A 57,671-nucleotide genomic window follows, 5' to 3' on the forward strand; every position below is an offset into this window, starting at 1 on the left:
CGGGTTGCCAGGTTGACGGAGAAAGAAATTTTACAAGGTCGTCCCGCAAACCAGGTGGTCGTTTGCTTGCGTTCCGCTCAGGGGGTGACACCGGACAACATCTATTACCTGCGCGACCAGAAGGAACTCGGGCTGCCGGAGACGGTGCTGCGGGTAATGGCGGATGAAAAGCGGCAACGTGTGACGGTTTTTACGGAGCGGCTGGCCCGTTTCGTTAAAATCGAGCTTCCCGGAGAAATGCTGACGTTTAGCGACAATTATTTTGATCTGTTACCGGGAACGTCCCGGACGATTGAGATCGGCCATCTGGAAGGGAAGGAAGTGACTTTTGACGAGTTGAGGGTTTCTGCGCTGAACGCATCGCTTACGGAGTATGATTGAGATCGCTGATATCCTTTCAATTGATGAGGCACGCATATCGCGTGCCTTTTGTCAGCAACATATTTAAAAGATGTCAATAACAAAGATGACAAAATCAATGTTGCGAGTGTATTGAAAGCGCTTTAAAATACAGGTGATAAGACTATCTGGTCAAAATGAAATGAGCGGGATCCAACGAATAGTGGATCGTTAATTTTAATATTGTCAACAACATTTCGCTCTGTCGTGATATGATTCATTTCCAGTTGGTCTTGTCGTCGAGATTAAAGGGAGGGAGTCATCATGAATAGCAACGAAAATGCGTTCCCGCCCCTGTCTTCTGCAGGTGAGGACGAAAAATCGCTGAAAGTGAAGATTCAGCGGTTTGGCAGTTACTTGAGTGGCATGATCATGCCGAATATCGGTGCGTTCATCGCTTGGGGATTGATCACCGCCTTGTTTATCCCAACCGGCTGGCTGCCAAATGAACATCTGGCGAAGCTTGTCGGGCCGATGATCACGTATCTATTGCCCTTGTTGATCGGCTTCACCGGTGGGAGAATGGTTTATGATGTTCGGGGCGGTGTCGTCGGTGCTACTGCGACGATGGGAATGATCGTCGGAACGGATATTCCCATGTTCTTGGGCGCGATGATCATGGGTCCCCTCGGCGGATTTGCCATCAAAAAATTCGACGAGCTGATCCGCGGAAAGGTTCGTTCCGGTTTCGAAATGCTCATAAATAACTTTTCTGCCGGGATCATCGCCGGGATTTTGACGCTACTCGCTTATCAGGCGATCGGACCCGTCGTTCTGGCGTTGAACAAAACGCTTGCTGCCGGGGTAGAAGTAATCGTAAATGCCGGGCTATTGCCTTTGGCGAATATTTTCATCGAACCTGGAAAGGTGCTCTTTTTAAACAATGCAATCAACCATGGGGTTTTGAGCCCGCTGGGGGTTGAACAAGCAGCGAAAACGGGAAAATCGATCCTCTTTTTGCTTGAAACGAACCCGGGGCCGGGTCTCGGCATTTTGCTCGCGTACTGGCTGTTTGGCAGAGGGATGGCGAAGCAATCCGCACCTGGGGCAGTCGTCATCCAATTCTTTGGCGGCATTCATGAAATCTATTTTCCGTACATCCTGATGAAACCCTTGTTGATCCTGGCCGTCATCGCTGGCGGTGTCAGCGCAGTGTTCACCTTTACATTGTTCCATGCCGGTCTGGTGGCCGTGCCTTCACCCGGAAGCATTTTTGCCTTGTTAGCGATGACGCCGAAAGGGAACTATCTGGGTGTATTGGCGGGTATCTTCGTCGGTGCACTCGTCTCGTTCCTCGTCGCATCCCTCATCTTGGAGCGGAGCAAAGGAGACGAGAATGAGGAAGACTTGATGAAAGCGACGGAGAAGATGGAAGAATTGAAAGGGAAGAAAAGTGCGGCCGCTGAAGCATTGGTGGGCGCTATCACGAAAAAGAAAGTGGAAAAAGTCGTCTTCGCCTGTGATGCGGGCATGGGTTCCAGCGCGATGGGAGCTTCGATCTTGCGCAATAAGATGCAGAAGGCCGGTCTGGATATCGAAGTAACGAATACTTCGATCAACGAGTTGCCGGATGACGCCGACATCGTGATCACCCACAAGGATCTGACGGAGCGGGCGAAGGCAAAATTGCCGCAGGCGACCCACATTTCCGTGGAAAACTTCTTGAACAGCCCGAAATACGATGAACTGGTTGAACGTTTGAAACATAACAGTGACGAAACATCGTGAGAAGCAAGACTGCGAGCGGTCTCAGTGTGGGGCCGCTCATTGGAGTGATCTGCCCATGTACGTATCAGCGAGAGAACGGCAAATCCTGCAACTGTTGCTCGACCGAGAAGAAGAAATGACGGTCAAGGAGATCGCGGCTGAGGTTCAGGTGAGCGAAAGAACGGTGCACCGGGATCTGAAAAACGTGGCAGATATATTAGAGACGTTCGGTCTCTCGCTGGATAAAAGAACGGGGATCGGGATCAAGATCAAGGGTCCTACCGAAAAAAAGAAAGAACTGGAGCTTTCCCTCTACAATGCATCGCATCCCGAGTTTACGCCAGAAGAAAGACAGACGATCATTTTGTGTTCGCTGTTGGCTTCGGAAAAACCAGTCAAGCTGGTCGCCCTGGCGAACGAATTAAACGTGACGGTGGCGACGGTCAGCCATGACTTGACGAAAGTGAATGATTGGTTGGCGTCGTTTCACCTTTCTCTCATTCGCAAGCGGGGTTACGGTGTGCAAGTCTCCGGTTCAGAGATGGCTAAGCGCCGGGCAATAAGCAGCCTGATCATGGAAAACATGACTGAGGTGGACGTGCTGGCGTACCTCCGCAACCAAATTCAAAGAAAATCAGCCCAGCAGGTAAAAACGGTTTCCGAACGTTTGCTCGGGTTTGTAGAAAAAGAAAAGCTCATGATCGCGGAGAAAGCGGTGGAGGAAATCAGAGGCGAATTGCCGTACGCCCTGTCGGACAGCGCATACATCGGCCTCGTCGTCCACCTCGCGCTCGCCCTCGAGCGTCTGCGGAAAAACGAAAAGATCGATATGGACTCGCATTCTCTCGAGGCCTTGAAGAAAACGGGAGAATACCAAATTGCGTCAGCAATCATTGACAAGTTGCGCAAAGCATTGGACCTGGAGATCCCCGAAGCGGAAGTCGGTTATATCGCAATGCATTTGAAAGGGGCGAAACTGAGAAACGCACTGGATCTTGATCTGGATGATGTCAATTTTCTCCTCGCTCTGCAAGCTCGGGACCTGATCGACTATGTGAGCAAACGAACAAATGTCGACTTGCAGGCTGACCCATCCTTATTCCAAGGACTGCTCACCCATCTGCAACCCGCGATTTATCGGGTTAAGAAGAAGTTGGGTATCTACAACCCGCTGCTGGAAGAAATCAAACGGGATTACGGCGAATTGTTCTCGATCGTCAGTGCGGGTGTGGAAGAAGTTTTCCCTGCTTTGTCCATCCCGGAGGCGGAGATCGGATATCTCGTCTTGCATTTCGCCTCCAGCCTTGAACGAATGAACGAGCTAAAGGAAATTCACGCTTTGATCCTCTGCTCCAGTGGCATCGGCTCTTCGAAGATGCTGGCGACAAGGATCAAAAAGGAGCTTCCGGAAATCAAACGGTTGCACTACGCGTCAGTCTTTGACCTGACATCCATCAACTTGGACGATTATGATGTGATCATCTCTACGATCCCCTTGGCGGGTTTTGCAAAGGAGTATATCTTGGTCAACCCGATGCTGACGGAGAACGATGTGAAAAATATCCGCGCTTGGATCGAAAGCAGACGGTCGGTACGGCGCAGCAATTCGATCAACAGGACTTCCGTCAGTGAAGAAAAAGCGTCAAACAGGGTGTCAGGCGAGGGAAATCGAAAATATCACATTCCTTTTCAGGACATACACGAGTATTCCGGAATCATCAGCATCGTCCTGGAAGGCTTTCGTCTGACGATCTGTGAGGATCCGCATCACATTGGGGATGTGCTGAGGATCACCTGCTGTGAGTTGCAGCGACAGGGAGTGATCGAAGACCCGGAGGCGGTGGCCGAAGTTTTGCTGGAACGACAAAGGATGCGGGGACTCGGTATTCCGGGTTCTTCCCTCGCTTTGTTCCATGCAAGAAGCCCATATGTGCGCAAGCCTTCTTTTACAATCTGGGGATGGAAAAATCCCCTTCCAATCCGGGCAATGGATGATACACAGACGCGGACGAGAACGCTATTGCTCATGCTCTCGCCTGAGAAAACGTCGAAAAAAGCATTGGAAGTGTTAAGTCACATCAGCGCGTTGATAATCGAAAGTGAAGAGAGCATGGCATTATTCGAGTCACAAGACCAAGAAGCGATCGCCTCGTACCTCAGTGAAAGATTTCATCAGTTTTTAAGGGATCAATTTGAGTTGAGAGGAGAAGAAGGATGTTTTTTGGGAGGAAACAAACGATGACGAAACCAGTCCTTTCCGAAGATACGATCATCCTGAACGCAAGGGTGGATGACAAGGAAAGTGCGATAAAACTCGCCGGCCAATTGCTGGTGGACAACGGTTTTGTCGAGGAAGCATATATCGAGAAGATGCTGGAACGGGAAGCACTGACGTCCACTTATATCGGCAATCATGTGGCGATTCCCCACGGCACGGAAGATGCGAAAAAGGCGGTGAAAGCTTCCGGAATCTCGATCGTACAAATCCCGGAAGGTGTGGATTTTGGCGGGAACAATGTGGCCAAACTCGTCATTGGGATCGCCGGAAAAGATAACGAACATTTGGAAATTCTTTCAAAAATAGCCATTGTATGTTCCGAACCAGAAAATGTGGAAAAAATAGTAAATTCCAAAACGAAGGAAGAACTTCTTTCGTTTTTTGCCGAGGTGAACTGAGATGCTAGCTGTGCATTTTGGAGCAGGCAATATCGGGAGAGGGTTTATCGGTGCCTTGCTGGCGCAATCCGGATACGAAGTATGTTTCATCGATATAAACGATGAGCTGGTCGAGGCGTTAAACCAAAAGCGGTCGTACCGCCTTGTACAGGCTGGAGAGCCGAGAGAAGAGTTGGAAATTGAAAACGTCTGGGCGATCAATAGCCAGACAGATAGAGAAAAGGTCGTGGCGATGATTGCGCGCGCGGATCTGGTGACGACGGCCGTGGGACCAAACGTGTTACCATTGATCGCCAGTCTCATTGCTGAAGGGCTGCAAAAAAGGATTCGTGAGACGGAAAAACCGCTGAATGTCATCGCATGTGAAAACATGATTGCCGCCAGTTCTCTCTTGCGGGAAAACGTGTACAAACACGTGACGGAACAAGAAAAAGTGCTGTTTTCACAGCGTTTCGGATTTCCTGATGCCGCCGTCGACTGCATCGTCCCCAACCAAACGCATGACGATCCTCTCACCGTCGCTGTTGAGCCTTATCACGAATGGATCGTCGATGGGACCAAGGTCAAGGGTGAACAGCCGCCTGTGCGGGGCATGACATGCGTGGACGATTTAACCCCTTATCTGGAAAGGAAATTATACACCGTAAATACGGGTCATGCCATCACCGCTTATCTGGGATTTGCTTGTGGGTATTCTACGATTAAAGAAGCGATCGACGATCCGTTTATCAGGGAGATCGTGCAAAAGGCCCTCAACGAAACGGGATCGTTACTCATCGATAAATATGGCTTTGACCCTGAAGCGCATGCAGCTTATATCACAAAGATTATCGGACGCTTCCAAAATCCGTATATCTCCGACGATGTAACGCGCGTTGCTCGCTCGCCGATTCGCAAACTTGGAGCGAACGATCGCTTGGTCGGCCCTGCCCGTCAGCTGCTTACCCAAGGGAAAAAGCCGGAAAACCTAGCGATCGGCATCGCTGCCGCCCTTGCTTACGACTATGAAGGTGACGAAGAGGCGGTGCGCTTGCAGCAAACGATCGCCCATAAAGGAATTGAAGGTGCGCTTAGTGAATACGCGGGCCTTTCTCGGGAAGAGGAACTCGTGCAGCTGGTCTTGGGACAAGGACGTTGGTTAAAGGAAGTTCTACCTTCTCACCGTCGAGCGGCGGAAAGAAACACCCATTGAATCGAAAGGATATGAAGTTTTTTCGTTTGCATCTTACAAATCAATATCACACAGGTAAAATTTGAGGGCTGTTACCTCACGCCAAGTCAGTGGGGGAACAGCCCCTTATTTTTGAGCAACTATCTTTATCCTAAACAAGTTTGCAACACAAACAACTAAAATACATTAAACATTCCATCTATCCAGAAGATGGAATCAACCACTGAAATCAGGTGGGATTGCATGATTTTGGAGTGATTGGGCACGCTGAAAAAGAATCGACGAGGAGGGACAGACGATGCTTTTTTTTCGGTCGGGCAGAAACAGAAGACGTCGTAATCAACAGTTACCGAAGCGGGAAAAGCAACCCGTCTTCCCAACGCTGGAGGAGAACCACAGATTTATTCAAGAGATGTTGTTTCATACCAACGATCTGAAGCATCGGACCATCACGTTTCAAGGAAAACAGATGATGATTTTGTATTTGGAATCATTGGCCGATACGGACCGCATCGAAAAAGAGATACTCTTCCCGATCGTTCGTGAAAAGGAAGGAGATGTTCAGGATGTAATCACTTCCGCACATGTCGAAAAACAAGAAGATTTGAGGAGCGTCGTCGACAAGCTGGTACAGGGACAAACTGTCATCATCGTGGAGGGGGATGCGGTTTGTTATGTGATGGATACCCGTACCTCACATAATCGTGGTATTGAGGAGCCAGACAACGAACGGGTGGTACGCGGTCCGCACAGTGGATTTATCGAGAATTTAACGGTTAATTTGTATCAGTTACGCACGCGAATCGAGAACCGTCATCTAGTAGTTCGCTACTACAATGTTGGAAAAGTAACGAAAACAAAAATCGCGATCGTTTATATGGAAAACCTGGCCAACCCTGATTTAATTAAAGAAGTGGATAAACGAATTTGCTCGATCTCTACCGACACCATAATAAACCCGGGATTTATACAGGAATTTATGGAGGATGATCCGTGGTCTCCGTTTCCGCAAAGTTTGAACACGGAACGTCCCGACCGGGCAATGGCTCATTTGATGGAAGGGCGTGTGGTGCTGTTGTCCGAGGGGGACCCAACAGCGTTGATCCTTCCCGTGACCTTGTTCGCCTTTTATCAATCACCTGATGATTTCCACAGCCGGTGGTGGGTTGGATCGTTTGTGCGGATGATCCGCTTAGCCAGTTTTTTGTTGGCAATTCAATTACCGGCGATATATATCGCGGTGGTTTCGTTTCACCCGGAAGTATTGCCGGTGGACTTGGTATACACCATCAGAGCTACATTGGACAGAGTCCCGTTTCCACCCATATTGGAAGCGTTATTGATGGAGCTATCGTTGGAACTGATTCGCGAAGCGGGGATTCGCCTGCCCAGTCCTGTCGGTCAGACGATCGGTATCGTAGGCGGTTTGGTGATGGGGGACGCTGTTGTACGTGCGGGATTGGTTTCATACACCATGGTCATTGTCGTGGCACTGACTGCCATTTCGTCTTTTGTAGTGCCTTCCAATGAAATGAGCACGTCCATACGAATCATTCGATTTCCGATGATGATTGCGGCGTCATTTTTCGGTTTTATCGGGATCGTATTCGGGACGATGTTGGTGGTGATCCATCTCATTAAACTGGTATCATTTGGAACGCCTTATTTTGCGCCAGCCGCTCCCATGCGTTTGAAGGATATGAAAGACACGATTTTGCGCATGCCCGTTTGGAAGATGAACCAACGGCCGCACGATCCGCACCCGCAACGGATGAAACAGGAAGATGACAGCTCCAGAAGGTGGAAAAAGGATGATCAAGGAAAGCAGTAGGATTACCCAAGGTCAATTATTTTATTACATCATCCAAGCTCAAGTCGGGGTAGGTATCTTGTCGATGCCTCATGACGTGCAAGCTGTGGCCAAAGGTGGTGCTTGGATTTCCGTTTTGATTGGGGGGGTTGTTGTTCAGTTGGCCATTTTGATCATATGGGCCTTGTGCAAGCGGTTTCCCAATCTGACCATGTATGAGTATTTGCCCAAGATTTTCGGAAAGTGGATCGGCGGTTTCTTCAATTTCGCCTATATTTTTTTCTTCATTTTGATGGCCACGTTGGTACTCATTTTATTCGAGAGTTTAATTAATAAATGGATTTTCCCCTTGACACCAAGGTGGGCGACCCTATCCCTCATTGTGATCACCAGCGTGTATCTGGTCATCGAAAGTTTGCGGAAGATAACACGATTTTACGTCTTTGCCACCGTCTTGATTGTGTTGATTGTGTTGATCGCGTTGAATGCTTTTACCATTGTCAACTTCACTTACATGTTACCAATTACCGAAGCGGGTTGGGGAAAAATCTTTCTCGGTTCCAACAAAGTGATTATTTCTCTATTGGGATTTGAGTTGCTGTTGGTTGTTTATCCTTTCGTGGAGGGAAAAGCGGACGGAAAGTTGAAAGCCGCTTCCGCGGGCAATGCATTAACCACCTTGTTGTACAGTTTTATGGTGTTTATCGCACTGATCGTATTCAGTCCCATGGAATTGGCGATGATTCCGGAACCCATCCCGTATATGTTGAAAGCTTTTTCGTACAGGGTGGTGGAACGGGTAGATTTGCTTTTTTTGTCTATCTGGATGGTGATCGTGGCCACGTCGTACATGAATTATTTGTTTTTGGCCTCCAGTGGTTTTGGTCATTATTTTCATCGCGGCAATCACCGTAGGGCCGTTTACTATACTGCGATCATCAGTTTCATCTTGGCACTAATCCCTGAAGGTCCGGATGAATGCAGACTCTTTACCCAAATCGTTTCCTGGGCTAGTTATGCCTTCGTCTATGGATTGCCTTTGCTGTTCTTATTGATTTCCTTGGTTTTTCGGAAACAGGAAAAGGGGAACACGGCATGAGTAAGCGGCGGAACACCCTTGTGTTTTTGATCGTTTTGTTAATGATACTCCCCGGTTGTTGGGATATGGAATTCATTAAAGATGACCGTCTGATTTACTCCACCGCATTTGATTATTTACCCGACGGGAAATTGATGTTCACAGTTACGATACGCGACTCGATGGAAACCGGGGGTGGAGCCCAGCAACTAAATACGGTCATGAAATCGGTCGCTCGCACCACACGGGAGAGTCGTGACTTAATTCAATCGATGGTAAAAGGGAAACTCAGTGCATACAAAATCCGTATACACGTTTTGGGGGAAAGTGTGGCCAAGAAAAATATCTATCCTTTTTTGGATGTTTTGTACCGAGATCCCAAAAGCGCTTTGAATGCGCGGATCTGTGTTGCGGAGGGAAAAGCCGGTGAGATACTCCAATTAAATAATGTGGGACCCTACTTTATCGGAGAAACGATGGATGAAATGATCGCAGGCGAAGAACAAATGACCGTCGTTCCCAAAGAGAATCTTAGTTCGATCGCCCCAGTAATGTTTGATCATGGACAGGATTTCACGCTCCCCATGATCAAAAAGGCAGAGAAAAACGTACAGGTGACGGGCGCGGCATTGTTCCACGGCCACCATATGACGGGAAAGCTCAATCGTCAGGAATCGACGTTGATGTTGTTGATGGCCGGTCGAAAAGAAAAATTGGCCAGGTTGACCATACCAGTGGATCAAAAACAGAATCCCCAACAGTCCAATTACATCACGTTTGAAGTCCATAAGGTCGAACCCAAAATGAAGGTGACGGTCAAATCGAAAAACTTGATCGATGTGGATTTTCCCATGAAACTAACCGTGTCGGCCGTGGAATATCCATTGGGCGAACTGTCGCAGAAAGCCGTCAGACAAAAATTGAACAAACAGTTATCCACCATTTTCACTGCAAGTTCACAGCAAGTCATTCAAAAGCTGCAACAGGCCAATTGTGACGTGTTCGGTGTGGGGCGGCAGTTGATCGCGTTTCACCATGATGTGTGGAAACGACTGCATTGGGAGACGGATTACCGCAAGGTACGTTTTCACCCGCGTGTTCAGGTGGAAATCGACGAGAGCGGAATTATTAATTGAAAAAAGCACACCCGTTTGGTCGGGTGTGCTTTTTCTTAGACTGTATTTAACGCTCGAATCACTTTTTCAAAATGCATCTTTCTGGACGCTTTGAAGTAGACGACGGCATTGGCGGGCAATTGTTTCAAATGGCGTAACAGCGAAGCAGTCGAGTTATAATGGAACACTTTTTTGGGGTCCATCCCCTTTTCAATGGCTGATTGGGAGATGATCCTGGCGTATTTCCCCACCGTGATTAGTTGGGTCAAAGGGAGATGAGCCACGATCCGTCCGATTTGCTGATGAGCGGATCGGGTCAACTTTCCCAATTCCAACATATCCCCCAGCACCGCGACATGCGGGCGGTTTTTTCCCCATTCACGAAACGATTTCAATCCTGCTACCATCGCCGAAGGATTGGCATTCCAAGCATCATTGATCAACCATCGGTCGCGAGTACCCTTCAGCAGTTGCATGCGCATCCGGGGCGGTTGAAATGACGCCAGTCCTTTGCGGATTTGCTCGATGGAATTACCGAGAGATCTGGCGATCCCGATCGCCGCCAATGCGTTGTAGACGTTGTGTATGCCGATCGTCGGAATGAAGATAGGAACGTTTCTCCCTTCGAAACAGGCAGTGAAAGTGATTCCGTTGGTGCGTTGATCGATGTCTTTGGCCCGGATATCCGCGGTGTTATTGATGCCGAACGTGTGCACTTTCCCTAAAAAGTTTCGTGTGTTCAGTTTGCGTGAACGTTTGTCATCTGCATTGAGCCACAGGATCCCTTTGGGATTCATACCGTCGATTAGTTCTTGTTTGGCGCGAACGATGGTGTCAAGACTTCCCAAACTGCCCACGTGCGCTTCCCCCACATTGGTGACAACACCGATATCAGGACGGACAACGCTGCATTGGCGGGCGATGTTGTTGAGCGATTTCATGCCCATTTCCAGTACCAGGTATTCATGTTTTGGGGTAAGGCGGGTCAAATAGGAGGGGAGATACGTAAAGGTGTTGAGGTTGCCCATTGTTTTGACGAGCGATCTTGTCTGCGACAAGATGGCAGTCACCATTTCCGTGGTGGTGGATTTGCCCGCACTTCCGGTAATACCGATCACTGTGACAGCTGTTTGCTTCCAGTTCCACAATGCCAACCGCCAAAAGGCGACATACGGCTCTGTCACACGGATGACAGCTGAAGACAGGGGAACGGAAGAAGCGGATACCGATGAGGGAATGATCACGGCTCTGGGGACGACCCGGCGAATCGCGTCCAATTGGTGGGTCTGCGATTTTTGGGTTGAGAAGATATACAGGTGCTCGGTACGGAGATATTTGGGTTTACCGTAATTGGCCGACGACAACAACAGATCTCTCTTACCACGAACCAGCGTGCCGCCGACGATGTTCAGCAATTGGCCCAACGTGATGGATTTCGTCGTCAATCCCTCCCCTTGGGGACGGTGTTCTACGGAATGGTGCGTGACTTTCCATATCGACCGCACCGCCTTCTCGGCTCGCTCTACCTGCGTCCCTTAGAGAAGCACCCCAAGGCCGCTCGAACCGAGGGTGCTGGACGCGGGCAAAGTACGCTTCGCCTCCAGGACTCAACAGACACTCCCTGGCTAAACCGTTCCCACCCTACTGAGTGCCCTATATTCTATTCCCGCCCGGTCGATTGGCGAACAGGCAGATACCCATTTTCCACACAGACGGAAATGATGGACATAATTGGGCTTTCGCCTGTACCGGTCATCTCCGGACAGAATACCATGGTGTGAGAGAAAACAGGTAGTCGAGGTGTTCACGCTCCGGAGGAGGGATGGAACGTTATGAAAGGAATTGTTTTGGCAGGCGGCACGGGCTCTCGTTTGTTTCCGTTAACCAAGGTAACCAACAAGCATTTGTTGCCGGTCGGACAATATCCGATGATCTATCATCCGATCTCCAAAATGGTGCAGTGCGGGATCCGCGATTTGTTGATCATAACGGGTGTTGAGCATATGGGGGATGTGGTGCGCTTATTGGGCAGCGGTACCGAATGGGGGGTACAGTTCACTTACAAGGTGCAGGATCGACCCGGCGGGATTGCACAAGCGCTGGGGATGGCTGAAGAATTCGTCAACGGGGATCGGATGCTGGTCCTGTTGGCGGACAACATTTTTGAAGACGATTTGTCTCCATATGTTTGTGCCTTCGAACACCAACCAGCAGGAGCCAAACTGCTGCTCAAAGAAGTGGCCCACCCGGAGAGGTTTGGCGTGGCTGAGCTGAGCGGGGATCGCGTTGTGTCCATTGAGGAGAAGCCACGTGTTCCCAAAAGCCGTTTTTGTGTGACAGGTATATACCTATATGATGCTCAAGTGTTCGACTTCATCCAGAGGTTATCTCCTTCTGCCCGAGGAGAACTGGAGATCACGGATGTGAACAACCTCTACATCCAACACAGCATCCTCACGTATGACATCCTACGCGGATGGTGGACCGACGCAGGTACGCCCGCATCACTTTTGAGAGCCAACCAACTGTCCCAAGCAATCCGGTTGGATACATGGTCAAAGGGGGGTGGCACATGAGTCGAACCATATTGGTGACTGGAGGAGCCGGGTTTATCGGGAGCCATTATGTCCGTTATCTGATCCAGTATCACCCGGATGTGGAAGTGATCAACGCCGACGCACTGCGTTACTCCGCCAACTTGCTCAATTTGGCGGAAGTCGCGGATCATCCCCGTTACCGGTTCGTTAATGTGGATTTGGCGGACCAACCGGCAGTGGAGCGGCTATTTCAGCGCAAGATCGACGAAGTGATTCATTTTGCCGCAGAATCACATGTGGATCGCAGCATCGAAGGAGCAGAGATGTTTATCCGCTCCAATATCATCGGTACGTACTACCTGTTGGAAGCAGTCAAAAAGGCTGAGGTCGAAAAAATGGTGCACATTTCCACTGATGAAGTGTATGGAAGTGTCTCAACAGGACGGGCAAAAGAACATTCCCCGCTAGCCCCCAGCAACCCGTATTCCGCCACCAAGGCCTCGTCCGATCTCCTGTGTCAGTCTTATGTAAACACCTATGGATTGCCGGTGGTCATCACACGTTGCACCAACAATTACGGTCCCAACCAACATCCCGAGAAACTGATCCCGTGCTTGATCCTTCGCGCCCTTGAGAACCGGCCGCTCCCGATCTACGGCGATGGTTCCCAAGAACGCGACTGGATTCATGTGTGGGATCACTGTGTGGCCATCGATCGGGTCAGGCGGTACGGAAAAGCAGGGAAGGTGTATCATATTGGCGCTGAACACACCATCACCAATCTGGAGGTGGCCAGACGGATCTGCACCCTGCTTGGCAAACCGCATTCCTTGATCCAACATGTGGACGACCGGCCCGGACATGATCTCCGATATTCGCTGGATACGTCCAAAACCCGTGAGGAGTTGGGGTGGCTGCCGATGATCTCGTTTGATCGGGGGCTCAAAGAAACAGTTGGATGGTACCGCAGGCAGCAGGATTGGTGGGAAGCTGTCCGTTCCAAGGCATATCGCCGTCCAATGGAAGGAGGGGAGTGGCGGTGAACATCCTGGTAACGGGTGCGGGCGGACAACTGGGGCGTGATGTGGTGCGCGTGTTGAGAGCACATCATGAAGTGAAGGGATACACCCGCGCACAATGGGATGTGACCGATGAGGCCATCACCTGGAAAATTATGACAATAACCAGACCGGATGTCGTAGTTCATTGTGCGGCCTATACCGACGTGGATCGCAGTCAGACTGATACGGTGGAGGCGCATCGGGTCAACGGACGAGCCACGCGGCAGTTGGCATCCGCATGCGGCATTCTGGGAGCACGTCTGGTGTATATCAGCACGGATTATGTCTTTGATGGCACGAAAAAGGACGGATACACGGAATTGGATCGTCCCCGTCCCATCAATGTATATGGTCGCACGAAACGATTGGGTGAACGGTGGGTGCAAAGATGTTGTCCCCGGCACATGATCCTGCGCACCTCCTGGTTGTACGGTACGCATGGACGCAACTTCGTGTCCGCCATTCTCTCCAAGGCGAAGGAAGGCGGGCCGCTTCATGTGGTGAACGACCAACGGGGCTGTCCGACCTACACGGGCCATTTGGCACAAATGATCGATCGGCTGATCCACTTACAGGCGCAAGGGATCTTTCACACGGCTCATACAGGCTCCTGCACCTGGTACCAATTGGCTGCGGCGATCCTGCAACACGCCGGGTATACCGACATTGACCTGCATCCCATCTCAACTGCGTCATTGGGTCGTCCAGCCCCCCGTCCCGCTGTATCCGTTTTGCATTCCGAGCGCATTCCCAAACTGGGGCTCCCGCTCATGCCCGATTGGCGAGAGGGATTGGCGGCATATTTCCGGGATCGACAGGAGGGAGAAGAGGCATGATCGACGGTGTGGTATTTCAAAAGCTGGAAAAATATTGCGATGACCGCGGCACGTTTATGGAGATCGTGAGGGAAGATCAGCATTTGTTACGTCAGTTCGGACAAATGTCGGTGTCGATGTCCTATCCGGGAGTGATCAAGGCGTTTCACTACCATCGGGAGCAGGACGACTTGTGGCATTTCGTCTCGGGCAATGCACAAGTGGTGTTGCACGATCTTCGAGAATCGTCCCCTACCTATCGGGAGACAGATGTTTATTACATGGGGGAGGAGCATCCTTCTGTCCTGCTGATCCCCAAAGGCGTGGCCCACGGCTACCGCGTGTTGGGAAATCAACCGGCGGTGATCGTGTATTTGACGACCCATGTCTACAACAGGGAACGACCAGATGAGGAGCGTTTGCCCTGGAACGATCCCGATATCGGATTCGATTGGAAAACTCGTTTCCGGTAGGGCGCGGGCAAGTATTCGTTTGATGGATGGGACCGTACACGCCGAAGCCGAAAAGGAGGTGTCGCAATGGAGGTCTGGATACTCCCCGATGCATCGTGGGTGAACCAGGACACTCTCCCAGCATTTCCACCCGTCGGGCGAGATCAGGACGCTGTCCGCGTGACACTGAAAGCGCTGGATGATTGGGTGCAAAAGGACAAACCGCCGGCCGCGGTTAGTATCGCGCCGGTTCGCATCCATGTTCCCTTCCGGCTGTGGGATCATCGGTTAATCCGACTTTTGCGCAAGCAGCAACCACAGGCCGATTTCGTGTTTTACACGGCGCAACTGTCGAAGCACTTGCCATTGCAGGAAGGAGGCGACCGTTTGTGTGTTCCGTCTTTTTACCTGCGCAACCAATATCGGAAACGAAATGAACTTTCAAAAAACGCGATCCGTATTTGTCACCCGGCCGTCTCCGCGGAGACCCCGCACCGCTGGAGTGAGGAAGGCTTGCGTGTGAGGAAGGACGTTCGTCGTGAGCGGGGATGGCAGAAGCGGAACGTGTTGGTGGTGGATGTCTCCCAAGCCACCAAAGTGCAACGTTCGTTTCTGGAGAAGGAATTATCGGTCTCCCGGAATCAGCACCCATCGCTGGTGGTGTATACATGGTTTCGACCAGTACCATTTGGAAAACGATGTCCGCTGTATCTCGCCGCCGATTGGTTGTTGACCGCGTCCTCATCCACCCGGTCCCTGTCTCCGATACATGCCGAGGCGATGGTAACCGGTCTGCCCGTTGTGACATTTGATCTGGGCGATCACGGGGAATGGGTCCGACATGCGCACAATGGCTTGGTGTTGCATCTGGCACAGTGGCGTGCCGAATGGCGTCGCTATCTTGCCGAACTGTTGTCCGACCCGTCATGGTCCCGGGATCTCGGGAAAAATGCCCGTGCGATCGCCGAGCGGTATTTGATGACGAAAACGGAAGGTGGGGCGTGAGGTGGAACAAACACCTACCACTACCATCATCATCCCTTCCCGCAACCAACGGCATACCACGCTCCAATGTTTGCAATGCATCCGGCGGTACACTACATCCCCAGTGGAGATCATCGTCGTGGACAACGGTTCGACAGACGGGTCGGCGGAAGCGCTGGCCCGCATGCCGGAAGTTCGTCTGATCCGCAATGACCACAACAGCGGCTTTGCCGCCGCAGTCAATCAAGGTATCCGATCCGCCAACGGTGCCTATATCGTATTGCTCAACAATGATACATTACCTTCCCATCGATGGATGGCGAACCTATTGACAGTTTTGCGGTCTGATGCGCGAATCGGTTTGGTTGGCCCTCTGTCTAATCGCGTTATCCCGGAACAAAAGGTACGCGTCCGGTTTTCTACAGCCAAAGCGATGCATGCGTTTTGCCGGAAATTTCATCACAGAAGCAATCCGGCCAAATGGCGAACTTCCCCGCGATTGTCCGGCTTTTGCCTGGCGTTTCGAGCCGGGTTGGCCGAGCGAATTGGCTTGTTGGATGAACGGTTCGGTGTGGGCACATATGAAGATGACGATTATTGCTATCGGGCGCGGCTAGCCGGTTACCGTTGCGTCATCGCGGGCGATACGTATGTGCACCATTTGGGCAGTCGGACGTTCCGAAAGAGGGGAAAGGAGGAATTTAAGAAAATCCTGGCGCAGAACCGGCGGTATTTCATCGCCAAATGGGGGATCACACCGGAGGCGGCTGCCAGAGGGGCTTTGTACAAAACCATCCCCCAATGACGAGTGGTTCCATCCGTCATTTCCGTATTTTTCGTTGTTTGGCCATGCGGGCGGCTTTGGGAGGGCGCAGTTTTTTGACCAGTTTTTCCAGATGGGCGTTATGTGATGCTTTGAAATACAGAATGGCGCCTGCCGGCACACTTTGGAGAATGTACTGATACGCTTGGGCTTGGCTGCCGAAACTGGCGATCCGGTTTTTTGGATAACCGTGGTCGGCCGCGCTGGTGGCGATATGGGTGGCCAGTGACCCAATGGTGATCAGACGGGTGGGTTTCAGGGCGGCGACGGTTTGGCCCACTTTGCGATGACCGGATACACTCAATGTACCCAGTTCTGACATGTTCCCCAATACGGCCACGGTTGGTCGACTGCTACCAATCTGCTTTAGTACACGCAATCCGGCGATCATGGCGGTCGGGTTGGCATTGTACGCATCGTTGATCAGAAGATAGTTTCGGACGCCCAGTAACCGCTGCAGACGCATATACGGGACAGGAAAACGTCTCAACCCTCTCTGGATAGACGCGGTCGGCACCTTCATGATACGGGCTACGGCGATGGCGGCCAATGCGTTGTACACGTTGTGTTCCCCCCATGTTGGGATTTCGTAAGGGACACCGTTCACGCGAAACCGCATGCCTCCTGTCGTGTATTGGATATGGGTGGCGCGAAATTGAGCGGGTCGCTGGATACCAAAGTTGAAGATCCGGCTTTGAAACCGCTTGAGATTGAGCATTCTGGAGCCCCGATCGTCGGCGTTGACAATTATGGTTCCTCCCGGACGGATGCCGTCTACCAATTCCTGTTTGGCTCGCACCACATTGGCCAAGGAGTTGCCCAAGCTGCCCACATGCGCCTCGCCCACATTGGTGACCACACCGATAGAGGGTTTGGCATACTGGCACTGCATTCGAATGTTACCCAGGCTGGCCATACCCATTTCCAACACGACGGCCTGGTGTTGTCTGCCGAGATACATCAGATTGTACGGCAGGGATTGCGCGAGATTGTTATTGGCATAGGATTTGAGAACCCGATATTTCTGCATGAGAATAGAGGCGATCATTTCCTTGGTCGTCGTTTTTCCCGCACTTCCCGTCACTCCGATGAATATGGCCCGAGATTGTTCACGTTGCCACCGTGTCAGTTTCCACAAGCCCTGATACACGTGGGGGGTGACGATCAGCTGGTGATGTCCCGGGATACGCGCTTGCCAACTCGGTGGCGCCACTACGGCAGTACACGATTTTTGACGGAGAGCGGCCAGTTGCTTGCCCGCATTCTGATTCGTACGAACGAAAAACACAACACCCGGCTGAAGCCGTGTCGTTTGTCCATACACTGCGTGTTTCACGGGAGTGCGCGGATTTCCACGCAGCAGTCTCCCACCTATGATTTGCGCCAATTTTCCTAGTGTCGTAGGAAACAAATCAATTCACCTCGTCATTTTCAGCGATCTGTTGTCTTATATGTTATGAAGATTGTTTCGCTCCAGTGCTAGACGTGTGTCGTCTACAAGAGTATTTAGTAGAGATGTACAGGAGGGGTTGCAGATGAGGGGGGTGTACGTGTCCACCTCCGTACGAAACCCGTTTGGTTTTTTGGACGGCCAGGTGGTGCGGGCTTTGCGACGCGTGGGGGTGGAGGTGGTACACGTCTCCCCTGGGCCCGGCTTTCCCTCCAAACTCGCACGGGCGGTGCGAATGCACCGGCCACATTTCATATTGTCCATGCTCGGATGTCGTTTGAAAGAGGCCGATCTGCAGGCTATGCGACGTCTGCCGATCCCGACTGCCGTTTGGTATACGGACGACCCCTATGCCGTCGACGATTCGTTGCGCACATGCCGCTTTTTCGATGTTGTTTTCACCAACGAACGGACTTGTGTAGGTGTCTATCAGCAACACGGTTGTCAAAATGTGGTTCATTTACCTTTGGCTGCACCCTACCCTGCTTATGCCCCCCTGCGGACCTCCTATGATTATTGGAGTCGGATTTGCCTGTTGGGTTCTGCCTTCGATAACCGCCTGGCTACCGTGCAAAAACTGATGCCGTTTCTGTCCGAACATCCCACCCGGTTGGTCGGTCCCGGGTGGCGACGGGTCTTGAAAGGGAAACATCGTGGGAACATCCGAACGCTGGATCGTTGGGTATCTCCGATGGAAGCATGTCGTTACTACAACGGGGCGGATATCGCGCTCAACGTACACCGGTCGCCGTTGGATCGGCATCTGGGTCAAAACCGCCGCGGGATCGGTGCACGTACACCCAATAACCGGACGTTTGAAATCGCGGTGTGTGCCACATTCCAGTTGACCGACAAGCGGAAGGATCTGGATGAACTGTATGAACCAGGCCGTGAGATCGGACAGTTTGAAACGCTGGAGGAATGCCTGTCGCTCATTGACTTTTATCTTCGAAAGGATGAAGAGCGCAGTCGTGTTGCGCAACGGGCTTATGAACGAACGCTACGCGAACATCTGTACGAACATCGGATGATCGCCATCTTGGGCCACCTGTTTCCACGGCGTCCATTCCGTTTTCGGGCGGAAACCGGGGTGGAGACGGCGACGGTGGGAAAGGGCATCTGGCATCTCACCGGTGACACCACCCGGTTACCGGGAGGGGGTGGCCGGTTTGTACTGATTCGTCCGGAACACGAATCCGTTGCCCCCGACACGATCCGTCAATGGTTAATGTACGCCGAGGGGGACTCCGGGATCGGGATGGTGGATCCCGGTTCCGAACTCCCCCAATGGACCACTTCGCAAACCGCGACGGGAACGGTCGCACTGGTGCGTCGCGCCGTCTTCACGCAAGCCGCACAGGCCGGATGCAGGAACTTGGCGTCACTGGCGGCGTTTTGCAGAAAGCGCGGCAAACGGATCATCAGTGGGGGCCGGGAGGGGAACGACAACAACGACAAGCTAATGAAAACGTTACCCGAACCAAGGGACATGATGCAATCAGCTTTTCGGGAACGGCTCGCATGTGCCGTGATTGCTTTAACGAAACCCACACCATTTGTTTCTCCGCCTGTGTGGATGTCTGATGCGATGCGCGGATCGAGCGGGGTATTGGGTTTGCCCCCGGTGGAGGAAGAGCGTTGGCGGGATTGGCTCAGGGATTGCCAACCGACAGGCATACAAGCGATGCCGATCCATTCACTACGTCAATCGCTGTCAGACGGGAGGACGCGCGCTTTATTAAAATCCCGGAAGGCCCACGTTGTGGTCGAGCCGTCTCGTCGATCGGAAGCGGAGTCAAATATCGGCCGTGGATACCGTATCAGCCGTATCACCACCTTGCAACCCGGGGTCACGGCCGAACAGCTCCGGGATACCATCTGCCGGTATCGCGCCAGTTGGGTGTGGTTGTTTGTTTCTCCCTCCAAAGCGTTGTACCTGGCTCCGTGGCTGGCGCGGGATTGTTACCGGTTGGTGATCGCCCTTTGCTAAGGACGGATACCCGATTTTCAAGCCCGATGGGCATCGGGCGTTTCCTACCCTTACAGACAGGCATATAGTATCCCCGAGACGGGAGGGTGACCCATGCGATCAAAAGGTGTGGCCGTCTGGCTTACCGGCTTGTCCGGATCAGGTAAGACGACGATCGCCAAAAAGGCGGAAACTAAACTGATTCAGCGTGGACAGCCTGTTCAGCGTTTGGACGGGGATGTGGTTCGAGCACGATTGACCAAAGATTTGGGGTTTTCCCAAGCCGACCGTTTTACACAGGTAGAACGGGTGACCTATGTTGCTGAACTGTTGACGTATCATGGCATCATCGTACTGGCTTCTCTCATTTCACCGTATCGGGAGTTGCGGGCTTATGCCCGTCACCATATCCCATCTTTTGTCGAAGTTTATGTCCGGTGCCCGTTGGAAGAATGCGCGAAACGGGACGTGAAAGGATTGTACGCCCGTGCCTTTCAGGGGGAAATCCCGCATTTCACCGGTGTGAGTGATCCCTACGAAGAGCCGGAGAATCCCGAACTGATCCTGGATACACAATGGGAGACTGTGGATGAGAGCGTGGAAAAACTACTACGATACCTGGAACGACAAGGGTACATTTCGCCAACGGAAGGGGAGGGAGCGTGAAAACGAAAAAAGTGATGGTGATTGGGCTGGATTGCGCCGCGCCGGAATTGGTGTTTGAACGATGGATCGATGAGTTGCCCCATTTAAAGCGGTTGATTTACAGCGGTGTAGCCGGCCGCCTGAGGAGTACCGATCCGCCGATCACCGTACCTGCTTGGGCTTCGATGGTAACCAGCAAGGATCCTGGACAATTGGGGTTTTACGGGTTCCGCAACCGTGTTCGTTATGGATATGGAGGAAACCAGATCGTGGATAGCACAGACTTGCGTGAGCCGACGGTTTGGGACATCCTGGGGAAATACGGACTGCGCTCCATCGTCATCGGTGTGCCGCCGTCCTATCCGCCGAAGCCGATCCACGGCTGTCTGATCTCTTGTTTCCTAACTCCGGATCGATCTTATCCACATACCTTTCCTGCCGAACTGGGGGAAGAAATCGAGCGGGAAGTAGGGGAATACCAATTCGACGTGGAAAATTTCCGTACCCATGATGTGGGTGCACTGTTAAAGCAAATCTATGAGATGACACGTACCCGTTTTGCCACGGCGCGTTATTTGATTCAAAACAAACCATGGGATTTCTTTATGATGGTAGAAATGGGTACGGACCGAATCCATCACGCGTTTTGGCACTACATGGATGAGCAGCACGTGTTGCATCGTCCTTCCCCGTACAAAGACGCCATCCTGGAGTATTACCGGTTTGTAGATGGCGAGATCGGTCAGTTACTGGAACTCGTCGACGACGACACGGTTGTGATGGTCGTTTCCGATCACGGTGCCAAGCGGATGGACGGCGGTTTTTGTATCAACGAATGGCTGATCCAGCAGGGACTTTTGAAGTTGAAAAAACGCGTGGACCGACTTACACCGCTCACCCCCGATCTGGTCGATTGGAAACAGACGCGCGCGTGGGGCTACGGTGGCTATTTCGGACGATTGTGCATCAACGTCAAGGGGCGGGAACCGCACGGGATCGTACCGCGTTCCCGGTATGAGTGGTTGCGAAACCGGATTGCACGTCAGTTACGCACATTGAAGGACGAAAAAGGAAATCCGTTGCAGACCCGTGTGATCAAACCGGAGAGAAAGTATGTCGTCACACGCAACATCCCCCCGGATCTCTTGGTCTATTTCGGCGATCTGTATTGGCGGTCGGTGGGAAGCGTCGGTATGGGGAGCTGTTTCGTGTATGAAAACGACACGGGGCCGGATGGAGCCAATCATGATTATGAGGGGATTTTCATCGCCACCAAAAAAGGGGCGCCCGTCGGGAATAAACCGCGTACCCTGAACAGGTTGCACCTGATGGACGTCACACCGACAATTTTACGCGAATTTGGTGTTCCGCGGAGAAAGGGGATGCAAGGAAAAATGATCCCCATCAGTATGGTGCCACGTCCCGCCAACACAAAAACCCGCCCATGATGGCGGGTTTTTCATATGCGGGGAATCAATACCCCAACTCACTCAGACGTTTCTTCACTTTTTCCTCTTCTGCTGCGGTTTGGCGGTGCAGGCGCACTTTCACTCCCTGGGTCAAGGGGTCCTTCCGCTTATATCTCGTCAACTTGATACGGATCCATCGGGCCATGATGGCATGCAGTCGTTTAGCTACTTTAGGGGCGCGTTGTATGAGATTTTTCGTCTCTTTTGGGTCCAGCTTCAGATTGTACAGCTCATACCGCGGGTTCCCGTATACATCCGGTTCCAGCGACTGAATCAGTTTCCAATGCGGTGTGCGAATGCTCCGTTTCAACTGCCAGTTAGCTTCGCATGAAATCGCATAGGGGCGTACGTTTTTCGCTTTCCCTTTGATGGTGGAAACCATGGAGAATCCATCCAATGGTTGGATATGACGTGGGATGGGGATGCCGGCAATGGCGAGAATGGTAGGCAATAGGTCGGCATGTTGGACAAGATCAGGAATACGTCGTTGGGTGGGAAGCTTGGCAGGACAGGAGAGGATGAATGGAACATGGATGGTGGGATCGTACAAACCGTGGTGATCGTAGTAAATACGATGTTCTCCCAAGCTCTCACCGTGATCGGATATCAGAATGACGAGGGTTTCTTCCCATATTCTCCAATCTTTCAAATGCGATACCAATTGACCGACGGCATCGTCAGCTTGGCTGACGGTGGCATCGTACAATTCGTTGATATGTTGGGGATTGTTGATATCTTTACTCCAGCGACGGATGAAGCTCCACAGCGGCTCCCGAAGAACGGTGTTTAACCCGGCGGCCTGTTGGAGTTGTTGGGGAGAGTGGACATGCATCCGCCTGAAAGACGGTTGCGGTAAATAGGGGAAATGTGGGTCCCAGTAATGAACAAACAAGAACCAGTCTTTTTCCTGTCGATGATTTCGCAACCAAGTGAGCACGTGTCGGTTGATTTCGTGCGCGGGCACAGTGAGGTGAGGTTTTCCTAGTCCGGCAGGATCGATATATGTCTGGTATCCCCGTTTAAACCACGGGTTGTTCTTACCGGTGATGCGCGTATTGCAGTCGACGGCGGCTGTGCGGTAACCATTTTTTTGCAGAATCTGGCTCAGGGGAGTGAGCCGGGACGGGATGGTTGTCGGTTTCATATTGACGATACCGTGTTGGTAGGGAGATTTTCCGGTCATCATCGTGACAAATGAACTTTGGGTCACATTGTTTTCTGCGATGCAACGCTCAAACAGTACGCCGTCCTTGGCAAGCCGATCGATATGCGGTGTCATGTTGGGCTTATTGTAACCGTAACAACCGAGACGATCAGCGCGCAACGTATCGATGGCAATCATCAGGATCTTCACGCAGTATCACCTGCCTTTGAGTCGATCAACTAATATATACCCGTATGATGGATACTGGCGAAAAGCTGCTTTCGCTTTGTCGCTTGCTCTCAGTAAAAACAGAGAGGCGGCATCTCCCTATAGCGTATGAAAAGGTCGAAAAGTGGGTTCCTTTCCCGCATCGAACAGGCGAATCGACGGGAGGCAAACGAGGGTTTTTCCAAGGAAACCGAACGAGACCGAAGCGGATCAAATATAATAGTGTAGTTGTGCATCCTCTTACAGAAAGGGGAGGAAGGGCTAGAATCTCTATGCGTTTATTCTACGTTTCTTCCGGTTGCGGGTTTCATTTCCAACACTATCTGTCTGATGAAGACGAAAACATCATTAGCGCATTTCGGGAGATTGCCAAAACCATACCGGATTTCCACTTTGATACGTTTCTCCTCCAACGGGAACCGCTCAATCGGCTGTCGGCAAAAGTAGCCGCCTTCCGCCCCGATTTTATTTTGGTTTTTCGAGGTTATCGCTTTCCACTCACCGCCGTCCAACAATTGCGCAAGTTTCAGGTACCCATCGGGATCTGGGTGGTGGATGATCCGTATCGCCTGAAGACACACGAACAGCTGGTGAAACCATATCCTTTCGTGTTTACACAGGATTCCAGCAGTGTCTCCTTTTACCGTCATATGGGGAAAAAGGCGTTTTACCTCCCTTTGGCCGTCAACCCAGCCAAGTATAGACCGGTCAAAGTCCCACTGAAATACCAGTCCGATATTTGCTTTGTGGGAAGCGCGTTTCCTGTTCGGTTGCATTTTTTCGATCAGATGACGCCTTTTTTACTGAAAAAGCGGTTTATCATCATCGGTCAATGGTGGGAGCGGTTGAAAAACTATCACAAGCTGAAGCACCGCATCCGCAATCAACCTATCCCGCCGTCGGAAGTGATCAAATACTACAACGGGGCCAAGATCGTACTTAATATCCATCGCACCCCAAACGATCGGCGGGATAACCATCGTAACCTCCCCGCCCATTCGCCCAACAACCGAACGTTTGAGATTGCGGCCTGCCGCTCGTTTCAACTTCTCACCTGCCGTCGGGATCTCAAGAGGTTTTACGTATCGGGACAGGAGATGGTTTGCTTCCAAAGCATCGACGATCTCAAACGGAAAATCAATTACTATCTCGCACACGACGATGAACGCAACCGGATCGCGGTCCAATCCTACCAACGAACGTTGCGGGATCACACCTATCACGTTCGTCTTCGCTATTTGCTCCATCTGCTGGATCAACACCTTGGACGCAAGACGAAAGTGGCAGAGACGAATCGACTTCCGTGACCATGTAACAAGACCGTCTCCTCGAACAGGAGACGGTCTTGTTTATGTTCGATGGTCTTTTATTTATGGTACTGCTCAATCTCTTCAAGTGTCTTTACGATATCCTGTTCAAACTGCCTTTTCGTATGACGGAGAGCCGAATGGTACGCACCGACGAGCAGCTTGCGATGCAGCCGCCTGTCTCTCAACACTTTCAACAATGCCGAAGCCAGCGCTCTGGGTCGTTTGGGAGGGACGATAAATCCGCTCGTCCCGTGGTGGCAAAAATCGAGGACCCCATCGGAATTGGTAGTGACGACAGCCGTTTTGCACGCCATCGCTTCCAGTACAGGCAAGACGAAACCTTCATACCACGAAGTGGAGACGAACACGTCTGCCGAACGATAAAGATGGGCCATTTGTCGGTCGGTTTTCGGTTGATGGATTTTGTGGGGGATCCCTGGCAGTCTCAGAGGTTTTTCCGTACAGATCAGGTTGGCGAAAACGGCTTGCGGTATTTTTGCTGAAACCAGTTTCATCGCTCGGACAAAGTCCTGAAAGCCTTTCATTCGGCAAGAAGACCAGCCGATCATCCTGGGTAATCCACGGAAACTGATGGCGCTCACTTCCTGGAAACCGGAGGTCCGCTCAGTATTATTGCAGCTACGACGGTTGATGGATATGTGTTTAAAGCCCGTTATACGAGTATGCACATGTTGGCGAAAACGAGCATCAGGGCTTCTACCATCGGCACGGTGGTAACGGGAATTCTTCTTTCTGTATGGACAAATTGGGGGTTATTTCGATGCCGTTGGATCATTGTCAAAGAGATTTTGACCATCCTGTCGATCGGATTGGACGTAGTGGGCATGTATTTCTGGACCTTAAAAGCCGCCGCCTTAACATCAGCGGAAGGTTTGAATACGCTGCAAAACCCGGCCTTTACCGTGAATAATCTTTGGATTGGGATCATCCTACAAATTATTTCCTTGGCAGTGAGTTTGTCATCTCCATTTTTAAACCGTGGGGACCGAGGAAACAGTGAACAAAAGCGAAACCAACCCACCAACAAACTCAGATAAGAAATGGTTACAGGGTGCGGGTGGCCATTTTCGCTCCCTTTTCTTTTTCAATTAATCCCAAAGGTCTTCCATCGGAAAACGGCCACCCATCGTAATCAGTTAATCATGAACTAATCATGAACACTCTTATCGTCGCATATCGTATTTAATCCTCGGAGAAACAGATCTACCATCAAGCGATAACTTTCGTCACGGTCTAATGGAAGTCCGAAAGCACCGGCCGATTCCAACGATGCGAAGCCATGCGCCAAACTGCGGAGGCCGCGCACCACATGAAGAGCTTCGTTTTTTTGAAGACCGAAGGGTTCAAGGACGGTGAGCAGGATATTTACCACTTCTTCTGACGCTCTTTGTGCTTCTGTATCGTTCATGTCAGGGGCATGGAGTGTTGCTTCATATAGTCCGGGATGCTCACGGGCAAAGGAGCGGTAGGCCTGCATGATCGCCTTGACGGCATCGTCTGTCGCTTTGCCGACAGCCGCTCTTTCCAGACGTTTCCCCAGCTTGTTGATCCCGTAGAGGGCCAATTCGCGCAGAAGGCCACCTAGTCCCTCGACATGATTGTAGAGCGAGGGGGTACGCACTCCCAATCGCGAAGCTACTGCCGCCAGCGTCACTTGATGTAGTCCAAGCGAATCCGCCAGTTCCGCCGCCGTACGTACCACTGTCATCCGATCCAATCCGGCTTTTGCCACCATCTCACATCTGCTCCTTCAGGTTGCGTTCGGCTTCTGCGATGGCATGATCCATTAGCGAAAACGGTTCGGACAACACCGGCCCGTGGCCTACAGCCAAATGAGTTGGTTTTAATCCGCGCAGATGCTTGGCACTCTCCAGAGCCGTAGGCTTGTGCCACGTGCCCAAGGCAGGGAAGGGAAACCAAGGTTTTAATGTCCCCGCCACAGCTACCCCGCCGCGTGTCTGATATGCATCCCCCGCGATAAGCGTGCCGTCCCGTGTATCCAGAAAGGCGACATGACCGGGAGTATGTCCTGGGGACGGAATGACTTCAAGGGATCCGACACGGTCCCCCGCCGTGAGTAAACGGGTGGGCTTCGTTTGGCAAGAGGGCACGGAACCGCGCAATGGGATGGACGGCTCGTCGGGGTCGAGGGATTTATCGCCGCGGAGCAGGCGGGCTTCGCGTTTGGAGATCAGGATTTCGGTATCCGGCATCGCGTCGTGCAGAGCATCCAACGCCCCTACGTGATCACTATGGGCATGAGTCAGGGCAATACGGACAATGGGTGCGCCGAGCTGCTCGGCCGCCTCAAGAATTTTTTTGGCGCTGCCGGGAAGCGCCGCATCGATCAAGGTGAATCCGTCCTGTTCCTTTACCAAATAGCAGTTGACTGGAAAGAGCCTCGGAAAAAACGTCAGTTGGACGACATGACCGAACGGTGTTATTCTCATCGATGCAACATCCTCTCAACGGAAACTAATACGATTAGATAATAAACTAATACCATTAGCCAAATCAACCATTGACGATGGTGAGCATTGATCTGATAATTAACAAATTATTTAAATTGGTTTCATTGTTTAATATTAAAATAAGTGTTATAATCAGTCATGTTATATAATATGACATCAATAGATGAGGAGAGCGAAGAGTGGAAGAGACCGATTTTTGGTTACAAATCATCCGGCGTTTAGATCAAGGAGAAAATCAAGCGGCAATTGCTCAATCATTTGGATGGACGCGCGGGCAGTTCCGATATCGCTTGCGTCGCTTTCGGGAAAGGTACCAAGAACGCTTGGAAGCGGCGGCCGGTCCTGAACCGATTTCTGCTCTGGAGAGGAAACATGTTCGTTTCTGGATGGATGAGTCTTGGACCAGAGAAGGATTGCCCAATCGGGTGGTATTGATGGCCAAAGATCCTTGGACAGTATTTGCCTACTGGACTGTGGCACAGTGGCGAAAAGATATGGTAAGTCGTCATTTCGAAAAGAGCTGGAGTCATCTCCCCCTGTTTCTCCGATTACATGATGTGACAGATCTCCTATTTGACGGTGAGCATGCTCACTCCCGCCAGGAATTATCGGTTCATCCAGACGCTGATCACTGGTATTTTCGTCATGTTACGCCAGGTCGTCAATATTTGCTGGATTTCGGCACTTACACTGACGAAGGAGTCTTTTTTACTATCTTGCGGTCTAATGTAGCAGGAACCCCTTCACACAATGTGCATGATGCTTTTCAACGATTTGGACCGGTAACGGCACTATATGTGGGGAGTGAAGGAAGAAACGGATATTACCAAGGGGTGTCAAAAGAACCGAAATGGGCGAATCGGTTTACGGGATATTCCTTGGTGGAAGAGGGGGAGGAAAAGTAGAAATGGCGCAAGGGGCATTGGCGTTGATTCTGCATGCTCATCTACCGTATGTCCGTCATCCGGAGCGGGAAGATGCTTTGGAGGAGCGTTGGCTGTTTGAAGCGATAACGGAATCCTATATTCCTCTGTTGTCGATGTTTCAACGATTGATCAAAGAGAGAGTAGCCTTTCGAGTAACCCTTTCTCTCAGCCCCACCCTGTTGTCCATGTTGTCAGATCCCCTGCTTCAAAAGCGCACATTGCAACATCTGGATCGGTTGGTAGAGTTGGCGGAAAAAGAGATGGTGCGCACCCACAATCTGCCGGATTTTTATCCTCTCGCCAAAGCCTATAAAGAGCGATTTCAGGAAATACGAGACTTTTACCTTCGGTATCGGGGTGACCTCATTCAGGCTTTCCGTGAATTACGGGATTCGGGACACATCGAATTGATAACAACAGCGGCCACTCACGCCTTTCTTCCTCTGGTACTGACGGAGGAAGGTGTACGGGCACAAGTGTTGACGGGAATACGGGAGTTTGAACGCCATTTTGGTGAGCGGCCTCGCGGCATGTGGCTTCCGGAGTGCGGTTATTTTCCCGGACTGGACCGGTTGTTGGCAGAACAGGGGATTGGATGGTTTGTTGTCGATTCCCATGGCGTGCAGCATGCTCGTCCCCGTCCGGATTTCGGGAACTTTTCCCCAGTGGTTTTGCCAACAGGAGTAGCCGCCTTTTCCAGGGACACGGCCTGTTCTGAGCAGGTATGGAGTTCCAAGACGGGCTACCCGGGAGATGTGGATTACCGGGAGTATTATCGTGATATCGGTTTTGATTTGGATCTGGAAACGATTGGACCGTATATTCACCCAACGGGTATTCGCCACAACACAGGAATCAAATATTATCGCATCACAGGAGAAGGTGATCACAAAGAACCGTACAATCCGCAGTGGGCACGGGAGAAAGCCGCCGCGCATGCCGGGCATTTCCTTCATTTGTTGACCCAGCGGGTCTGGGAAGGAACGAATCGAACGGGACGTCAACCGATCATCACGGTTCCATTTGACGCCGAGTTGTTTGGACATTGGTGGTATGAAGGTCCTTTGTGGATCGAGATGTTGCTAAAAAAAATGCACTACGATCAGGTTGTGGTAAAGGCCACGACTCCCTCCGAATATTTATCCCTTTACACGGATTATCCGGAATGTCAGATGGACATGAGTACCTGGGGGCGCTACGGATATGCAGATGTATGGCTGCGGGAGGAGAATGACTGGATTTATCCGGCTTTGCACAAGGCGGAAGTGCGGATGAGTGAACTGGCCAGCCGTTGGGCGGGAGAACAAGACCAGCTCATCCAGCGAGTGTTGAAGCAGGCGGCACGGGAACTGATGCTGGCGCAAAGCAGTGACTGGGCTTTTATCATGGACGGTAAAACCGCCGTGAACTACGCGGTACAACGGACCAAGCATCATATCAATCGTTTTTGGAAGCTGGAGGAGATGTTGACATCTAATCAGGTGGACGAAACTTTGTTGGAGACAGTGGAATCGTTGGATGCGCTGTTTCCGGATGTTGATATTGCCGCGTATCGATATCGTCAGCCGGCTTCCGAGAAGGAGAATGACAGAAATACCCCTCGGGTGTTGATGTTGTCCTGGGAGTTTCCTCCGATGACGGTTGGCGGTTTGTCGCGTCACGTTTATGATCTCTCACGCTATCTGGTGAGATGTGGATGGGAAGTACATGTCATTACCACGGAAGTAGAGGGAGCTCCGCATGAGGAGATCGTGGATGGGGTACATGTGCATCGGGTACATGTGGTACGTCCCTTTGGAGAAGCCTTTATCCATTGGGTGGCCCAACTGAACCTGATGATGGTGGATGCGGTAGAGCTCTTGATCAAAAGCGGATACACATTTGATGTGGTCCATGCCCATGATTGGCTGGTGGAGGAAGCGGCCACCACGATCAAACATCGTTGGGGAATTCCCATGATTGCCACCATCCATGCAACGGAGCATGGGCGCAACCACGGTATTCATACGGATTTGCAGCATAAGATCCATCATCGGGAATGGCGTCTCACGTATGAAGCGCAACGGGTTATTGTATGTAGCCGCTATATGAAACAGGAAGTGGAGACGCTGTTCCAATTGCCGCAAGACAAATTAGATGTAATCCCCAATGGAGTCGATCCTGAGCAACTGGCTCCAACGAATTTGGGAGACGAAACCCTGGAGCCTTTTGCGTTGCCACATGAACGCGTGGTGCTGTTTATCGGACGACTGGTGCGGGAAAAAGGTGTGGATACACTGTTGACCGCAGCGGGAAATATATTGGCCCGCCACCCCGATGTCAAGTTTGTCATCGCCGGAAAAGGACCGATGATGGAGGAGTGGAAAAACCAAGCGAAACGGTTGGGCTACGGGGATAGGGTTTTGTTTGCCGGTTTTGTCTCAGACGAAGATCGCAACCGTTTGTTGAGGAATGCGGCAGTCACCGTTTTTCCCAGTCTATATGAACCCTTTGGTATCGTCGCTTTGGAGGCGATGACTGCGGGGTCGCCTGTCGTGGTGTCTGATGTGGGCGGTTTGGCTGATGTGGTGGAACACGGACAAAACGGTCTCAAGATGTATGCAGGAGATGCCCGGTCCTTGGCGACACAGGTGAACGCGCTGCTGGATGATCCGGTATGGGCGCAACAGTTGGCGGAAGCGGGACGGCAATCCATAAAACAATATGATTGGAGCAGGATTGCCCAACAAACGATAACGGTATATCAACGTGTTCTCGGGAAAATGTCTCATCATGATCAGACAGAGGAGATCCCGGTACCCAGTCTTACGAAGTAGGTTCTCGCTTCTGCTTCATCAGAGAAAAGGGTTAAGAGAGGAGAAAACATACGTGAAAGCAGTCATTATGGCCGGAGGAAAAGGAACCCGGTTGCGTCCGTTGACGAGTCGTTTGCCCAAACCGATGGTGCCACTCCTGAACAAACCCTGTATGGAATATATCATTGAATTGCTCAAACGATATGGTATCACTGAAATAGCAGTCACGGTTCAATATTTGCCCCAGGTGATCCAACGTTATTTCGGCGATGGTTCAGAGTATGGGGTGCAACTCCATTATTATGAAGAAACCTTGCCGCTGGGGACGGCCGGCAGTGTAAAAAATGCCGCTGACTTTTTGGATGATACGTTTATTGTTATCAGCGGAGATGCACTGACGGATTTCAATCTGGATCAAGCCATTTCCTTTCATCAAAAAAAGGGTGGGCTGGGTACCCTTGTCTTGCATCAAGTAGACAATCCGCTGGAGTTTGGCGTGGTGATGACCGACGAAACAGGTCAGATCATCCGATTTTTGGAGAAGCCGAGTTGGAGAGAGGTTTTCAGCGATACCGTCAATACCGGGATTTATGTCTTGGAGCCGGAAATTTTGTCCTTTTTTGAACACGGTCAGGTCTTTGATTTCAGCAAGGACTTGTTTCCCATGGTGATGGAAAGGGGGCACGCCCTATACGGCTACGTGGCGGAAGGGTATTGGTCGGATATCGGCAATTTGGCTCAATATCGCAAAACCCAACTGGATATGCTGGCGGGGCGGGTTCAGGTTCAAATTCCCGGCAAAGAGGTACAACCGGGGATTTGGATGGGGGAAGGATGTCAGGTAGCTCCCACCGCCAAGCTGGAGGCGCCGGTATTTGTCGGTGATGGCAGTGTCATTGAATCCAATGCTCAGGTTGGTCCTTATACTGTCATCGGAAAGTACAACCGAGTGGGAAAAAGTGCGGAAGTGGTACGGTCTGTCGTATGGAACCGGACGCAGATCGATCAAGCTGTCGTGATGAGAGATGCGTCCGTAACACATGATGTCCGAATTGGGGCAGGTGCTCAGTTGGCGGAGGATGTGGTGGTGGGAGAAAAAAGCCGGATCGGTGAAAAAGCCTGGTTGCGGAGCGGAGTGAAGGTATGGCCGGAGAAACAGGTGGCACCCGCTGCAATTCTAAATTCCTCTCTGATCTGGGAATCTGAGGTTCGGGCTTCCTTGTTTGGTTCGGATGGCGTGAGCGGAATTGCCAATGTGGAAATGACGCCGGAAAAAGTAACGAAAATCATCACCGCTTATGCTTCGTTATTAAAGCCGAGGAGCCACGTACTTTTGGCGTGGGACGGGGATCCTTACGCCGAGATATTGGCCCGCGGGGTGACGGCAAGCTTGTTGGCCTCAGGCCATTGTGTAAAGGATGTGGGATGTGTCCCTGCCCCTGTAGCCCGTTACGGAGTGGGGAGGTTAGGTTGTGTAGGAGGTATTTACCTCCATCGGCGTGGTTTGGGGACGGAAGAACGGATGGTGCTTCAGTTTTTTGATGCCGATGGACTCCCACTCGATAAGGGATGGGAGCGGAAAATTGAGAATGCATGGATACAAGAAGAAGCCTCGCGTCCAGCTCCAGAAGGTTATGGTACATTGGAGACACATTCCCGTTTGGTTGAGCTATACCAGAGTGAAGCATTGCAAAGCATCGACACTGCTGCCATCCGGAAACGCGGTTTAAAAGTGGTATTCCATGCTGCCAATCCAATGTTGTTCTCGGTAGTACATCCAATGTTAACTGCATTGGGATGCCGTGTGGTTACGGTAATTGGCGGTGACGGTCAGCTTCAGCAAGAAGTAAAAGACAACCAGGCCGATCTGGGGATTCACATAGAAGGAGACGGGCAAAACTTTGTTCTGTATACGGGAGAAGGAACTCCTCTTTCGCAGGCAGCAACCATGCTGCTGCAGATGATGGCTGCCATCGCCCGTCAATCGAAGATTCCAGTTCCGGTAAACACCCCTTCGGCATGGGAACAGTGGTTGGAACAAATGGGCGTACAAACAGTTCGCACCACAACCTCACCGCGCTCCCTGTTGGCGGTGGGTCAAAAGCAAAGTCTACAAGTCTTCTACGATGCTGTCTATACATTGGTTACGTTACTGGAAGTTTGCGCGGTAAAGGAGAAATCGCTGCAACAGCTTCTGGATGAATTGCCTCCCGTTTATTTGCTCAAGGAACAAGTTTCTTGTCCTGTAACAGCCAAAGGTAAAGTCATGCGCCGACTGATGGAGGAAATAAAGGAACAGCCACTGGAGCTGATCGATGGAATCAAAGTATTGATGGAAAACGGCTGGGCCTTGATTCTACCTGATGAGAATCAGGCACATTTTCAAGTGATGGCACAAGGGAACACGGAACAGGACGCTCAAGATCTTATCACAATGTATAAAGACAAGATTTCGTCTTTTAAATAGTGAGCGGAAAAACTTACCTTTCGGGTTGGGGTGAGCGAGCATCGGACGTGGGAGGTCTTCGGCCCTCTCCCATTATTGGTACAATCAAGCCATGGAGTGAAAAAAACTAAAAACTACTATGAAGGAGAAAATTGATTAAACTAAACAGAGATAGGATGGGACGGAGACACCGTGGATGATGTGGGTTTGTCACGTCAGATGAAGCGAGAAGCCCACGGCGACCAAAGGGAGTGCCGTGTGGAGCAAGTCACCAAAGCGAGGTCGCTGATCCTCAACAGCGGCCTTTTCTTTTTACATAGTTGGAATGGGTAACTTGGCTGTGACAGGTTTTCATTGGGGGACGTAATATTAAGTAAACGGTTTCATCTTATGAAGCCATGTCCATAATGGAGGGGGAAGAGAGGTGTCCAAGTTGAAACGATTGCATCAAGTACTCGATACCATGCGGCTGCCCAATGGCGCCTACATTGCCAGCCCTTCCGATGATTACTCCTATGTGTGGATCCGGGATGTAGGGTATACAGTGTTACCCTATTTAACTACCACTTGTGATCGCTACGAGAAAGCCATGCATGCTCTGCTGGATCTTTTTCGGAGATATGAATGGAAAATTAATATTCATACGCGGCACAAGCCTGTTCATCTTTATGAATATATTCATGCCAGGTACGACAAGGATTTGACGGAAATCAAAGAGCCTTGGGGTCATGCTCAAAATGATGCCATCGGTTTGTTTATATGGAATATAGCACAAGGGATACGTCACAGAAAGGCCATCTTGCGGGATGAAAAAGATCGTGAGATCTTACAGAAGTTGGTTTGGTATTTAGCCTGTGTCGAATATTGGGATCACCCGGATAACGGCATGTGGGAAGAAAATATGGAGGTGCATGCCTCCAGTGTCGGAGCGGTCGTGGCTGGATTACAAGCGATTCGCCTGTTAGTCGATGTCCCGGAGGACCTGATCCGGAAGGGTCAGCAAACGTTGTCCTTGATGTTGCCAAGGGAAAGCGTCACCAAGGAAACAGATCTGGCGCTTCTTTCCCTCATCTACCCGTATCAAGTGGTAGAAAGGGGGATGGCACAGCGTATCTTGAAAAATGTGACATCCAAGTTGGAACGGACGTATGGGTGCATCCGATATGAAGGAGACCAGTACTACAACCACGGTAAAGAGGCTGAGTGGTGTTTTGGTTTTCCGTGGCTGGGGTTGTGTCATGCGGTTCTAGGTAACCGGCAGCAAGCGCAAGAATACTGGCAAAAGACGTTGAATCTGTTGCCGGATGACGGGCGCATGCCGGAGCTGTACATCGGTGGGACCAACCGACCCAACGGAAACACTCCCTTGGCCTGGGCGGTGGCGATGGTCTTGTTGCTGAAGCAGCATGTGTCAGCTGTAGGGGAGGAATCCTCAGAAGCAGCAGCGGGTTGAGCCGAGGTGATGTTCATAATGGTTAATATGAACAGAGGATGTATAATCAAGACAAAAAACCTACCATTACAAGGCAGGTTTTTTGTCTTGAACCGCAATTGATGCATTCTTGTAATGCTACCCTCAGAATGCAACGAAGGTCAAGCCACACGAGTGAAAGGTTTTCGGATTATCGTGTTGAAAGAGGACAAAATCACTATACTAAAATACTCGTTACTCGAACATTTTCAATCTCAAAACTCTCATTCGCTAGGTCTTCATTGGTGGTTGCGGCTAGCAACTCTACTTTTAACCCCAGTTCATCGGATTGAACAAAATGTAATTTTGTCTCTCCCATGTCATACGTCGCCATTCTCTCACCTCCTGAAAGGCTTGGAAATATCGCTCTTATATACTTCCACGCTTCTTCAGAAAATTGACAACGAACAACTGCTTCTTTTATCCCCGTAATCCCATTCTTCTCTGCATTCGGCTTCATGAAATATTTTCTCATGAAATCATACTTCTCTTGGCTATCCATCTCCAAAAAGAAAATCTGAAGATCGGTCCCCGGAATTGGTGGTGTATAGACACAACGAAATGGCAGTGACTTCTTCAATAGTCCAAATAACATCTTAAACGTAATCCGCTCTGGAGCACTGGCTTTAACGCCTCTTTTTAGTAATTCATTTTTCAACGAATCAAGTTGATCCGTCATTAAGCACAAGCCGAAGATCCCTCGTAAACCTCGGTTATACTTCTCAACCCACTCTTTGCGCCAACCACCACCGTCTTTGGTTTTCAGCCAAACCAACTCTAAGTATTGGTCTCCAATCCAAATATTTGCTACCTGAAATCCTTTGGTCCTCTTACCGGAGGTCGGATTGAAAGGAAAGCCTATTGGCTCTATTTTGCCTTTCAGAGATTCTAATTTTGTTTGATCTTGTTCGATATGTACTACAAAGTGATCCAAACGTATCATATTGTCACTCCTTTCATATTTGACGATTTTCTTTTTCGGGTATATGTTCTTTCCTTATACTCAATGGTTCGATCAGACGCAGCATCTAGGAATAAGAGGAACATTAGTATCGGACTAATTTCCCGAATGAACCACGATTGCCATCGTCTCCATATCCGCCAATACCTTTTCTACCAGCCCCCGGAGTGAGGGGCTAATTTTCATGCTGCTGGGCACCCGCTTTGTCGTACACCCTAGTAAGGCAATTTGACGATAAAAGTCGTCCCCTGACCCGGGGAGCTTTCGACTTCAATTGTTCCGTTATGGGCCAACACGAATTCCTTGGCGATCGCGAGACCCAGCCCCATCCCACCGCTGTTGCGTGTACGCGCTTCATCCGTCCGATAAAACCGGTCAAAAAGGAAGGGGAGATGTTCGGGTTCGATGCCGATTCCGGTGTCGGTAATCGTAATTCGCAGGAAACCGCTCTCTTCATTCCGTGCCGTTTCCTCCTCAACCGTAATGCTCACGTTTCCGCCCGAGGGGGTATAGCGGACGGAATTGACGAGCAAGTTGAGGAGAACTTGTGTCATTCGGTTCGGGTCTACATTGACTGTGGCCATGTCAGTAGAGCAAGTAAGTGTGATCTCAATACCTTTCCGCTCGGCGTCGGGGGTGATTCGATCAATGATCCGACGCAGCAGTGCAGGAATATGAGTCGGTTTTCGTTCGAGTGGCAGCTTTTTCGCCTCAGCGAGCGATAATTGGTGAAGGTCGTCGACGAGTCGGGTTAAGCGGATCAGTTCATCCTGAAGCGGTAGCAAGCTCTCTGGTTCGATGGGACGGCCGCCCTGCTGAACAAGATCTAGTTTGCCTCGAATGATCGTTAACGGTGTTCTCAGTTCATGAGCGACATCTGCCACCAGATTTCTCCGAACATTCTCGGCGCGCTGCAGCTGTTTGGACATCTCATTGAACGCTTTCGCGACTTTTCCGTATTCATCCTTGGTTACGACAGGAGCCTGAATCCCGAATTCACCTTTCCCTAATCGATCGATAGCGGGAATCAGCAGCCTGAGCGGTGCCGTCAACCGCTTGGATAACCCATAGGCGATCAGCAGAGAGAGCAGGGCGAAAACAGTTGCGTCTGCAAACAACAGGAACGTCACCGAATCGAGTATCCCGATCCGCAATTTGGAAATGCAGGCAACTTCCGGGTCGTAATAATACAAGAACGCGATCGTTTCTCCGGCCATCCGCACGCTGCTCCGAATGCCAAACATCGTAACCGTTTGATAGCTGGCATCTCCGGCAACATACAGTCGTTTTTTTTCCGGGGACAATAACACGAAACTGGCACTCTGATGGCTGTTCCAAAATTGTTTGCTCACATGGACTTGCTGTACACCGTCCCAAGAGCCGTTGTTTTTTTCGTAGTAGCTGGCAAAAAGGTTGGACAACTCCTCTATTTCTTTTCTTCTGGTTGTCTCCACCATCAATTCAAGTGAATCCCTCACAACGATCTGCGTCACGAAGGCATATATCAAACCCATCGCCACAATAAATGATGCCATGGTAACAAACAGCTTGCGACTGACACTCATAACCGGTCACCAAACCGGTAGCCGAATCCGTAGACGGTTTGTATGTAGATGGGGTTAGACGGATCGTCTTCGATTTTTTTACGGATACGGCTGATATGGGCATCCACCGTCCGCTCGTCATTCAGAATACCGTCTTCCAGCGTCTCCAAAAGCTGCAGTCGGCTGTAACCACACCTGGCTTCGCGGCCAATGTGAGCAGGAGTTTGAACTCTGTTGGTGTAAGCGGAATTTCTTGCCCGCGTTTCCATACACGGCACTGTGATTCCGAAATCAAAAGTTCACCGCGCTGTATCTGATGCTCAGCAATTTCCTGCCCTTCTATACGGCGTAACACGGAGCGGATTCGGGCAGCCAGTTCCCGTAAAGAAAAAGGTTTCGTGATGTAGTCGTCCGCACCCATTTCCAATCCAATGATTTTGTCGGTTTCTTCCGTTCTTGCCGTCACCATAATAATGCCGATAGCACTATGGAATTGTTGCGCTGCAAAACGATGCTTTTCAAACGACCAGTGTATCCCTCATATCGGCGTCTCTATTCAATATTTTGGCCATGACCATGATGATATGTGTGACTTATTTTAAACCTTTTGGGAAGATAAAAAAGAATCGGTAGACGTGAATGGGTAACCCTTAGTAGGAGCAATAAAACCCAAAAACGTCTTCGATGGTGAAGACGTTTTTGGGTTTTGATGTCACAACAAGGTTAGTAGCCCCCGCCGACTCTGGTTTGGCTCGATCAAGCTGGTTGAGCCGAAGTCATTCTCTGTCCGGCTCTTACTGCTTTAAATTGCTTTCTATATAAAATCACAAATTTCACCATGGTTACAACTACAAATACGGTGAAATAAGACAGTAAGATCTTACCGTCTTCCCACATAAAGGAATAATCTCCCGACGAAATGACCGCTTTAAATCCTGAAACGGCATAGGTCATCGGTAAATAATCATGGGCTGTGCGGAAGAAGTCCGGCAACAATTCTGCCGGGAATGTTCCAGCACTTGAAGTAAGTTGCAAGACCATGGTGGCAATGGCGATAAATTTACCAAGTGGCCCCACCAAAGACACAATGCAAAAGACGAGAGACATAAAGGTAATGCTGGTCAATATGGTAAAGAGGAGGAAATAGGGAACATTTTTCACATGAATGTCCAATCCCCACAAAATGATGGCGTCTACCACCAAAGATTGTATGATCACAACTAAAACGATCGGGATATACTTGCTGATAAACCAAGTAAGCCCATTTCTCGGTTGACCGAACGGGGTGGGGAACGGATAAATCGCCGATAGCATCAGTCCCCCCACAAACAAAGCCAGGGATAAGAAATAAGGTGTCATGGCTGTCCCGTAGTTCGGCACGGGCGCTTGTTCTTTGGATGATAGATGGACCGGTTCGGCAAACATGTCATACTTGCTTTGATTCCCATTGACTTCACCGGATTCTTTCGCGGCGTTTCGCAATTTGGACGCCAGCTCGCCTGTTGCCTTGCCCATTTTGTCGAGTCCTTGCTCGATTCCGCCAGAACCGCCAGCCAATTTACCAAGGCCGTCTGTCATTTTTCCGGAACCGTCTGCCAGCTTTCCGATTCCTGTCGAGAGCGAACCACTACCGTACGCAATCTTGGATGCGCCAGACTGAGCCTCACCCAGCTTGGAATTAAAGGTGAAAAATCCTTGAGCAAATTGCTGTTCACCTGCCAGCAACTGATTCGCTCCAGCCGCCAATTGGCTTTGCGCTTGTCTCAATTGCTCAAACCCGGACGCTAATTTTGCTTGTCCTGTAGCCACTTTCTCTGCCCCAGCCGCCAGTTGGGTCGCCCCCTGCGACAGCTCCCCAGATTTATCCGAAAGAACTGATGCAGTGCCGGCGACGGTTTTAACCGATTGCTCTGCTTGTGCATGATGGCTTTCAAGCTGGTTGAATAGTTGATTCAATCGTGCTTTTTGGCTGTCTGAAACATTGGGGTCATTCTCAATCTCTTGGACTTGTTGCCTTAAGCTCGCAATATCCTGTGTCTCAGTCTGAGCCTGGGAAACGGCGACATCGGCCCGCTCACTCAGTTGTCCGAGCCCAGCTCGCAATTGCTCAGATCCATTCGCCAATTGCTGTGAACCATTTTGCACTTGGACTGAACCGGAAGTTAATTTACCTATATTGTTGCTGATTTCATCCATCCCGGCCAATGAGCGGTTCAGCCCGTCACTAAGCTGACTGGTTCCATTTTGCAGTTGCAGGGCCGCGTTTGAGAGTCGGTCACCACCGTTTTTTAATTGTCCCAGTCCCGTCGAGAGCTGCTCTGCACCTTGCTGGAGTTGATTTGAACCTGACAACGCGCTGGACAGGCCTTGTTCAAACAAAATGGAATTGGCCGCGGCCTTTTTTAATCCTTCATGCAGTTTTGCCGCTCCGGCCTCTGCCTTCCATGATCCGTTACGCAACTTGGATGCGCCATCGCTCGCTTTGGCGTAACCGTTCGACAATTCCTTCAACACATCAAACATGCTTTCCGCATATGTTTCGATCAGCGCGGTTGATACCTCTTGCTTGATTTTTTCCGTTGCCGTCTGACCAATCTGTTTGGCGATAAAGTTATGGCTATCGTTTACGATATATTCCAGCTTGAGATGCTGGGGATGCTCGTCCATCAATGTACCGGCGTTCTTTGAAAAATCTTGGGGGATTCGGATGATCATATAGTATTTCCAATCCTTCAGCCCCTCCTGCGCGACCTTGTCACTTACAAACTTCCAGTCAAATGTGCGTTTGTCCCGCAACTTATCGACCAAGTCTTTGCCTAAGTGCAATTTCTTACCATGAACGGTTGCACCTTTATCAAGATTGACGACCGCAACGGGCAATTGATCCAAACGCCCGTATGGATCTTGGAACGCTCCGATAAACGACCCGCCATATAATAAAGGAATAAATAATACAAGTATCAGTGCGATGAGAAGTTTTTTATTATGAACGATCGTCGTGAACTCTTTACTTAAGAGCTTCCAAGTATTCATCGATTTCACCCTCTCTCCATTCTTTAAGACCGTGATGCGCGGTTTTCCTCATTTTGCTCATCGCCATTTTTGCGATATAGATGAATAAGCGTTATATTTGAAAGAGAATTTAACTTACATATTACCGCATCATATTGATTGGACGTCCGACCAATAACACGCATTATAACACACATCTACGGTTTATTACAATAAAAGGAGGGTGGGCGGGTTTTGAACAAAGAACACCAAACTGCTGTGCGCCAACACATTCTGGAATCCACCTTTCGTTGTTTGGCGGAAAATGGATCTTCTTCTTTATCTGTCCGCAAAATTGCTCAAGAAGCAGACATCACCTTAAGTCTTGTGCATTATTATTTTCCCAATAAAGAAGAGTTGTTAGTTGCCGCAGCTTCGTATACCTTGGAAAAACAATTGGCCTCCATTCGAGAGGAGCTTCATTCAATCGCAACTGTTACAGATCGAATCAAAAAAATCATGTCCATCGTTCGTGAACAATTTACGGATACACCTTGGCGCAAAGTTTATTTTGACCTATTGTCCATGGCCTCATGGTCTCCCCGCATGGCGCAGGAAGTAAAAAAAATGCAAGATGATTTGATCGAACGCATCGTCAATCTCTGTACCAACAGTTTCACCGATCGTATGGTAAAGCGGGCATTTGTCAGGACTCTGTTAGCTATTTTGAATGGTTTGGCCCTTCAGGTGTTAAATGGCGCTCCTGAAGAAGAAATCAAAACCGCTTTTGGCATGGCCGAACGTGCGATACTATCCCTGCTTCCTCAATCCGATTGATCAGGCTATTCCAGAAAATCGACGAGCCCGGATGGAAGAAACATTCACTGAGAAAAAGCCGATCCCGCAAAGGGGATCGGCTTTGTACCCTAATATTGATGGAGTCGCTCCACAGTCGTGCGATCCAGCTTTTTCACCAGCGCGGTCAGCAATTGGACCAGTTGTTCCAAGTCGTCTTCATGAATGATGGAAGTATGGCTGTGGATATACCGTGACGGAATTCCTACGGAAATCGTCGGTACACCTTGATTGTGCAAATGAATGCGGCCGGCATCGGTGGCGCCGCGATCGATGCTCTCATACTGCAATGGGATATCCAGCTCTTTTGCTGTGTCCCTGAGTAGTTGGAGCAAGCCGCGGTGTGCGATATGTAGCGCATCGTAGATGACAACCAGCGGCCCCTTACCCAGATGGCAGGGAGCCTCATCAGGTGAGGTGCCCGGTGTGTCTCCGCCCAACCCCACATCGATCACGATGGCGACGTCCGGGTCCACCACGGCTGCGGAAGTTCCGGCACCGCGAATGCCCACTTCCTCCATGACCGTTCCCACCGCATACAGAGTGCCTGGTAAATCCTTTTGATCCAACCTGCGCATCACTTCCACGGCGACCGCGCAACCCATTCGGTTGTCCATCGCTTTGGCCAGCCAATATTTCGGATTGGCCATCACTGTGAACGGCGAGTGGGGGACGATCGGATCACCAGGGCGGACCCCCATGGCTTCGGCTTCTTTCCGGTCTGCCACGCCGATGTCGATAAACAAATCCTTGATCTCAACCGCTTCCTTTCGTTTGGCAGGCGGGAGCGAATGGGGAGGTTGGGAGCCGATGACACCCAACAATGTACCCTGATGAGTCCGAACTTCTACGCGTTGGGCCGGTAACACTTGGCTCCACCATCCGCCCAACGGTTGAAACTTCAAATACCCCTCATCGGTGATCCTGGTCACCATCCAACCCACTTCATCCAAATGTCCGGCCAACATCACTCGCGGTCGATCCTGCGTACCCCGTTTTTCGGCAATCAGAGAACCGAGATTGTCGGTGGTGATGTGATCAGCATGGGTTTCAACCCATTTCCGCATCACATCGCGCACCGGTTGCTCGTAACCTGATGGACCAAAAGCTTCCGTCAGTTCCTTCAACATGGATTTCAATGATGTTTGCATCTTCGGGTTCTCCTTTATTCAGATTGGCATCATCAATATATGCGTCGACATTCGGCACAAGGACTCCACTGTTGATGGTGATGACGATTCCATCATATCCTGTTATAAACGGATGGACAACCGCAGCTTACTAACGACTGGCTTCTACAGGGCGCCATTGTTGGATCACCGAGCGGATGTCGTCGACCTTCTTCCAATACGCTTCCATCGTCGACCGGCCTTTTGGTGTAATCCGAATGGTGGTTTGCGGAATTTTTTTGCGAATGAAGTGTTTATCCACTTCGATCAGGCCCGCTTCTTCCAATTTGGACAGGTGGCACGACAGGTTTCCTTTTGTCAGCCCGGTCAGTTCCTGCAAAAACAGGAACTCGGCTATGGTACAGGCATACAAGGCGGACATGATAGCCAGCCGAGCCGGTTCGTGTACGGTTTTGTCCAAACGTGCCAGTTCTTTGAAGGGCATCACGGGCGATCACCTCTTACGGATTGGAAAATCTTACTTTCATCATATAAGACAGATCAATTCATTTCAACAACCGGTTTATATTACAAACCACAAATAAAAAACAATCGGGCTGAAAGCCCGTGATTTCCCATACTTTGATATAATCAAAACGGACGCATACTCAATCGACAAAACGAATCCGATCCAGTTGTTGTCGGAGCTGTCCGCGGATCGATTCCAAATAAGCCTGGCGAAGTTGGGCTTGTTCGCGCTTTTCCTCCTGGGTTAAGCCTTCGTTTTTTTGTTTACGAGCCAATTCGTTGATGCGTTGAATCATTTCTTTGGTAATCACGACTCTCACTCCTCTTTACACACTTTATCGAAAGTCGCGATGGATGGCAACCCGTAAGAAGGAACCCGTGTAAATAGAGAAAGGATGATGATCAATATGGTTCAATGGGAACTGTTTCGAGAACTGACACAAACACCTGCAGCTCCCGGTTTTGAACAGGACTTGCGCCGGATGATACGCAAACACTTGGAACCCCTAGCCGATGAGCTGGTACATGACCGGTTGGGCAGCTTGTTCGGCGTCAAGCGGGGTGACGAGGAACACCCCCGAGTGATGGTGGCTGGACATATGGATGAGGTAGCCATGATGATTACGCGCATTACCGAAGACGGCTTTCTCAAATTCCAGCCGTTGGGTGGATGGTGGAGCCAAGTGTTGCTGGCGCAACGAGTGGAGGTCATCAATGATAGAGGAGAGCGAATCCCCGGCGTGATCGGTTCGGTGCCTCCTCATCTTTTGGATGCGGATGCACGTAAAAAGCCTGTAGACATCCAGAAAATGTTTATCGACATTGGTGCACGAGACAAGGATGAAGTGGAATCACTGGGCATTCAACCCGGAGATGCAGCCGTTCCTGTTTGTCCTTATGTGGAAATGGCCACCGGCAGACGGATCATGACCAAAGCATGGGATAATCGCTTTGGTTGCGGGATGGCGATCGAGCTGTTGCGGGAACTGAAAGGCACTTCCCACCCCAATACCGTTTATGCGGGGGCCACCGTTCTAGAAGAGGTGGGCGCCCGCGGAGCGAAAACATCTGCCCAGATGATCGAACCGGATGTGTTTTTTGCCGTGGACGCCGGTCCGGCCGGGGATACGCCTGGTGTTCGCGACGGATTCGGAAAGCTCGGCAAAGGGGTGGTCATCCGCATTTTTGACCGGACGATGGTCACGCTGCCCGGGATGAGAGAGTTTTTGTTGGATACGGCAGAGTCAGAAGGGATTCCGTACCAGTTTTTCGTCTCTCAAGGGGGAACGGATGCCGGTCAGGCGCACCTGACAGGAAAAGGCGTGCCCTCCGCTGCGGTGGGCATCGTTGCCCGTTACATCCATTCCCATGCGTCCGTGGTGGATAAAGAGGATGTGGAAGCAGCCATACAATTTTTGGTAGCCCTCATCAAACGTCTCGACAAGTCTGCGTTGGAGTCGATTCGTGGGTTTTAACAACGATAGATCCGATTCACTCCTTACAATCCAAAAAAAGGCTACAGGGATTTGGCAATCTCTGGAGAACCCTAAAGTAACCCCCGTTGCTGTTTCGGATTGTCCGGAAAGGAGATGGATCGGTTGTCGTTGATCTATGTGTTGTTAGTTTCGCTGGGGATGACGATCGTGTTGTCCCCGATGGTCATTCCCATCCTTCGCCGTTTGAAATTCGGCCAAAGCATTCGGGAAGAAGGACCACAGGGACACTTGAAAAAGGCGGGAACCCCAACCATGGGCGGCGTGATCTTTCTCACGTCGATTGTGCTGACCGTCATCCCGTTCGGTCAGCATTGGTTGAAGAAACTGGTCAACGCCGACGTGTTTTTTCTGATATTCGGCACCTTGGGTTACGGCATTTTGGGGTTTCTGGACGATTACATTAAAGTGGTGATGAAACGCAATTTGGGGTTGACCGCTCGACAAAAGTTATTGGGTCAGCTTTTCATTGGATTGGTGTTGTTTTGGGTACTTTTAGAAGTGCGTGTATTTCACCCCAACACGATCGGGTACATATTTTCTGTTGGCGTACCGGGGACGGACTGGGTCATCCACTTAAACTGGCTGTATCTGCCGTTGTTGTTGCTTATCATGATCGCCACTTCCAACGCTGTGAATCTGACGGACGGCCTGGACGGATTGTTGGCGGGGACTGCTGTGGCGGCTTACACCGCTTATGCTGTGATCGGTTGGGTGCAAAGCAATCTGTCCGTCGTACTGTTTTCAGTGGCCGTGATCGGGGCGTTGCTCGGATTTTTGGTGTTTAATGCACACCCGGCCAAAGTGTTTATGGGAGACACGGGCTCATTGGCTCTGGGAGGCGGATTGGCGGCATTGTCCGTCATCACCAAAACGGAACTGCTGTTACCTATCATCGGTGCGGTTTTTGTGGCGGAAGCCTTGTCCGTTATATTGCAAGTGATATCGTTCAAATGGCGGGGCAAGCGCATTTTCCGCATGAGTCCGTTACACCATCATTTTGAACTTTGCGGTTGGTCCGAATGGAAGGTGGTGGTCGTTTTCTGGATAGCTGGATGGTTGTTCGCGGTGGTGGGGGTGTATCTGGAGGTGTTCGTCAGATAAATGTTGTACCACCTGGATATCGGATCTGGCCTGTCGATTCTGATGCTGCACGGATTCGGTCTGGATCACCGATCGATGATGGGATATATGGAGCCACTGTTTCAGAAACGGAACGGTTGGCGCAGAATCTATGCGGATTTGCCGGGAATGGGGAGAACGGGAGAGCTGAACGGGATCGAAAGTGCGGATGACCTGTTGGGCGCGATTTTGTCGTTGGTCGATGACATTATCGGAGATCAATCTTTCCTGATTGTAGGAGAGTCCTACGGAGGATATCTGGCACGGGGTGTTTTGGCCAAACGGATCTCCCAAGTGGCCGGAATGCTCCTTGTGTGCCCTGTTGTTGAACCAGACAAAAGCAAACGAAACCTGCCAGAGCGCACCGTCTTGTTTCGCGACGAACGATTTGTAGCCACATTGACTGACAAGGAGAAGGAGACATGGGAGTCCATTGCCGTGATTCAGGATCGAAGAAATTGGGAGATGATGAAACGAGAGCTCCTTCCAGGTGAGGAATTATCCCGTTCGCACACCCGTTTTTTGGCCAAGATCAAACGGAAATACGCTTTCACATTCAACCCGGACTTGTTGGAATCCCCTTTCCATCACCCAGTGCTGATCGTAACTGGCCGCCAAGACCACATTACCGGTTTCCACGATGCGTGGTCCCTGATGAAAATGTATCCGCGAGCCAGTTTTGCTGTGCTCGACGGTGCAGGCCACTATTTGGCTATTGAGCAGCGAGAGACGTTGCGTGCACTGGTCGGAGATTGGTTGGATCGGGTGATGAAATCCAAACCGATTTGAATGATAAACCGAAAATGATGGAAACATGTTTACCATAAAGAATGTTACCATTTGACCATCCTTCACAATGAACCCCCAATGATCTGAATATCATTGGGGGGTTAAGTAGAAGAGGTTAATGTTTGGCAGAAACTGACGGTCCTCGTTTTCCATGTGCAAGCACAAAGGTAAGGAGCAACGCCAACAATAGCATCGTGCCGATCATGGAAATGACGCCGTCCCATCCGAATCGGCTCCAAAAGAGACCGCCGCTAGTACCTATCACACTGGAACCAAGATAGTAGAAGAGCAGATACAACGACATCGCTTGCGTTTTGTATCGATGCGCCTGTTTTCCCACCCAACTGCTCACAACCGAGTGGCTGCCAAAGAAACCGAACGTGAATAAGGCTACACCGATGATTTTCACCACCAAATGTTGGTTGATGGTTACGACGGCTCCCAACAACATGATGCCAATCCCGTACCACAATACAGTGGAGCGCCGGAAACGGTCAGCCAATCGCCCCATCCACGCGGAGCTGAACGTGCCGACCAGATAGACGATAAAGATCAAACCGACACTCGATTGGCTCAAATCATAGGGTGGCGCCATCAATGGATAACCAATGTAGTTGTATAGGGTAACAAAACCGCCCATCAGCAAAAATCCGATACCATATAGACAGATAAGTGCAGGATCTTTTAAGTTACGCAACAACGACGACCACAGTCGACGCCAAGTGGTCCGTTTTGGAGAAAAATGGTGCGAATCCGGCAAGTTGTGCCAAAACCACAAACTGATCAGAAAACCGATCACACCCATGACGCCCAGTGCCACATGCCAGGAAAATTTTTCTGTCAGCCAGCCTACCACCAGACGACCACTCAACCCCCCCAATGCACTGCCACCGACATAGATGCCCATCACACGACCCATGTATTTGGGGTGAAACTCCTCATTCACATAGACCATGGCGATCGCAGGGAAACCGGCAAGTACGATCCCCTGTAACGCACGAATCACCAATAACAGCGAAAAGCTGGGGCTGAATGCGGCCAGGATCGACAAGACCGCGGCGAGCATCAGCGAAATCGTCATGATGGGTTTGCGCCCTTTCGATTCCGATACCATGGAGATGATCAGCATACACAAGGCAAGAGTACCGGTCGTCAGTGACAATGACAGGCTGGCCGATGCTGGTGAGACGTGAAACTGTTTCGCCAACAGTGGAATCAATGGCTGCGTACTGTATAGCGATGCGAATGTCACAAAGCTACCCAAAAACAGTGCGGTAATCGCCTTTCCATAGACGTTGCTTCCTCTTTCGATATAATCATCCACTGCATGTCATCCCTTCCAACGACTCGAATTCACGACCGGATTCACTGTATCATCTTACGCTTGACAGCTCATATTGTCCAATTTATTATTTGCATGAGTTTCATGCGTTTTGGTTATGGGATGGAGGGGATGTACATGGAGTGGCAACAGCTGGAATACTTTCAGATGGTTGCACGGATGCAGCATTTTACCCGTGCCGCAAAAAAGCTTGCCATTTCTCAACCGGCGCTGAGCCGCTCGATCGCTCGGTTGGAAGAGGAATTGGGTGTGCCGCTGTTTGAAAGATCGGGACGTTCCATTCGCCTCAATCGTTATGGAGAGATGTTTTTGGAGCAAGCGGATGCCGCCCTCGATCTGATTAACGAAGGTGTGCAAAAACTGCGGGATATGGTGGACCCTGAGCGCGGTACGGTGTCGCTGGCGTTCCTGCATACTTTGGGAACCCATTTGGTGCCCGACTTATTGGGCTCGTTTCGAAAGGAACACCCACACATTCAGTTCCAATTGTTCCAGGATGCCTCTTCCGTTCTGTTTGAGCGATTAAAGGCAGGGGAATTGGATTTGTGTCTCTCGTCCGGACCCGTCAAAATGTCGGATGTTGTGTGGGAAGAATTGTTTCGGGATGAGTTGTACGTGATTGTTCCCGAACACCATCCCTTGGCAGATCGGGACGAAATCAACCTGTGGGAAATTGCGGACGAACCGTTTATCTCCCTGAAAAAGGGATACGGTTTGCGCGCATTGACCGATCGATTGTGCCGACAAGCTGGATTTACGCCGAATATTACGTTTGAGGGAGAAGAGGTGACCACTGTGGCCGGTCTGGTTTCGGCTGGTTTGGGGGTGGCGCTCATCCCGGAAACTGGAGGGGAAGATATGCGACAAATCCGGCGATTACATGTAAGATCTCCCCATTGTCAGCGTGCGATCGGCATCGCATGGGTGGAAGGGAGGTACCTGTCTCCGGCGGCGAAGTTATTTCGTCAGTTTGTGTTGGACTATTTTCGATGAAGGATGGTTGAGCAAGAGAGCTGAAAGCCACCTTGCCCAACAAAGCCTTGGGTGTCATTTCTGTGGTATCATCACTTTGACAGCCAAATCTTCCCGGATGATACTTGCCGTAAGATCCCGCGTAACAAACGTCAACGGCTCACCTTTCTTCCAGGCCGGGAACTCGGCGACAAATGAGTAGGTGTCCGGGTTTTCTACTTAGGAGAATCGCAATGTTTGATATTTTCTTGTGTGGTCTTTCAGTTCCAGCTCATGATAATACTGGAACAGATCATTACTCAAAGACTGATAGTGAACAACCGTTTTGTCCGGTAAAAATTCCACGCAGTTGATACGCAATTTGCCTTTCCTTGTGAGAGAAGAATCGGCTTTTGCGGGGTCGGCACATTGTCCATCACCTCCAGATGGGGAATGGGTAGCTTCACGTTTCGATAGTCCCAACTAATAGTTTTCAGGACCACGTAACGGGGAATTCGTTTGAACGGCAAAAAAGTTTCTTTCGATCGAAATCTGTTGTCCGCTGCCATGCGCCATTTCCAAACTCTGAATCACCCTGCCGTGATCATCCGTCATGATATGTTCCGTCGGGAAGAAGGGATTACTTCGAAAATCTTTCAACGGCTTATGGACGTTGAAGTTTCGGTAAAAGTGATTTTTGATACTTGTACCGTCATCTCTTTGGCGATTGAGATGCATTGACCGTAAACTCTTTCGGATGGGAAGTGAGTTGAACCGGAAAAGCCAATTGCCACGTTTTGTGGCGGTCCTTTTTGTTGGTCAAAACCAAGTTGATCGTGAAGGATTTCAACCCCTTATCGGGAGTGGCGTGCAATATCCCTTGAAAGGTTCGTGAGTCCAATGAACCGCCCGTGAGTGCAGTCCCTCTCAATTTCCCGTTCACTTGGATCTCCATCTCCGGCAATTGCCTCATATCAATCTTATCTTGGAAGCGATACATAAACCCGACAGATAAACGGTTGCCGTCATATAACACTTCTGTCACCTTGAAAGTATCACCGCCGATCTGAATCTCTTTGTTCACAGGAGAGGTTAAGCCTTATTGATCCGCCGTCTTCAGCCCGTAATCTCCGACCGTTTCAAAGACCGTCCCGATCAATGGGATCCGCTTTTATTGCTTGAGCCATCGTGGAGGAAACAAACCCAGCTGCGATCGTTCCTCCTATCAAAAATCGCTTCTACTCCCGATGTGATCATTGAAAACGCTGTGCATTAATTATTAATCAATTTAAAATAAGCAGAACGGATTGACAATTGGAATCAATTATTCTACAATACCAGTACGTACTGGTATCAATCAGGGAGTGATCGTTCATGCAACCTCTACTCTTCACCACAGAGATGCCGCAACATGCTCGAGACAAGATCCTGTTTGCAGCTCTACAGCTCTTTACTTCCAAAGGGTTTCAGGAAACGTCCATCTTGGAAGTGGTGGAGACGGCCCGGGTCTCAAAAACTACCTTTTACAACTTTTTCCGAAACAAAGAGGATCTCCTCGTCCGCCTATTCGAGCAGCTGGCAGAGGAGATCCTGGATGAGGTAAAACGGGCTGTCCGGGAGGAGAAACAGGCCACCTACAAAGGGTTTGCCGGAATTCGTCGATACCTCCAACTGTGCACGGAACGAGATTCCGTCGCCCGTCTGTTGTTGATCACATCCGCCGGTGTGAGCGGGGAAATTGAGGCTGTGAGACGAAAGGCACATGCCCGCTTTGCTCGCCTGTTTCAACAGACGGCACGGGAGGTCATGCCGCAGAGGGTATCGGAAGCGGAAATCCAGGTGGTGTCCAAGGCGATGGTTGGGGCGATCAATGAAGTGGTGATCCAGCGGGTGGCCGATGGATCGGAAGAAATGGACATCGATCATCTGGCCAGGCTGCTGAATCGGATTGTGGTGAGCTCCTTCACGAATCTGACCGAGGGGCGTCCTATCACGTTGAGGTAATCGGCTTTTCCCTGATGCATACCGGTACGCATGAGAATCCGAAAGGAGGCGAAGCCGTGTTTACCCGGCAGAAACTGCAGTCTTCCCTGTGCTTTCAGCTTTCTCCTGAAGAGGAAGAGTTGCGCAAGTGGGCACACGGATTTGCGGAAAAAGAGATTCGTCCGGTAGCGGCGGAGTACGACGAGAAGGAAGAATTTCCTATGGAGGTGTTCAAAAAGGCGGCTAAAGCCGGTCTTACCAGTTTTGCCTGCCCCGAAGAATACGGTGGCGGCGGGTTGACCAGTGTCATGGCGGCTTGCCTCATTAATGAGGAGTTGTTCTGGGGGTGTGCTGGGATCGCCACTTCTATTTCGGCGATCGGGCTCGCAGGTCTCCCTATCTACTACATGGGGACCGAAGAGCAAAAGAAAAAGTGGCTCCCCTATCTCTGTGATCCGGAAAACCCCCGTCTGGGCGCCATGGCGCTGACGGAGCCAGGAGCCGGCTCTGATGTGAAGGCGATCCAGACTAGGGCGGTATTGGACGGGGACGAGTGGGTCCTCAACGGACGCAAATGCTTTATCACCAACGGTGGAATTGCCGATCTTTACGTGGTGTTCGCCAAAACCGACCCGGATGCGGGTTATCACGGGGTGTCCGCATTCATCGTACCCGGAGATACGCCGGGGCTGTCGGGAGGCAAGAAGGAGCGCAAGATGGGGATCCGCGCTTCCCACACTGGCGATGTCATCCTAGAGGATGTCAGGGTACCCAGGGAAAACCTGCTCGGTGAGGAAAACATGGCCTTTTTCGGGGCGATGAAAATGCTGGAGTACTCCCGTCCGGCAGTGGCCGCCGCAGCGGTCGGCGTAGCCCGGGCTGCATATGAGTATGCATTGGAGTATGCCAAGCAGCGGGTGCAGTTCGGTCGGCCGATCATCAAAAACCAAGCCATTTCCTTTATGTTGGCGGAGATGAAAACCAAGATCGATGCTGCTCGGTTGCTGACGTGGCGAGCGGCGGACCTGGCTGACCGTGGAGAATCCTGCGCAGTGGAGGGGAGCATGGCCAAAGCTTTTGCGGCGGAGACGGCCATGGAGGTGACCACCAACGCGGTGCAAATCTTGGGTGGTTACGGTTACATGCGGGATTATCCGGTGGAAAAATGGATGCGGGATGCCAAGATTCTGTCCATCTATGAAGGGACAACTCAAATTCAGAAAAAAGTGATTGCTGCTGGATTATAAATATTCCAAATCATAGGAAATAAAAGATAAGGAGGAATTCATCATGAGTAATCGTTACAGTGCCGACATGAAAACTGCCGAGGTGTTTCAGGAAATTGAAAGACGGATCAATGAGAATCCCAAACCTGTTGAAGGGATTGAAAGCGTTTACCAGTTTGAGCTGAGTGGGGATGACGGAGCCACTTACCAGCTGCACCTGTCCAACGGTACCGCCAAAGTGGTAGAGGGGGAAGCGGCCTCCGCCGATTGTACGTTACAAATGGACGCCAAGGATTTCAAAGACATGCTGCTGGGAAATCTGAACGGCACGGCGGCATTTATGACCGGAAAACTGAAGGTCAAAGGCGATATGAGCAAGGCGATCAAGCTGCAGTCCATCCTCAGTAAATACGAAGTCTGACAATTGGCCGGGGTGAGGGAGAGGCCGTACGAGGCTCATGATGGGAGGCCGATGTCCATGAAACCGAAAAATCTGCTGGACATGGTGCGGCGAACGGTGAACAGCTACCCGGACAAACCTGCTTTGATGTACAAATCCAACGGTGTATACAGAGGAATCACCTACCGACAACTGTGGGAACAGGTACGGGATACGGCCGCGGGGCTGGTCCGTTTCGGATTGCGTAGCGGAGACAAAGTGGCCCTCATCTCCGAGAATCATCCCTTTTGGCCTGTGACGGATCTGGCCGTAGCCAGCTTGGGAGGGGTAAGCGTGCCGGTGTATCCGACGCTGCCCCCCGATCAAGTGGCTTTTATCCTGAAGAACGCGGATTGCCGGATGGCCGTGGTGGAGGACGAACATCAGCTGGAAAAAGTCCGGGAAGGCGGAGTGGAACTGACGAATATTGTGGTGATGAAACCGGGTCCGAGCTTCACCGGGGAGAAAGGTATTCTCTCATTTGATGCCTTACTGAAGGAAGGCGCCGCACATCCTCTGGAGAATTGGGAAGAAGAGTGGAAGAAGATCGACCGCGACCATCTGGTAACAATTATCCACACCTCCGGTACGACCGGCCGACCCAAAGGTGTAATGCTCACTCACGGCAATTTTTTGGCCAACATGGAGGGGATTCATTTCTGGTGCCTCGAAGTGCTTCCGGATGACGTTTTCCTCTCCTATTTGCCCTTGTCTCACGTCTTTGAGCGGTTAGCGGGACAATTCGTTCCTCTTTCCGTGGGTGCGACGATCGCTTATGCGGAAAGCACCGACACCATTCAAGAGAACTTGCTGGAAGTCAAACCCACAGTGATGACAAGTGTGCCCCGTTTGTTTGAAAAGGTGTATGCCCGAGTACAAGAACAGGTCGATGCAGGGACGCCTTTGCGACGCAAGATTTTCGATTGGGCAGTCCGGGTGGGGATGGAGCGGTATGAATACTATCTGCGCACTCCGATCGACGAGCTCCTGTTGGGGGGCGGCTTGCCTCCCAAATTGAAACTGCGTTGGAAGATTGCCGACCGTCTCGTCTACCGCAAGGTGAAAGAGCGTCTCGGCGGTCGGATCAGGGGGATGGTCTCAGGAGGAGCGCCGCTGAACCCGGAGATCGCCCAATTCTTCTGGGCGATCAACCTACCGGTATTGGAAGGGTATGGTATGACGGAGACAGCTCCGGTGATCGCGACCAATCCGATGGTTCGAACGAAGATTGGTACGGTAGGAAAACCGCTGCCCAACGTGGAGATACGCATCGCTGACGATGGGGAAGTGCTGGTCAGGGGGCCCAACGTGATGCAGGGATACTATAAAAACCCGGAAGCCACCAAGGAACAGATTCGGGACGGATGGTTGCACACGGGGGATCTGGGAGAACTGGACGAGGATGGGTACCTGAAAATCATCGATCGCAAGAAAAACCTGATCATCCTGTCCACCGGAAAAAACCTCGCTCCTCAACCCATCGAAAACGCTATCAACAATAGTCCCTACATCGCCCAGTCCGTCCTAATCGGCCACGGACGCAAATACGTAATCGCCTTGGTGGTGCCCGATTTTGAGAATTTGGAGCCCTGGGCCCAGAAACAAGGATGGTCCACTGAACCTCGGGAGTCGTTGGTTCGCCGTACCGAGGTGCAACAATTGCTGCAAAGAGAGGTGCAACGGCTGACTGCCGGTTTTGCCGCCTACGAGCAGCCGAAAAAGGTACTCGTGGCTGAAAAGGAATGGACGATCGAAGGCGGTGAACTCACCCCGACTCTGAAGGTGCGGGTGAAGGAAATCGAGAAGCGCTACCGGGAACTCATCGAGCGAGCTTACGCTGAAGAAACGCCGTCGAAAACCGAAAGGCCCAAGGTAGGCGTTTGAATGATTGACCATTCATTCAGCAGGTGGAAGGGGGAAGATGGATGACGTATTCTTTGGAGGGGAAAGTGGCGTTGGTTACGGGTGCCTCCCGGGGACTGGGTCGTGCGGATGCGCTCGCCCTGGCCCGTGCAGGCGCCGACGTGGTAATTACGGATATCCTTCTGGAAAGCGAAAATAACGAAGAAGTCGCCGAAAAATACGGGCCGATCAGCCAGGTGATGCAATCCACCGGGGTAGTGTATGCCGAAAAAACCGCCGAAGAGATCCGCAAAATGGGTCGGCGTTCCATGGCCATTCGCATGGATGTGACCAACCGGGAGCAAGTAGCGGAAGTGTTTCGTCTCGTAAAAGAGGAGATGGGAGGGATCCACATCCTCGTCAATAACGCAGGGACGCTGGATCACGTCTCCCAGATCGAAGACCAGAATGATGCCTTCTGGGAAAGGGACCTGAAGGTGAATCTAACCGGTGCCTACAACACCACTAAGGCTGTCTGGCCGATCATGAAGGAGCAAAAGTGGGGGCGCATCATCAACATGGCTTCCGTGGCCGGCACACTGGGTGGTTTTGGCCAGGCGAGCTACTCCGCTACCAAGGCAGGCATTTTGGGTTTCACCAAGAGCATGGCCTTGGAAGGGGCGCGGTATAACATCACGGTGAATGCCATCGTTCCAGGGATTATCAACACCGAAGCCTTTCAGATGATCAATCCCAAGATGAAGGAGCGAATGATCCAGCGCACCGCTTTCAAACGGCCGGGGGAACCGGAGGATATTGCGAATGCCATTTGTTTCCTGGCCTCGGATCACGCTCGCTACATCACTGGGATCGAACTGAACGTCTCCGGCGGAATCGAACTGTTCACTTTTTAGGAGGGATCGGGATGAAGCAGGACAAGGACGCCGTGATCCTGGATGCCGTCCGGACGCCGATGGGACGAAAAAAGGGAATGCTGAGCCGGACACGGCCTGATGAGATGGCGGCGCACGTATTGTCCGGCATCGTCGAACGAAACGGAATCGACCCGGGGGCGGTGGAGGATGTCAAAATGGGCTGTGTCACCCAGATTGGCGAACAGGGTTACAACATCGGCCGCCTCGCCGCTCTGATCGCCGGGTTTCCGGTGGAGGTGTGTGGCGTCAGTTCCAATCGGATGTGCGGTTCCAGTCTGGAGACATTGAATCAGGCCGCACACGAAGTAATGGCGGGGATGGGGGACCTGTTCATCGCTGCCGGGGTGGAAAGCATGAGCCGTGTTCCCATGGGGAGCGACGGAGGCAACTTCAGCGAAAAACTGACTGACCGGTATATGATCATTCCTCAGGGGTTTTCCGCAGAGATGATCGCCTCCCGTTGGGCTTTGTCCCGGGAGGAACTGGATGCGTTTTCCTATGAAAGTCACCAAAAAGCACTAAAGGCCAGACGGGAAGGGCGGTTTGACAACGAAATCCTGCCCATCGAGGTGGAGGATGAGAACGGAAACTTGCGACTGATGGAGATGGACGAGACTCCCCGGGAGGATACTGATCTGCAAAAGATGGCCACCTTGCAACCTTCATTTCAGACTGACGGTGTTGTCACCCCGGGTAACTCCAGCCAGATCTCTGACGGCGCAGCCGCGGTTCTCATCGCCTCCCGCAAAAAGGCGAAGGAGCTGGGCATCCGCCCCCGTGCCCGTATTGTAGCCACCGCCACTGCGGGCGTGGACCCGACGATCATGCTGACCGGTGTGATCCCAGCGACGGAGAAAGTGTTGAAAAAAGCGGGATTGCGGTTGGAGGACATCGATCTCTTCGAAGTGAATGAAGCTTTCGCCTCTGTGGTGCTGGCCTGGCAACGCGAAACCGGTGCCCCTTGGGAAAAAGTTAATGTCAACGGCGGGGCAATCGCCCTGGGCCACCCCCTGGGGGCCAGCGGAGCCCGGATCACGGCCACGTTGGTCAATGAAATGGAGCGACGGAAATCCCGTTTCGGCCTGATTACCATGTGCATCGGCTTTGGGATGGCCATCGCCACCATCCTGGAGCGGGAGGAGTGAGGGGCATGTGGAAACATTTTCTGGTAGAAACCAGAGATTTCGTCACCACGGTCACCATCAACCGCCCTCCCTATAACACCCTGAGTGTGGGCACGTTGGAGGAGTTGGGCCGGATTCTGGATGACCTTGAAGAGGATGAGGCGACACGGGTCATTCTCCTTACGGGGAGCGGAGATCGCGCATTTTCTGCCGGAGCAGACATGACGGAGTTCGGCCAGGCGGAAGGTGGTCCCGAGGCAGTCATCCGCAAAGTACACAATCTGTTCCTTCGCATCGAACACTTTCCGAAACCGATTATCGCTGTCCTCAACGGGTACGCGCTGGGCGGGGGATGCGAGCTGCAAATGGCCTGCCATCTGGCAGTAGCCTCGGATCAGGCCAAGCTGGGGCTCCCGGAAGTCAAACGGGGGATTCTACCCGGATACGGCGGGACCCAGCGCATGGCACGTCTGATAGGAAAAAGACGCGCTCTCTATTACATGCTGCGGGGGGAGCATATTTCTGCCGAAGAGGCGAAAGCCTGCGGTCTGATCAATGAGATTTTCCCTCACGATCATCTCCGTGAAAAAGCTTTTGAGCTGGCCGCCTCCATGGCGCGGGGTTCCGCACCGTTGGCAATGCGAGGGATTATTCGGGCTGTGGGACGGGGATTGGAACAATCCCTGGAGGAAGGACTAGCCTTGGAGATAGAAGAGATGTTGAAGGTGGTCGTCTCCGAAGATGCCGCGGAAGGCATTCAGGCATTCTTCACAAAACGGGAACCAGTGTTCAGGGGAAGGTAGTCCTTCCATAACGTTACGAAATTACAACGTTTCCTCTTGCTAGCTCAAAATCCTTAATGATTACTGGTTTATATGATCCGCCAGGCTCTTTATCGACGACGAGTCGAGAAAAGATGCCGCGGATCATTTCTTTTCGTTCCTGTCGTGAAGCATGTTTCCATACATATCGAAGATTCTTTAATGCCTCTATTAACTCATCACGCGATATCCGGAGTGGTGCTGCCAGTTTGCAGGATCGATTCTAATTCCGCTTTTAGCAGTGCCTCTCGCTCCCTGTCTTCTTGGGTTCTTTCCCTTAATTCCTCCAAAGTGATGACATCATTTGCAAACGCCTCTTGCCATTTCCTGCGCCGTTTTTTTATCCGTTCAATTTCCGCTTGAATTTCCTTAATCCTCTCACTCGGGGGATCGGGCTGGTGCCACGAGAAGAAGAAAGCCCAACGATTATTTAAGTTTAGCCGTATCACTGAGGAGTTTCAGCGGCTGGACTTCGACAACTTCACCCTTGAAGGCCGTCCTTCACTTATACATCAGGCGTATGCATACGCTAAAGCATATGTGGAGGACTTCGAGGAGATCAAAGAGACACGAAAAAACAGTATCGCTTTTCTAGGCATACCAGGTTGCGGTAAAACTCACCTGCTGATGGCTATCTCCAACA

51 protein-coding genes and 1 pseudogene (1 of these 52 running past the window's edge) are annotated in these 57,671 nt (G+C 51.0%); 37 read left to right on the forward strand and 15 right to left on the reverse strand.

Going from position 1 to position 57,671, the window contains the following annotated elements; genetic code table 11:
• From NWF35_RS04375 to NWF35_RS04410, 8 genes are all read left to right on the forward strand, one after another.
• A partial coding sequence (locus NWF35_RS04375) for a glycoside hydrolase family 2 protein (RefSeq protein ID WP_363321552.1) occupies positions 1-381 on the forward strand: 381 nt, incomplete at its 5' end.
• 282 nt (positions 382-663) lie between these two features.
• Entirely contained in the window at positions 664-2,127 is a 1,464-nt protein-coding gene (locus NWF35_RS04380) for a PTS mannitol transporter subunit IIBC (RefSeq protein ID WP_435873832.1), read from the forward strand.
• A gap of 55 nt (positions 2,128-2,182) precedes the next feature.
• A complete protein-coding gene (locus NWF35_RS04385; RefSeq protein WP_301237859.1) occupies positions 2,183-4,348 on the forward strand; it encodes a BglG family transcription antiterminator in 2,166 nt (721 codons plus the stop codon).
• Positions 4,345-4,782, forward strand: a complete 438-nt coding sequence (locus NWF35_RS04390; RefSeq protein ID WP_301237860.1) for a PTS mannitol transporter subunit IIA — start codon at positions 4,345-4,347, stop codon at positions 4,780-4,782. The genes NWF35_RS04385 and NWF35_RS04390 overlap by 4 nt, the downstream gene beginning before the upstream one ends.
• A 1-nt stretch (position 4,783) precedes the next feature.
• A complete protein-coding gene (locus tag NWF35_RS04395; RefSeq protein WP_301237861.1) occupies positions 4,784-5,974 on the forward strand; it encodes a mannitol-1-phosphate 5-dehydrogenase in 1,191 nt (396 codons plus the stop codon).
• 277 nt (positions 5,975-6,251) lie between these two features.
• Positions 6,252-7,784: a spore germination protein gene (locus NWF35_RS04400; protein WP_301237862.1), complete on the forward strand. Its 1,533-nt coding sequence runs from the start codon at positions 6,252-6,254 to the stop codon at positions 7,782-7,784.
• Positions 7,765-8,862: a GerAB/ArcD/ProY family transporter gene (locus NWF35_RS04405; protein ID WP_301237863.1), complete on the forward strand. Its 1,098-nt coding sequence runs from the start codon at positions 7,765-7,767 to the stop codon at positions 8,860-8,862. The genes NWF35_RS04400 and NWF35_RS04405 overlap by 20 nt, the downstream gene beginning before the upstream one ends.
• Positions 8,859-9,977, forward strand: coding sequence for a Ger(x)C family spore germination protein (locus NWF35_RS04410; protein ID WP_301237864.1), 1,119 nt, complete (start codon positions 8,859-8,861; stop codon positions 9,975-9,977). Before NWF35_RS04405 ends, NWF35_RS04410 begins: the two co-directional genes overlap by 4 nt.
• 35 nt (positions 9,978-10,012) lie before the next feature.
• Here NWF35_RS04410 and NWF35_RS04415 read toward each other — a convergent pair whose 3' ends face one another.
• On the reverse strand, positions 10,013-11,401 hold the full coding sequence (locus tag NWF35_RS04415; protein WP_301237865.1) for a UDP-N-acetylmuramoyl-tripeptide--D-alanyl-D-alanine ligase: 1,389 nt from the start codon (positions 11,399-11,401) through the stop codon (positions 10,013-10,015).
• Positions 11,402-11,788: 387 nt separating this feature from the next.
• Here NWF35_RS04415 and NWF35_RS04420 point away from each other — a divergent pair, with 387 nt between their 5' ends.
• The 6 genes from NWF35_RS04420 to NWF35_RS04445 all read left to right on the forward strand — a co-directional run bounded on the left by NWF35_RS04420 (position 11,789) and on the right by NWF35_RS04445 (position 16,610).
• The gene (locus tag NWF35_RS04420; RefSeq protein WP_301237866.1) at positions 11,789-12,532 is read left to right on the forward strand and encodes a sugar phosphate nucleotidyltransferase; all 744 of its coding nucleotides are present in this window, start codon (positions 11,789-11,791) and stop codon (positions 12,530-12,532) included.
• The gene (gene rfbB, locus NWF35_RS04425) at positions 12,529-13,536 is read left to right on the forward strand and encodes a dTDP-glucose 4,6-dehydratase (protein WP_301237867.1); all 1,008 of its coding nucleotides are present in this window, start codon (positions 12,529-12,531) and stop codon (positions 13,534-13,536) included. The genes NWF35_RS04420 and rfbB overlap by 4 nt, the downstream gene beginning before the upstream one ends.
• On the forward strand, positions 13,533-14,390 hold the full coding sequence (rfbD, locus tag NWF35_RS04430) for a dTDP-4-dehydrorhamnose reductase (RefSeq protein ID WP_301237868.1): 858 nt from the start codon (positions 13,533-13,535) through the stop codon (positions 14,388-14,390). Before rfbB ends, rfbD begins: the two co-directional genes overlap by 4 nt.
• Entirely contained in the window at positions 14,387-14,842 is a 456-nt protein-coding gene (locus tag NWF35_RS04435; protein WP_301237869.1) for a dTDP-4-dehydrorhamnose 3,5-epimerase family protein, read from the forward strand. The genes rfbD and NWF35_RS04435 overlap by 4 nt, the downstream gene beginning before the upstream one ends.
• A gap of 66 nt (positions 14,843-14,908) precedes the next feature.
• The gene (locus NWF35_RS04440) at positions 14,909-15,826 is read left to right on the forward strand and encodes a glycosyltransferase (protein WP_301237870.1); all 918 of its coding nucleotides are present in this window, start codon (positions 14,909-14,911) and stop codon (positions 15,824-15,826) included.
• Between the two features lies 1 nt (position 15,827).
• Positions 15,828-16,610, forward strand: coding sequence for a glycosyltransferase family 2 protein (locus NWF35_RS04445; protein ID WP_301237871.1), 783 nt, complete (start codon positions 15,828-15,830; stop codon positions 16,608-16,610).
• Between the two features lie 16 nt (positions 16,611-16,626).
• On the opposite strand, the gene NWF35_RS04450 is transcribed toward NWF35_RS04445, so the two are convergent.
• A complete protein-coding gene (locus NWF35_RS04450) occupies positions 16,627-18,039 on the reverse strand; it encodes a UDP-N-acetylmuramoyl-tripeptide--D-alanyl-D-alanine ligase (protein WP_301237872.1) in 1,413 nt (470 codons plus the stop codon).
• 139 nt (positions 18,040-18,178) lie between these two features.
• On the opposite strand from NWF35_RS04450, the gene NWF35_RS04455 reads away from it, so the two are divergent.
• The 3 genes from NWF35_RS04455 (at position 18,179) to NWF35_RS04465 (ending at position 22,140) form a co-directional block, all read left to right on the forward strand.
• Entirely contained in the window at positions 18,179-20,068 is a 1,890-nt protein-coding gene (locus tag NWF35_RS04455) for a CgeB family protein (RefSeq protein ID WP_301237874.1), read from the forward strand.
• A gap of 93 nt (positions 20,069-20,161) precedes the next feature.
• On the forward strand, positions 20,162-20,713 hold the full coding sequence (gene cysC, locus NWF35_RS04460; protein WP_301237875.1) for an adenylyl-sulfate kinase: 552 nt from the start codon (positions 20,162-20,164) through the stop codon (positions 20,711-20,713).
• Positions 20,710-22,140 (forward strand): alkaline phosphatase family protein, encoded by a 1,431-nt coding sequence (locus tag NWF35_RS04465; protein ID WP_301237876.1) that lies wholly within the window; start codon positions 20,710-20,712, stop codon positions 22,138-22,140. The genes cysC and NWF35_RS04465 overlap by 4 nt, the downstream gene beginning before the upstream one ends.
• A gap of 25 nt (positions 22,141-22,165) precedes the next feature.
• On the opposite strand, the gene NWF35_RS04470 is transcribed toward NWF35_RS04465, so the two are convergent.
• Positions 22,166-23,515, reverse strand: coding sequence for a sulfatase family protein (locus tag NWF35_RS04470; RefSeq protein WP_301237877.1), 1,350 nt, complete (start codon positions 23,513-23,515; stop codon positions 22,166-22,168).
• 290 nt (positions 23,516-23,805) lie between these two features.
• Here NWF35_RS04470 and NWF35_RS04475 point away from each other — a divergent pair, with 290 nt between their 5' ends.
• Entirely contained in the window at positions 23,806-24,840 is a 1,035-nt protein-coding gene (locus NWF35_RS04475) for a CgeB family protein (RefSeq protein WP_301237878.1), read from the forward strand.
• Positions 24,841-24,899: 59 nt separating this feature from the next.
• Here NWF35_RS04475 and NWF35_RS04480 read toward each other — a convergent pair whose 3' ends face one another.
• On the reverse strand, positions 24,900-25,412 hold the full coding sequence (locus NWF35_RS04480; RefSeq protein WP_363321553.1) for a glycosyltransferase family 4 protein: 513 nt from the start codon (positions 25,410-25,412) through the stop codon (positions 24,900-24,902).
• Between the two features lie 120 nt (positions 25,413-25,532).
• On the opposite strand from NWF35_RS04480, the gene NWF35_RS04485 reads away from it, so the two are divergent.
• On the forward strand, positions 25,533-25,901 hold the full coding sequence (locus NWF35_RS04485) for a hypothetical protein (RefSeq protein WP_301237879.1): 369 nt from the start codon (positions 25,533-25,535) through the stop codon (positions 25,899-25,901).
• A 110-nt stretch (positions 25,902-26,011) separates the two neighbouring features.
• Here NWF35_RS04485 and NWF35_RS04490 read toward each other — a convergent pair whose 3' ends face one another.
• Positions 26,012-26,599 carry a TetR/AcrR family transcriptional regulator gene (locus NWF35_RS04490; protein ID WP_301237880.1) on the reverse strand — a complete coding sequence of 196 codons (588 nt, stop codon included), beginning with the start codon at positions 26,597-26,599 and terminating at the stop codon, positions 26,012-26,014.
• Between the two features lies 1 nt (position 26,600).
• Entirely contained in the window at positions 26,601-27,314 is a 714-nt protein-coding gene (locus tag NWF35_RS04495) for an MBL fold metallo-hydrolase (protein ID WP_301237881.1), read from the reverse strand.
• Between the two features lie 200 nt (positions 27,315-27,514).
• Between NWF35_RS04495 and NWF35_RS04500 the strand changes: the two genes are divergently transcribed.
• The 4 genes from NWF35_RS04500 (at position 27,515) to NWF35_RS04515 (ending at position 34,955) form a co-directional block, all read left to right on the forward strand.
• Positions 27,515-28,240, forward strand: coding sequence for a DUF4912 domain-containing protein (locus tag NWF35_RS04500; protein WP_301237882.1), 726 nt, complete (start codon positions 27,515-27,517; stop codon positions 28,238-28,240).
• Positions 28,241-28,242: 2 nt separating this feature from the next.
• Positions 28,243-31,077, forward strand: coding sequence for a 1,4-alpha-glucan branching protein domain-containing protein (locus NWF35_RS04505; protein ID WP_301237883.1), 2,835 nt, complete (start codon positions 28,243-28,245; stop codon positions 31,075-31,077).
• A 52-nt stretch (positions 31,078-31,129) separates the two neighbouring features.
• Positions 31,130-33,523, forward strand: a complete 2,394-nt coding sequence (locus tag NWF35_RS04510) for a sugar phosphate nucleotidyltransferase (protein WP_301237884.1) — start codon at positions 31,130-31,132, stop codon at positions 33,521-33,523.
• A gap of 442 nt (positions 33,524-33,965) precedes the next feature.
• Positions 33,966-34,955: a glycoside hydrolase family 15 protein gene (locus tag NWF35_RS04515; protein WP_301237939.1), complete on the forward strand. Its 990-nt coding sequence runs from the start codon at positions 33,966-33,968 to the stop codon at positions 34,953-34,955.
• Between the two features lie 196 nt (positions 34,956-35,151).
• Here NWF35_RS04515 and NWF35_RS04520 read toward each other — a convergent pair whose 3' ends face one another.
• The 4 genes and pseudogenes from NWF35_RS04520 to NWF35_RS04535 all read right to left on the reverse strand — a co-directional run bounded on the left by NWF35_RS04520 (position 35,152) and on the right by NWF35_RS04535 (position 40,511).
• Positions 35,152-35,916 (reverse strand): VOC family protein, encoded by a 765-nt coding sequence (locus NWF35_RS04520; protein ID WP_301237885.1) that lies wholly within the window; start codon positions 35,914-35,916, stop codon positions 35,152-35,154.
• Between the two features lie 233 nt (positions 35,917-36,149).
• A complete protein-coding gene (locus NWF35_RS04525; RefSeq protein WP_301237886.1) occupies positions 36,150-37,499 on the reverse strand; it encodes a sensor histidine kinase in 1,350 nt (449 codons plus the stop codon).
• Positions 37,496-37,965 (reverse strand): annotated as a pseudogene (locus NWF35_RS04530) (winged helix-turn-helix domain-containing protein); the annotation flags it as partial. The gene NWF35_RS04525 and the pseudogene NWF35_RS04530, both read right to left, overlap by 4 nt.
• A 269-nt stretch (positions 37,966-38,234) precedes the next feature.
• Positions 38,235-40,511 (reverse strand): YhgE/Pip domain-containing protein, encoded by a 2,277-nt coding sequence (locus tag NWF35_RS04535; RefSeq protein WP_301237887.1) that lies wholly within the window; start codon positions 40,509-40,511, stop codon positions 38,235-38,237.
• Positions 40,512-40,724: 213 nt separating this feature from the next.
• On the opposite strand from NWF35_RS04535, the gene NWF35_RS04540 reads away from it, so the two are divergent.
• Positions 40,725-41,306: a TetR/AcrR family transcriptional regulator gene (locus tag NWF35_RS04540; protein WP_301237888.1), complete on the forward strand. Its 582-nt coding sequence runs from the start codon at positions 40,725-40,727 to the stop codon at positions 41,304-41,306.
• 89 nt (positions 41,307-41,395) lie between these two features.
• Here the strand turns inward: NWF35_RS04540 and NWF35_RS04545 are convergent, their stop codons facing one another.
• From NWF35_RS04545 to NWF35_RS04555, 3 genes are all read right to left on the reverse strand, one after another.
• The gene (locus tag NWF35_RS04545; RefSeq protein WP_301237890.1) at positions 41,396-42,475 is read right to left on the reverse strand and encodes a M42 family metallopeptidase; all 1,080 of its coding nucleotides are present in this window, start codon (positions 42,473-42,475) and stop codon (positions 41,396-41,398) included.
• 130 nt (positions 42,476-42,605) lie between these two features.
• Entirely contained in the window at positions 42,606-42,938 is a 333-nt protein-coding gene (locus tag NWF35_RS04550; protein WP_301237891.1) for a transcriptional regulator, read from the reverse strand.
• A 163-nt stretch (positions 42,939-43,101) separates the two neighbouring features.
• Complete coding sequence (locus NWF35_RS04555; protein ID WP_301237940.1) at positions 43,102-43,257, reverse strand: DUF896 domain-containing protein; 156 nt, start codon at positions 43,255-43,257, stop codon at positions 43,102-43,104.
• A gap of 102 nt (positions 43,258-43,359) precedes the next feature.
• On the opposite strand from NWF35_RS04555, the gene NWF35_RS04560 reads away from it, so the two are divergent.
• The 3 genes from NWF35_RS04560 (at position 43,360) to NWF35_RS04570 (ending at position 46,365) form a co-directional block, all read left to right on the forward strand.
• Positions 43,360-44,436: a M42 family metallopeptidase gene (locus NWF35_RS04560; RefSeq protein WP_301237892.1), complete on the forward strand. Its 1,077-nt coding sequence runs from the start codon at positions 43,360-43,362 to the stop codon at positions 44,434-44,436.
• A gap of 114 nt (positions 44,437-44,550) precedes the next feature.
• Positions 44,551-45,558, forward strand: coding sequence for a phospho-N-acetylmuramoyl-pentapeptide-transferase (mraY, locus tag NWF35_RS04565; RefSeq protein ID WP_301237893.1), 1,008 nt, complete (start codon positions 44,551-44,553; stop codon positions 45,556-45,558).
• The gene (locus tag NWF35_RS04570) at positions 45,559-46,365 is read left to right on the forward strand and encodes an alpha/beta fold hydrolase (RefSeq protein ID WP_301237894.1); all 807 of its coding nucleotides are present in this window, start codon (positions 45,559-45,561) and stop codon (positions 46,363-46,365) included.
• A gap of 115 nt (positions 46,366-46,480) precedes the next feature.
• On the opposite strand, the gene NWF35_RS04575 is transcribed toward NWF35_RS04570, so the two are convergent.
• Positions 46,481-47,689: an MFS transporter gene (locus NWF35_RS04575; protein WP_301237895.1), complete on the reverse strand. Its 1,209-nt coding sequence runs from the start codon at positions 47,687-47,689 to the stop codon at positions 46,481-46,483.
• 135 nt (positions 47,690-47,824) lie between these two features.
• Between NWF35_RS04575 and NWF35_RS04580 the strand changes: the two genes are divergently transcribed.
• Positions 47,825-48,700, forward strand: coding sequence for a LysR family transcriptional regulator (locus NWF35_RS04580; RefSeq protein WP_301237896.1), 876 nt, complete (start codon positions 47,825-47,827; stop codon positions 48,698-48,700).
• A gap of 477 nt (positions 48,701-49,177) precedes the next feature.
• Positions 49,178-49,399, forward strand: a complete 222-nt coding sequence (locus NWF35_RS04585) for a hypothetical protein (RefSeq protein WP_301237897.1) — start codon at positions 49,178-49,180, stop codon at positions 49,397-49,399.
• On the opposite strand, the gene NWF35_RS04590 is transcribed toward NWF35_RS04585, so the two are convergent.
• Positions 49,371-49,742, reverse strand: coding sequence for a DUF4179 domain-containing protein (locus tag NWF35_RS04590; protein WP_301237898.1), 372 nt, complete (start codon positions 49,740-49,742; stop codon positions 49,371-49,373). The genes NWF35_RS04585 and NWF35_RS04590 overlap by 29 nt on opposite strands.
• 290 nt (positions 49,743-50,032) lie before the next feature.
• On the opposite strand from NWF35_RS04590, the gene NWF35_RS04595 reads away from it, so the two are divergent.
• The 8 genes from NWF35_RS04595 to NWF35_RS04630 all read left to right on the forward strand — a co-directional run.
• Positions 50,033-50,662 carry a TetR/AcrR family transcriptional regulator gene (locus NWF35_RS04595; RefSeq protein WP_301237899.1) on the forward strand — a complete coding sequence of 210 codons (630 nt, stop codon included), beginning with the start codon at positions 50,033-50,035 and terminating at the stop codon, positions 50,660-50,662.
• Positions 50,663-50,748: 86 nt separating this feature from the next.
• Positions 50,749-51,888 carry an acyl-CoA dehydrogenase family protein gene (locus NWF35_RS04600; RefSeq protein ID WP_301237941.1) on the forward strand — a complete coding sequence of 380 codons (1,140 nt, stop codon included), beginning with the start codon at positions 50,749-50,751 and terminating at the stop codon, positions 51,886-51,888.
• 43 nt (positions 51,889-51,931) lie between these two features.
• On the forward strand, positions 51,932-52,288 hold the full coding sequence (locus tag NWF35_RS04605; protein ID WP_301237900.1) for an SCP2 sterol-binding domain-containing protein: 357 nt from the start codon (positions 51,932-51,934) through the stop codon (positions 52,286-52,288).
• A gap of 57 nt (positions 52,289-52,345) precedes the next feature.
• Positions 52,346-54,190: an AMP-dependent synthetase/ligase gene (locus NWF35_RS04610; protein ID WP_301237902.1), complete on the forward strand. Its 1,845-nt coding sequence runs from the start codon at positions 52,346-52,348 to the stop codon at positions 54,188-54,190.
• Positions 54,191-54,231: 41 nt separating this feature from the next.
• Positions 54,232-55,062: an SDR family NAD(P)-dependent oxidoreductase gene (locus NWF35_RS04615; protein WP_301237903.1), complete on the forward strand. Its 831-nt coding sequence runs from the start codon at positions 54,232-54,234 to the stop codon at positions 55,060-55,062.
• 11 nt (positions 55,063-55,073) lie between these two features.
• Entirely contained in the window at positions 55,074-56,228 is a 1,155-nt protein-coding gene (locus NWF35_RS04620) for a thiolase family protein (RefSeq protein ID WP_301237904.1), read from the forward strand.
• A gap of 5 nt (positions 56,229-56,233) precedes the next feature.
• Entirely contained in the window at positions 56,234-57,010 is a 777-nt protein-coding gene (locus tag NWF35_RS04625; protein ID WP_301237905.1) for an enoyl-CoA hydratase/isomerase family protein, read from the forward strand.
• A gap of 462 nt (positions 57,011-57,472) precedes the next feature.
• A protein-coding gene (locus tag NWF35_RS04630; protein ID WP_301237942.1) for an ATP-binding protein crosses the window boundary here: on the forward strand, positions 57,473-57,671 show its beginning. Its footprint extends 377 nt past the window's final position; 199 of the gene's 576 nt are visible here — the first part of the coding sequence; the start codon lies at positions 57,473-57,475; its stop codon lies off the right edge, out of view.

Origin of the sequence: Polycladomyces subterraneus (genome assembly GCF_030433435.1) — a bacterium.
In the GTDB taxonomy this organism is placed as follows: domain Bacteria; phylum Bacillota; class Bacilli; order Thermoactinomycetales; family JIR-001; genus Polycladomyces; species Polycladomyces subterraneus.

What these genes read in the sequence shown, in the direction of transcription:
- NWF35_RS04380 (WP_435873832.1), top strand. Translation starts at nt 664, where the DNA reads ATGAATAGCAACGAAAATGCGTTCCCGCCCCTGTCTTCTGCAGGTGAG.
- NWF35_RS04385 (WP_301237859.1), top strand. Translation starts at nt 2,183, where the DNA reads ATGTACGTATCAGCGAGAGAACGGCAAATCCTGCAACTGTTGCTCGAC.
- NWF35_RS04390 (WP_301237860.1), top strand. Translation starts at nt 4,345, where the DNA reads ATGACGAAACCAGTCCTTTCCGAAGATACGATCATCCTGAACGCAAGG.
- NWF35_RS04395 (WP_301237861.1), top strand. Translation starts at nt 4,784, where the DNA reads ATGCTAGCTGTGCATTTTGGAGCAGGCAATATCGGGAGAGGGTTTATC.
- NWF35_RS04400 (WP_301237862.1), top strand. Translation starts at nt 6,252, where the DNA reads ATGCTTTTTTTTCGGTCGGGCAGAAACAGAAGACGTCGTAATCAACAG.
- NWF35_RS04405 (WP_301237863.1), top strand. Translation starts at nt 7,765, where the DNA reads ATGATCAAGGAAAGCAGTAGGATTACCCAAGGTCAATTATTTTATTAC.
- NWF35_RS04410 (WP_301237864.1), top strand. Translation starts at nt 8,859, where the DNA reads ATGAGTAAGCGGCGGAACACCCTTGTGTTTTTGATCGTTTTGTTAATG.
- NWF35_RS04420 (WP_301237866.1), top strand. Translation starts at nt 11,789, where the DNA reads ATGAAAGGAATTGTTTTGGCAGGCGGCACGGGCTCTCGTTTGTTTCCG.
- rfbB (WP_301237867.1), top strand. Translation starts at nt 12,529, where the DNA reads ATGAGTCGAACCATATTGGTGACTGGAGGAGCCGGGTTTATCGGGAGC.
- NWF35_RS04435 (WP_301237869.1), top strand. Translation starts at nt 14,387, where the DNA reads ATGATCGACGGTGTGGTATTTCAAAAGCTGGAAAAATATTGCGATGAC.
- NWF35_RS04440 (WP_301237870.1), top strand. Translation starts at nt 14,909, where the DNA reads ATGGAGGTCTGGATACTCCCCGATGCATCGTGGGTGAACCAGGACACT.
- cysC (WP_301237875.1), top strand. Translation starts at nt 20,162, where the DNA reads ATGCGATCAAAAGGTGTGGCCGTCTGGCTTACCGGCTTGTCCGGATCA.
- NWF35_RS04475 (WP_301237878.1), top strand. Translation starts at nt 23,806, where the DNA reads ATGCGTTTATTCTACGTTTCTTCCGGTTGCGGGTTTCATTTCCAACAC.
- NWF35_RS04480 (WP_363321553.1), bottom strand. Translation starts at nt 25,412, where the DNA reads ATGATCGGCTGGTCTTCTTGCCGAATGAAAGGCTTTCAGGACTTTGTC.
- NWF35_RS04485 (WP_301237879.1), top strand. Translation starts at nt 25,533, where the DNA reads ATGTTGGCGAAAACGAGCATCAGGGCTTCTACCATCGGCACGGTGGTA.
- NWF35_RS04490 (WP_301237880.1), bottom strand. Translation starts at nt 26,599, where the DNA reads ATGGTGGCAAAAGCCGGATTGGATCGGATGACAGTGGTACGTACGGCG.
- NWF35_RS04495 (WP_301237881.1), bottom strand. Translation starts at nt 27,314, where the DNA reads ATGAGAATAACACCGTTCGGTCATGTCGTCCAACTGACGTTTTTTCCG.
- NWF35_RS04505 (WP_301237883.1), top strand. Translation starts at nt 28,243, where the DNA reads ATGGCGCAAGGGGCATTGGCGTTGATTCTGCATGCTCATCTACCGTAT.
- NWF35_RS04515 (WP_301237939.1), top strand. Translation starts at nt 33,966, where the DNA reads ATGCGGCTGCCCAATGGCGCCTACATTGCCAGCCCTTCCGATGATTAC.
- NWF35_RS04520 (WP_301237885.1), bottom strand. Translation starts at nt 35,916, where the DNA reads ATGATACGTTTGGATCACTTTGTAGTACATATCGAACAAGATCAAACA.
- NWF35_RS04525 (WP_301237886.1), bottom strand. Translation starts at nt 37,499, where the DNA reads ATGAGTGTCAGTCGCAAGCTGTTTGTTACCATGGCATCATTTATTGTG.
- NWF35_RS04535 (WP_301237887.1), bottom strand. Translation starts at nt 40,511, where the DNA reads ATGAATACTTGGAAGCTCTTAAGTAAAGAGTTCACGACGATCGTTCAT.
- NWF35_RS04545 (WP_301237890.1), bottom strand. Translation starts at nt 42,475, where the DNA reads ATGCAAACATCATTGAAATCCATGTTGAAGGAACTGACGGAAGCTTTT.
- NWF35_RS04550 (WP_301237891.1), bottom strand. Translation starts at nt 42,938, where the DNA reads ATGCCCTTCAAAGAACTGGCACGTTTGGACAAAACCGTACACGAACCG.
- NWF35_RS04555 (WP_301237940.1), bottom strand. Translation starts at nt 43,257, where the DNA reads ATGATTCAACGCATCAACGAATTGGCTCGTAAACAAAAAAACGAAGGC.
- NWF35_RS04560 (WP_301237892.1), top strand. Translation starts at nt 43,360, where the DNA reads ATGATCAATATGGTTCAATGGGAACTGTTTCGAGAACTGACACAAACA.
- mraY (WP_301237893.1), top strand. Translation starts at nt 44,551, where the DNA reads ATGGATCGGTTGTCGTTGATCTATGTGTTGTTAGTTTCGCTGGGGATG.
- NWF35_RS04570 (WP_301237894.1), top strand. Translation starts at nt 45,559, where the DNA reads ATGTTGTACCACCTGGATATCGGATCTGGCCTGTCGATTCTGATGCTG.
- NWF35_RS04580 (WP_301237896.1), top strand. Translation starts at nt 47,825, where the DNA reads ATGGAGTGGCAACAGCTGGAATACTTTCAGATGGTTGCACGGATGCAG.
- NWF35_RS04595 (WP_301237899.1), top strand. Translation starts at nt 50,033, where the DNA reads ATGCAACCTCTACTCTTCACCACAGAGATGCCGCAACATGCTCGAGAC.
- NWF35_RS04605 (WP_301237900.1), top strand. Translation starts at nt 51,932, where the DNA reads ATGAGTAATCGTTACAGTGCCGACATGAAAACTGCCGAGGTGTTTCAG.
- NWF35_RS04610 (WP_301237902.1), top strand. Translation starts at nt 52,346, where the DNA reads ATGAAACCGAAAAATCTGCTGGACATGGTGCGGCGAACGGTGAACAGC.
- NWF35_RS04615 (WP_301237903.1), top strand. Translation starts at nt 54,232, where the DNA reads ATGACGTATTCTTTGGAGGGGAAAGTGGCGTTGGTTACGGGTGCCTCC.
- NWF35_RS04620 (WP_301237904.1), top strand. Translation starts at nt 55,074, where the DNA reads ATGAAGCAGGACAAGGACGCCGTGATCCTGGATGCCGTCCGGACGCCG.
- NWF35_RS04625 (WP_301237905.1), top strand. Translation starts at nt 56,234, where the DNA reads ATGTGGAAACATTTTCTGGTAGAAACCAGAGATTTCGTCACCACGGTC.